The organism is Bradyrhizobium sp. GW821-FHT13H06 (assembly GCF_058803975.1).
The window spans coordinates 1-55,311 of sequence record NZ_JBXAPN010000015.1 but is presented as its reverse complement, the minus strand read 5'-3'; the positions used below and the strand labels follow the sequence as shown (position 1 = coordinate 55,311).

The 55,311-nt window shown below is 60.4% G+C and carries 54 protein-coding genes and 5 pseudogenes (1 of these 59 only partly in view); 42 read left to right on the top strand and 17 right to left on the bottom strand.

Annotated elements, in window-relative coordinates; genetic code table 11:
- Positions 1 to 1,631 carry the 3' portion of a xanthine dehydrogenase family protein molybdopterin-binding subunit gene (locus tag AC1RQP_RS37195; RefSeq protein WP_492942384.1) on the top strand. The gene continues 556 nt to the left of window position 1, outside the view, so the window shows 1,631 of its 2,187 coding nt (coding positions 557-2,187); the start codon falls outside the window, past its left edge; its stop codon occupies positions 1,629 to 1,631.
- A gap of 280 nt (positions 1,632 to 1,911) precedes the next feature.
- On the opposite strand, the gene AC1RQP_RS37190 is transcribed toward AC1RQP_RS37195, so the two are convergent.
- On the bottom strand, positions 1,912 to 2,868 hold the full coding sequence (locus tag AC1RQP_RS37190) for a LysR family transcriptional regulator (RefSeq protein ID WP_492942382.1): 957 nt from the start codon (positions 2,866 to 2,868) through the stop codon (positions 1,912 to 1,914).
- A 203-nt stretch (positions 2,869 to 3,071) separates the two neighbouring features.
- Between AC1RQP_RS37190 and AC1RQP_RS37185 the strand changes: the two genes are divergently transcribed.
- The 12 genes and pseudogenes from AC1RQP_RS37185 (at position 3,072) to AC1RQP_RS37130 (ending at position 14,533) form a co-directional block, all read left to right on the top strand.
- Complete coding sequence (locus AC1RQP_RS37185) at positions 3,072 to 4,016, top strand: MBL fold metallo-hydrolase (RefSeq protein WP_492942574.1); 945 nt, start codon at positions 3,072 to 3,074, stop codon at positions 4,014 to 4,016.
- 299 nt (positions 4,017 to 4,315) lie between these two features.
- Positions 4,316 to 6,247 carry an adenylate/guanylate cyclase domain-containing protein gene (locus tag AC1RQP_RS37180; RefSeq protein WP_492942380.1) on the top strand — a complete coding sequence of 644 codons (1,932 nt, stop codon included), beginning with the start codon at positions 4,316 to 4,318 and terminating at the stop codon, positions 6,245 to 6,247.
- 986 nt (positions 6,248 to 7,233) lie between these two features.
- Positions 7,234 to 7,395 (top strand): annotated as a pseudogene (locus AC1RQP_RS37175) (aminoacyl--tRNA ligase-related protein); the annotation flags it as partial.
- A 38-nt stretch (positions 7,396 to 7,433) separates the two neighbouring features.
- The gene (locus tag AC1RQP_RS37170; protein ID WP_492942582.1) at positions 7,434 to 7,655 is read left to right on the top strand and encodes a hypothetical protein; all 222 of its coding nucleotides are present in this window, start codon (positions 7,434 to 7,436) and stop codon (positions 7,653 to 7,655) included.
- A gap of 438 nt (positions 7,656 to 8,093) precedes the next feature.
- Positions 8,094 to 9,134 carry a 2-keto-3-deoxygluconate permease gene (locus AC1RQP_RS37165; protein WP_492942572.1) on the top strand — a complete coding sequence of 347 codons (1,041 nt, stop codon included), beginning with the start codon at positions 8,094 to 8,096 and terminating at the stop codon, positions 9,132 to 9,134.
- Positions 9,135 to 9,190: 56 nt separating this feature from the next.
- On the top strand, positions 9,191 to 10,471 hold the full coding sequence (locus tag AC1RQP_RS37160; RefSeq protein ID WP_492942378.1) for a four-carbon acid sugar kinase family protein: 1,281 nt from the start codon (positions 9,191 to 9,193) through the stop codon (positions 10,469 to 10,471).
- Positions 10,468 to 11,466 (top strand): 4-hydroxythreonine-4-phosphate dehydrogenase PdxA, encoded by a 999-nt coding sequence (gene pdxA, locus AC1RQP_RS37155; protein ID WP_492942377.1) that lies wholly within the window; start codon positions 10,468 to 10,470, stop codon positions 11,464 to 11,466. The genes AC1RQP_RS37160 and pdxA overlap by 4 nt, the downstream gene beginning before the upstream one ends.
- A 150-nt stretch (positions 11,467 to 11,616) precedes the next feature.
- Positions 11,617 to 12,384 (top strand): DeoR/GlpR family DNA-binding transcription regulator, encoded by a 768-nt coding sequence (locus tag AC1RQP_RS37150; protein WP_492942375.1) that lies wholly within the window; start codon positions 11,617 to 11,619, stop codon positions 12,382 to 12,384.
- 110 nt (positions 12,385 to 12,494) lie between these two features.
- On the top strand, positions 12,495 to 13,121 hold the full coding sequence (locus AC1RQP_RS37145) for a DUF1236 domain-containing protein (protein ID WP_492942374.1): 627 nt from the start codon (positions 12,495 to 12,497) through the stop codon (positions 13,119 to 13,121).
- A gap of 565 nt (positions 13,122 to 13,686) precedes the next feature.
- Positions 13,687 to 13,977 (top strand): hypothetical protein, encoded by a 291-nt coding sequence (locus tag AC1RQP_RS37140; RefSeq protein ID WP_492942372.1) that lies wholly within the window; start codon positions 13,687 to 13,689, stop codon positions 13,975 to 13,977.
- Positions 13,977 to 14,351: an AI-2E family transporter gene (locus AC1RQP_RS37135; RefSeq protein ID WP_492942370.1), complete on the top strand. Its 375-nt coding sequence runs from the start codon at positions 13,977 to 13,979 to the stop codon at positions 14,349 to 14,351. The genes AC1RQP_RS37140 and AC1RQP_RS37135 overlap by 1 nt, the downstream gene beginning before the upstream one ends.
- Complete coding sequence (locus AC1RQP_RS37130; protein ID WP_492942580.1) at positions 14,297 to 14,533, top strand: hypothetical protein; 237 nt, start codon at positions 14,297 to 14,299, stop codon at positions 14,531 to 14,533. The genes AC1RQP_RS37135 and AC1RQP_RS37130 overlap by 55 nt, the downstream gene beginning before the upstream one ends.
- A gap of 186 nt (positions 14,534 to 14,719) precedes the next feature.
- Here AC1RQP_RS37130 and AC1RQP_RS37125 read toward each other — a convergent pair whose 3' ends face one another.
- Positions 14,720 to 15,397, bottom strand: a complete 678-nt coding sequence (locus AC1RQP_RS37125) for a Crp/Fnr family transcriptional regulator (protein ID WP_492942368.1) — start codon at positions 15,395 to 15,397, stop codon at positions 14,720 to 14,722.
- Between the two features lie 916 nt (positions 15,398 to 16,313).
- On the opposite strand from AC1RQP_RS37125, the gene AC1RQP_RS37120 reads away from it, so the two are divergent.
- Positions 16,314 to 16,817, top strand: a complete 504-nt coding sequence (locus tag AC1RQP_RS37120; RefSeq protein WP_492942366.1) for a hypothetical protein — start codon at positions 16,314 to 16,316, stop codon at positions 16,815 to 16,817.
- Between the two features lie 26 nt (positions 16,818 to 16,843).
- Entirely contained in the window at positions 16,844 to 17,215 is a 372-nt protein-coding gene (locus tag AC1RQP_RS37115; protein WP_492942364.1) for a signal transduction histidine kinase, read from the top strand.
- 245 nt (positions 17,216 to 17,460) lie between these two features.
- Here AC1RQP_RS37115 and AC1RQP_RS37110 read toward each other — a convergent pair whose 3' ends face one another.
- On the bottom strand, positions 17,461 to 17,991 hold the full coding sequence (locus AC1RQP_RS37110) for a DUF1003 domain-containing protein (protein ID WP_492942362.1): 531 nt from the start codon (positions 17,989 to 17,991) through the stop codon (positions 17,461 to 17,463).
- A gap of 556 nt (positions 17,992 to 18,547) precedes the next feature.
- Between AC1RQP_RS37110 and AC1RQP_RS37105 the strand changes: the two genes are divergently transcribed.
- From AC1RQP_RS37105 to AC1RQP_RS37090, 4 genes are all read left to right on the top strand, one after another.
- Positions 18,548 to 20,059: a glucan biosynthesis protein G gene (locus tag AC1RQP_RS37105; protein WP_492942360.1), complete on the top strand. Its 1,512-nt coding sequence runs from the start codon at positions 18,548 to 18,550 to the stop codon at positions 20,057 to 20,059.
- Positions 20,047 to 22,173, top strand: coding sequence for a glucans biosynthesis glucosyltransferase MdoH (gene mdoH, locus AC1RQP_RS37100; protein ID WP_492942358.1), 2,127 nt, complete (start codon positions 20,047 to 20,049; stop codon positions 22,171 to 22,173). Before AC1RQP_RS37105 ends, mdoH begins: the two co-directional genes overlap by 13 nt.
- 169 nt (positions 22,174 to 22,342) lie before the next feature.
- A complete protein-coding gene (locus AC1RQP_RS37095) occupies positions 22,343 to 22,642 on the top strand; it encodes a DUF1236 domain-containing protein (protein ID WP_492942356.1) in 300 nt (99 codons plus the stop codon).
- A gap of 133 nt (positions 22,643 to 22,775) precedes the next feature.
- The gene (locus tag AC1RQP_RS37090; RefSeq protein ID WP_492942354.1) at positions 22,776 to 23,195 is read left to right on the top strand and encodes a hypothetical protein; all 420 of its coding nucleotides are present in this window, start codon (positions 22,776 to 22,778) and stop codon (positions 23,193 to 23,195) included.
- A gap of 82 nt (positions 23,196 to 23,277) precedes the next feature.
- Here the strand turns inward: AC1RQP_RS37090 and AC1RQP_RS37085 are convergent, their stop codons facing one another.
- Positions 23,278 to 23,691 carry a hypothetical protein gene (locus AC1RQP_RS37085; RefSeq protein ID WP_492942352.1) on the bottom strand — a complete coding sequence of 138 codons (414 nt, stop codon included), beginning with the start codon at positions 23,689 to 23,691 and terminating at the stop codon, positions 23,278 to 23,280.
- Positions 23,692 to 23,981: 290 nt separating this feature from the next.
- Here AC1RQP_RS37085 and AC1RQP_RS37080 point away from each other — a divergent pair, with 290 nt between their 5' ends.
- The 4 genes from AC1RQP_RS37080 (at position 23,982) to AC1RQP_RS37065 (ending at position 26,070) form a co-directional block, all read left to right on the top strand.
- Positions 23,982 to 24,182 (top strand): hypothetical protein, encoded by a 201-nt coding sequence (locus AC1RQP_RS37080; protein ID WP_492942350.1) that lies wholly within the window; start codon positions 23,982 to 23,984, stop codon positions 24,180 to 24,182.
- A gap of 12 nt (positions 24,183 to 24,194) precedes the next feature.
- Positions 24,195 to 24,599: a hypothetical protein gene (locus AC1RQP_RS37075; protein WP_492942348.1), complete on the top strand. Its 405-nt coding sequence runs from the start codon at positions 24,195 to 24,197 to the stop codon at positions 24,597 to 24,599.
- Between the two features lie 89 nt (positions 24,600 to 24,688).
- Positions 24,689 to 24,898: a hypothetical protein gene (locus AC1RQP_RS37070; RefSeq protein WP_492942346.1), complete on the top strand. Its 210-nt coding sequence runs from the start codon at positions 24,689 to 24,691 to the stop codon at positions 24,896 to 24,898.
- Between the two features lie 131 nt (positions 24,899 to 25,029).
- Positions 25,030 to 26,070, top strand: coding sequence for a glycosyltransferase family 4 protein (locus tag AC1RQP_RS37065; protein ID WP_492942344.1), 1,041 nt, complete (start codon positions 25,030 to 25,032; stop codon positions 26,068 to 26,070).
- A gap of 137 nt (positions 26,071 to 26,207) precedes the next feature.
- Here AC1RQP_RS37065 and AC1RQP_RS37060 read toward each other — a convergent pair whose 3' ends face one another.
- Positions 26,208 to 26,435, bottom strand: a complete 228-nt coding sequence (locus AC1RQP_RS37060) for a hypothetical protein (RefSeq protein ID WP_124162174.1) — start codon at positions 26,433 to 26,435, stop codon at positions 26,208 to 26,210.
- 213 nt (positions 26,436 to 26,648) lie between these two features.
- Here AC1RQP_RS37060 and AC1RQP_RS37055 point away from each other — a divergent pair, with 213 nt between their 5' ends.
- Together AC1RQP_RS37055 and AC1RQP_RS37050 are read left to right on the top strand one after the other, a co-directional pair.
- Positions 26,649 to 27,761, top strand: coding sequence for a DUF1236 domain-containing protein (locus tag AC1RQP_RS37055; protein WP_492942342.1), 1,113 nt, complete (start codon positions 26,649 to 26,651; stop codon positions 27,759 to 27,761).
- Positions 27,762 to 27,786: 25 nt separating this feature from the next.
- Positions 27,787 to 28,107: a hypothetical protein gene (locus AC1RQP_RS37050; protein ID WP_492942340.1), complete on the top strand. Its 321-nt coding sequence runs from the start codon at positions 27,787 to 27,789 to the stop codon at positions 28,105 to 28,107.
- 396 nt (positions 28,108 to 28,503) lie between these two features.
- Here the strand turns inward: AC1RQP_RS37050 and AC1RQP_RS37045 are convergent, their stop codons facing one another.
- On the bottom strand, positions 28,504 to 28,704 hold the full coding sequence (locus AC1RQP_RS37045; protein WP_492942338.1) for a hypothetical protein: 201 nt from the start codon (positions 28,702 to 28,704) through the stop codon (positions 28,504 to 28,506).
- Positions 28,705 to 29,216: 512 nt separating this feature from the next.
- On the opposite strand from AC1RQP_RS37045, the gene AC1RQP_RS37040 reads away from it, so the two are divergent.
- On the top strand, positions 29,217 to 29,411 hold the full coding sequence (locus AC1RQP_RS37040; protein WP_492942336.1) for a hypothetical protein: 195 nt from the start codon (positions 29,217 to 29,219) through the stop codon (positions 29,409 to 29,411).
- Between the two features lie 147 nt (positions 29,412 to 29,558).
- Here AC1RQP_RS37040 and AC1RQP_RS37035 read toward each other — a convergent pair whose 3' ends face one another.
- A complete protein-coding gene (locus AC1RQP_RS37035) occupies positions 29,559 to 29,897 on the bottom strand; it encodes a hypothetical protein (protein WP_492942335.1) in 339 nt (112 codons plus the stop codon).
- Between the two features lie 259 nt (positions 29,898 to 30,156).
- Between AC1RQP_RS37035 and AC1RQP_RS37030 the strand changes: the two genes are divergently transcribed.
- The 3 genes from AC1RQP_RS37030 (at position 30,157) to AC1RQP_RS37020 (ending at position 31,859) form a co-directional block, all read left to right on the top strand.
- Positions 30,157 to 31,008: a sensor histidine kinase gene (locus AC1RQP_RS37030; protein ID WP_492942333.1), complete on the top strand. Its 852-nt coding sequence runs from the start codon at positions 30,157 to 30,159 to the stop codon at positions 31,006 to 31,008.
- Positions 31,009 to 31,124: 116 nt separating this feature from the next.
- Positions 31,125 to 31,301 (top strand): hypothetical protein, encoded by a 177-nt coding sequence (locus AC1RQP_RS37025; RefSeq protein ID WP_492942332.1) that lies wholly within the window; start codon positions 31,125 to 31,127, stop codon positions 31,299 to 31,301.
- 198 nt (positions 31,302 to 31,499) lie between these two features.
- A complete protein-coding gene (locus AC1RQP_RS37020) occupies positions 31,500 to 31,859 on the top strand; it encodes a response regulator (protein WP_492942331.1) in 360 nt (119 codons plus the stop codon).
- A gap of 243 nt (positions 31,860 to 32,102) precedes the next feature.
- Here AC1RQP_RS37020 and AC1RQP_RS37015 read toward each other — a convergent pair whose 3' ends face one another.
- From AC1RQP_RS37015 to AC1RQP_RS37005, 3 genes are all read right to left on the bottom strand, one after another.
- Positions 32,103 to 33,341 (bottom strand): ABC transporter substrate-binding protein, encoded by a 1,239-nt coding sequence (locus AC1RQP_RS37015; RefSeq protein ID WP_492942329.1) that lies wholly within the window; start codon positions 33,339 to 33,341, stop codon positions 32,103 to 32,105.
- A gap of 20 nt (positions 33,342 to 33,361) precedes the next feature.
- Positions 33,362 to 35,767 carry a PAS domain S-box protein gene (locus tag AC1RQP_RS37010; protein WP_492942328.1) on the bottom strand — a complete coding sequence of 802 codons (2,406 nt, stop codon included), beginning with the start codon at positions 35,765 to 35,767 and terminating at the stop codon, positions 33,362 to 33,364.
- Positions 35,768 to 36,114: 347 nt separating this feature from the next.
- Positions 36,115 to 37,020: a helix-turn-helix domain-containing protein gene (locus tag AC1RQP_RS37005; RefSeq protein WP_492942326.1), complete on the bottom strand. Its 906-nt coding sequence runs from the start codon at positions 37,018 to 37,020 to the stop codon at positions 36,115 to 36,117.
- A 787-nt stretch (positions 37,021 to 37,807) separates the two neighbouring features.
- Here AC1RQP_RS37005 and AC1RQP_RS37000 point away from each other — a divergent pair.
- A complete protein-coding gene (locus AC1RQP_RS37000; protein ID WP_492942325.1) occupies positions 37,808 to 38,035 on the top strand; it encodes a hypothetical protein in 228 nt (75 codons plus the stop codon).
- A 73-nt stretch (positions 38,036 to 38,108) separates the two neighbouring features.
- On the opposite strand, the gene AC1RQP_RS36995 is transcribed toward AC1RQP_RS37000, so the two are convergent.
- The 3 genes and pseudogenes from AC1RQP_RS36995 to AC1RQP_RS36985 all read right to left on the bottom strand — a co-directional run.
- Positions 38,109 to 38,327 (bottom strand): hypothetical protein, encoded by a 219-nt coding sequence (locus AC1RQP_RS36995; RefSeq protein ID WP_492942324.1) that lies wholly within the window; start codon positions 38,325 to 38,327, stop codon positions 38,109 to 38,111.
- The gene (locus AC1RQP_RS36990) at positions 38,245 to 38,580 is read right to left on the bottom strand and encodes an ATP dependent DNA ligase (protein ID WP_492942570.1); all 336 of its coding nucleotides are present in this window, start codon (positions 38,578 to 38,580) and stop codon (positions 38,245 to 38,247) included. The genes AC1RQP_RS36995 and AC1RQP_RS36990 overlap by 83 nt, the downstream gene beginning before the upstream one ends.
- Positions 38,581 to 38,713: 133 nt before the next feature.
- Positions 38,714 to 38,887: pseudogene (locus AC1RQP_RS36985) on the bottom strand (non-homologous end-joining DNA ligase); the annotation flags it as partial.
- A 335-nt stretch (positions 38,888 to 39,222) separates the two neighbouring features.
- Between AC1RQP_RS36985 and AC1RQP_RS36980 the strand changes: the two are divergent.
- The 4 genes and pseudogenes from AC1RQP_RS36980 to AC1RQP_RS36965 all read left to right on the top strand — a co-directional run.
- On the top strand, positions 39,223 to 40,506 hold the full coding sequence (locus AC1RQP_RS36980; RefSeq protein WP_492942322.1) for a hypothetical protein: 1,284 nt from the start codon (positions 39,223 to 39,225) through the stop codon (positions 40,504 to 40,506).
- A 357-nt stretch (positions 40,507 to 40,863) separates the two neighbouring features.
- Positions 40,864 to 42,045 (top strand): hypothetical protein, encoded by a 1,182-nt coding sequence (locus AC1RQP_RS36975; RefSeq protein WP_492942320.1) that lies wholly within the window; start codon positions 40,864 to 40,866, stop codon positions 42,043 to 42,045.
- A gap of 52 nt (positions 42,046 to 42,097) precedes the next feature.
- Positions 42,098 to 42,301: pseudogene (locus AC1RQP_RS36970) on the top strand (tyrosine-type recombinase/integrase); the annotation flags it as partial.
- Between the two features lie 196 nt (positions 42,302 to 42,497).
- Positions 42,498 to 43,010: pseudogene (locus AC1RQP_RS36965) on the top strand (phosphotransferase); the annotation flags it as partial.
- A 378-nt stretch (positions 43,011 to 43,388) separates the two neighbouring features.
- Here the strand turns inward: AC1RQP_RS36965 and AC1RQP_RS36960 are convergent.
- Complete coding sequence (locus AC1RQP_RS36960) at positions 43,389 to 44,336, bottom strand: ABC transporter substrate-binding protein (RefSeq protein WP_492942568.1); 948 nt, start codon at positions 44,334 to 44,336, stop codon at positions 43,389 to 43,391.
- 305 nt (positions 44,337 to 44,641) lie between these two features.
- Between AC1RQP_RS36960 and AC1RQP_RS36955 the strand changes: the two genes are divergently transcribed.
- On the top strand, positions 44,642 to 44,971 hold the full coding sequence (locus AC1RQP_RS36955; protein WP_492942318.1) for a hypothetical protein: 330 nt from the start codon (positions 44,642 to 44,644) through the stop codon (positions 44,969 to 44,971).
- Positions 44,972 to 45,560: 589 nt separating this feature from the next.
- Here the strand turns inward: AC1RQP_RS36955 and AC1RQP_RS36950 are convergent.
- Entirely contained in the window at positions 45,561 to 45,812 is a 252-nt protein-coding gene (locus tag AC1RQP_RS36950) for a hypothetical protein (protein ID WP_492942316.1), read from the bottom strand.
- Positions 45,813 to 46,503: 691 nt separating this feature from the next.
- Positions 46,504 to 46,734 (bottom strand): hypothetical protein, encoded by a 231-nt coding sequence (locus tag AC1RQP_RS36945; RefSeq protein WP_492942314.1) that lies wholly within the window; start codon positions 46,732 to 46,734, stop codon positions 46,504 to 46,506.
- A 74-nt stretch (positions 46,735 to 46,808) separates the two neighbouring features.
- Here AC1RQP_RS36945 and AC1RQP_RS36940 point away from each other — a divergent pair, with 74 nt between their 5' ends.
- From AC1RQP_RS36940 to AC1RQP_RS36920, 5 genes and pseudogenes are all read left to right on the top strand, one after another.
- Positions 46,809 to 47,348: a hypothetical protein gene (locus AC1RQP_RS36940; RefSeq protein WP_492942312.1), complete on the top strand. Its 540-nt coding sequence runs from the start codon at positions 46,809 to 46,811 to the stop codon at positions 47,346 to 47,348.
- 686 nt (positions 47,349 to 48,034) lie between these two features.
- Positions 48,035 to 49,804, top strand: coding sequence for an adenylate/guanylate cyclase domain-containing protein (locus tag AC1RQP_RS36935; protein WP_492942310.1), 1,770 nt, complete (start codon positions 48,035 to 48,037; stop codon positions 49,802 to 49,804).
- 35 nt (positions 49,805 to 49,839) lie between these two features.
- Positions 49,840 to 50,121, top strand: a complete 282-nt coding sequence (locus AC1RQP_RS36930; RefSeq protein WP_492942308.1) for a LysR substrate-binding domain-containing protein — start codon at positions 49,840 to 49,842, stop codon at positions 50,119 to 50,121.
- Positions 50,122 to 50,478: 357 nt separating this feature from the next.
- On the top strand, positions 50,479 to 51,645 hold the full coding sequence (locus AC1RQP_RS36925; RefSeq protein WP_492942306.1) for a lactonase family protein: 1,167 nt from the start codon (positions 50,479 to 50,481) through the stop codon (positions 51,643 to 51,645).
- A 271-nt stretch (positions 51,646 to 51,916) separates the two neighbouring features.
- A pseudogene (locus AC1RQP_RS36920) lies at positions 51,917 to 52,542 on the top strand (tyrosine-type recombinase/integrase).
- Positions 52,543 to 52,669: 127 nt separating this feature from the next.
- On the opposite strand, the gene AC1RQP_RS36915 reads toward AC1RQP_RS36920, so the two are convergent.
- Complete coding sequence (locus AC1RQP_RS36915; protein WP_492942304.1) at positions 52,670 to 53,311, bottom strand: hypothetical protein; 642 nt, start codon at positions 53,309 to 53,311, stop codon at positions 52,670 to 52,672.
- Positions 53,312 to 53,615: 304 nt separating this feature from the next.
- Between AC1RQP_RS36915 and AC1RQP_RS36910 the strand changes: the two genes are divergently transcribed.
- Entirely contained in the window at positions 53,616 to 54,464 is an 849-nt protein-coding gene (locus tag AC1RQP_RS36910; RefSeq protein WP_492942302.1) for an SDR family NAD(P)-dependent oxidoreductase, read from the top strand.
- Between the two features lie 170 nt (positions 54,465 to 54,634).
- Positions 54,635 to 55,311, top strand: a 677-nt coding sequence (locus tag AC1RQP_RS36905) for a transposase (protein ID WP_492942300.1), incomplete at its 3' end; no start/stop codon positions are given.

The window sequence follows — 55,311 nt, the reverse complement described above, 5'->3', positions numbered from 1 at the left end:
ATCTGCTCGCTGACGCGGCGAAGATCACGCCCCCAGAGCATCCTACGCTAAAGGATCCAAAGGATTACAAGCTGATCGGCACGGAGATCGTGCGCCGCAAGGATAGCCAATCCAAGAGCAATGGCTCCGAGGTGTATACGCAGGATGTCCGGCTTCCCGGCATGCTCGTTGCGATGGTCGCCCATCCCCCTCATTTCGGCGGCAAGGTTGGCAGCCTCGACATAGGTGCGGCACGGAAAGTGCCCGGCGTTGTGGACGTTTTCGAGATCGCGAGCGGCGTTGCCGTAGTTGCCAAGGATACATGGTCCGCCCGTCTCGGGCGCGACCTACTCAAGATCAATTGGGACGATGCAAAGGCCGAGACACGATCTTCCGATGAGCTGCGATCGCTCTATCGTGAAATCGCGAAAGGAAAGACCGATGTAACCGGGTCGGCGTTCCAGACAAAAGGCAAGGTCGATGATGCCTTCGACGGGGAGCTGTTCGAAGCATCGTTCGATTTTCCCTACCTCGCAAATGCCCCCATGGAGCCGATGAACTGCGTTGCTTCGGTCGACGGACGCCGGGTGAAGCTTACTTTCGCCGCGCAGATCCAGACGGTGGACCAGATAAACTGCGCCTTGGCCGCGATCACGCTCCCAGGGTTTGTGGAAATCGAGACGTTGCCGGCGGGTGGTTCATTTGGACGTCGCGGCACGTTGACGTCCGACTACATTGTCGAGTGCGTCAACATCGCCCGTCACGTCGGCGGCGGTCGGCCTGTCAAGCTCGTCTGGACGCGCGAAGACGATATGAGCAGTGGGTACTACCGGCCGATGGCTCATCACAAGGTTTCCATCAAATGCGACGAAGGTGGGCTGCCGACCGCCTGGCGCCACAACATCGTGTCGCAAGCAATCGTTCCTTTCGGCGCCAACGAGCTCCCCACCCACGGCGTGAAGAATTCACCCTATCTGTCTGTGGCCAGCGTGGTGGACGCCAAGATTTTCACCCCGAAGCTCGCTGTGCCCCCTGGCTTATGGCGATCCGTCGGCAATTCGCAGTCAGCGATGGTCATGGAACACACGGTCGATCTACTGGCGCGACGCGCGAAGCGAGATCCGGCCGAGTATCGCCGCATTATCTTTGCGAAAGTGGGTGATGTCCGCAAGCTCGCGGTGCTGGATCTTGTCTGCAAGAAGGCAGGCTGGGGCAGTGCATTGGACGCTGGATGGGCGCGAGGGCTTGCCGTCCATGAGTGTTTTGGCACCGTCGTGGCCCAGATCGCCGAAGTCTCGGTGCTCGGAGGGAATCTCAAGGTGCGCCGGGTGGTGTGCGCGGTCGATTGCGGCATCGCAATCGCTCCGAGTCAGATAGCCGCGCAGATCGAGGGTGGAATTTGCTTCGGACTTGGCGCAGCCCTTTATGGAAGGATCACGCTTGATCACGGTATCCCGCAAGAGACGAACTTCGACGCTTACAGGGTCCTCCGTATGGACGAAGCGCCGGTTGTAGAAACCCACATCGTGCCATCGAAGAAAACTCCCACAGGCATAGGCGAGCCGGGTGTCCCGCCGATCGCTCCCGCCGTAGCAAATGCGCTTTTGAGTCTGACCGGGAGACCGACCAGCAGTCTTCCGTTCGTCGTATGATTTGGCACGGCAGCTTTGGAGGCCCCTCATGCGATGGATCGCCGCCTTCGACTTCAGCATCCGACTTGTCCTCGTGGCCGGTTTGCTCGCGGTCGGCGCGGTCTTCGTTTACTGAACCGTTCGTCGTTTTCTGAACGGGTAACCGTTGGATCAAACAATTTGGCCTTTGTTCAGAGTGATCACGGATGCGCGCGCCATGGGTCATTGGGCGACGCTGAAGGCCGCAAGAGGCAACCCGATTTGACTGCGAGCAGGTCCCCTCTCGACGGACCGATCAGCCTCAGCCGGTGGGGCAGTGCGACGCGTCCGATCGAGCCGCTTTCAGGATGAGTCGACGCAGCCAGGCGTGACCCGGATCAGAATGCGTTCGCTCGTGCCACACCATCCGATAATCAAAGTTCGGGAGCTCCAAAGGAGGTTCGATCAAGCGCAGCCGGCGGTCGCCCGAGAAATTTTCGGCGGCCCGGCGCGGGATGGTCAAAACGAGGTTCGACGTCGAGGCGACAAGAGCTGCTGTGGCGAAATAGGGTATCCGTACTGCGACGTGCCGGGTTTGGCCCAGTGTCGCGAGCGCGGTATCGACCGGTCCCGTTCTGCCCCCAACGACGGTGACGAGGATGTGCGAGAATGCAAGGTAATCCTTCAAGTACATCCGGCCGTCTGCGGAACGCCTGACGGCGGGATGGCCGGCGCGTACCAGGCATGCGAAGCGCTCTCGAAACAGATCGCGGGTACGAAGGCTTGGCGGGAGTGGGTTGTCGCTATACAGGGCAATGTCGATATTCACCTCGCCAAGACTTCTGAAGGTCTGCGCGTCGACAGGTATGATCTCTAGACTTGTCCGCGGTGCTTCGGAAGTAACCAGATGCGCGAGCCGAGGAAGAATAACGGTCGCACCATAATCCGTCGTGGCGATGCGGAAGACACGCTCGCTCGAGGACGGGTCGAAGTCGGAGCGGTTGGCTAGGACGTCGCTGATATTCGCCAAAGCCCTCTGTATCGGTTCGAGTAGTTCGCTTCCTTTGACGGTGGGCCGCATGACAGTACCTGCTTTTACAAGCAGCGCATCGTCGAAGATGCGACGCAGCTTTGCCAATGCCCTGCTCACGGCGGGCTGGCTCATTTGACTTCGGTCTGCGGTCTTGGTGACGCTCCGAGTTTCAAGCAGCGTCTTCAAGATCACCAAGAGGTTGAGGTCGATCCGGTACAGGTTGTCATCAGCTGATGGGCGATGCACGGGTCCCTCATCGAAGCGCTACGAACGGTAAGCGTTTTCCACCTAGTGAATAACGTGTATCGCGTTAGGCCACTTTCTGCAATTCGTCGCGCCGCCTAAGTTTGAGGGGCCATATGCGCTGATCGCGTGTTCGGTCGTCGACGGTTTCAAGATGACAAAAGGAGTTTCTCTTGAGCGCTTACTTGATCAACCGCCGCAAGGTCATGCTGACCGCTGCAGCAGGTCTATCGGCACTGGGAATCAACAGTGCAGCCAATGCGCAAGCACCAGTGCTAGCGGCGACCAATGCCGGGCACTATCGATTTCGCGTGGGTCAAATACAGGCCACCGTGCTGAGCGACGGGCTTCTGTCTGGCCCGCCGAAGATTTACGCCAACGATGCGCCGGAAGTGGAGCTCAGGGAGGCGCTGATCCGCGCATTCCTCCCTACGGACGTAATGACGCTCAATCTGAACACGCTGCTGATCGAGACCGAAGGCCGCCGCATTCTCATCGAGGCTGGCGCGGCGCAGACGATGGGGCCGAAGGGAGGACGGCTATTTGGCAATCTTGCGGCGATTGGCCTGAGGCCAGAGGATATCGATGTGGTCGTCGTTTCGCATACGCATCCGGACCATGTAGGCAATCTAAGGAACGCCCAAGGCGGAAAGTCATTCCCGCGCGCAACTGTACATCTGCCCGAAGCTGATTGGAATTTTTTCATCCGTGGCGAACCGGACCTCTCCTATATGCCGGTAGACGCGGATTTCCGTCGACGGTTTGGTGAGGCTATCAAACGTAGCGTAGAACCGATCGCGGCCGATGCCGTGCTGTATCGGCCCGGAACGGAAATCGTTCCCGGATTGGCTACGCTGTCTGCGGAAGGACATACGCCCGGCATGGCGTCGTTCCTCGTTCATTCGGGGTCCGATCAGCTCTTGCTGACGGCCGATCTCGCCTATCATCCGGTCGTCAACGTGGATCGCAATTGGCGACCAGGCCCCGATCGCGACAAGGAGGCAGCCTTTCAATCGCGCCGCCGCATTTTCGACCGCGCGGCAACGGACAAGCTCTTGGTCCTGGGGTTCCATTATCCATTCCCCGGTCTTGGCCGAATCCTGAAGACCGATGGCGGCTATGCCTGGATACCCGCGAACTGGCAGTTCTAAATAGATGGCGGATGTCGCTTGGTGTTTCGACATGCAGGCATCGTCGGGTTTCGTATGCTCCGCAGAAGTGTCCCGACGTCCAATGCGACGGACCAGCGGATCAAGCAGGCGCCGAGCTTGCCGGACGTCGACTTGCGCACACCTGCGTCGATATTACCGAGCGTGTGGCAGCGGTAATTTCGCTAAGATTGTCTGATCAGGTGATCTCGGTTTCGGTGTCTTCTGCGAACTAATCACCGAGACGTCGCCGCAGTCGGGTACTTCTCGATACCGAATTAAGCGCCGATGTTGGATCTGCCATGAGCGTCCCCTCGCCAGTCCAACGTGCAGCGTCCCCGCTTCGGGAAGACGGGCTGCCGATCACGTGGCTTCTGCCCATAGCCCTTGCGGGCCTTGTACTCGCCACCGTGCTTCCCGTCGTGGCGCTTGGCTATTACGCCGCGCGGGAGAACACGGCCCGTTTGCTTCGTGACCGCTCCGAACTCGTGCTGGACCTCGTAGTCGAGCGCGTGAACTCCCATCTCGATCCAGTCCGGGCGCAGATGACTTATCTAGCCGCCGCAATTCGGGAAGGCCGCGTCGATCCGAGCGACGACGCGGGTATGGAGCGCTTTGTCCTTGGAGGGCTGGCGGCGACGCCGCAAGTCGTGGGCATCTCGCTGACACGATCCGACCTTAGTGTGCGTCGCTATGACCGAGCGGAAGTGCGTAGGTTCGATACAGCGGATGCATCGGCTCTTCCCGCAGTCGTCCAGAGCGTCGCGGACGCGCGGGTCGATCCCGAGCCGCGCTGGTACGGTCCCCTGGTGAGCCCGCTCTTGGCCCAAGGTCAGGTCATTCTCGCCCTGAGAATGCCGCTCCGCGGACCACCTGAGACTTCATTCGGCGCTGGCGAGGATGCTGCAGGGCCGTTTCTTGGCGTCTTGGTAGCCGCGATCTCCGTCGCGCAATTGTCGCGGTACGTCGGCGAGATCGGAACCGCTATCGGTCAAACCCCATTCATCCTTTCAGGTCGTGATCGCGTGCTTGCTCATCCCGTGCTGTCGATCCCGAAAGCGCCGGCGAGCCGGAGAATTGAAGACCCACTGCCTCGTGTCGACGGCTTCAAAGATGTTGCGTTGGCCAGTATTTGGGCGCGTGAGCCGAACGCGCTGACGGCATTCGCCCCGTTCAAGCGTTCCGCCGGCCATTTCTCCTGGGTCGGCGACGACAGCTTCGAGAGCCGCGTGTACGTGTATCGGGAGCTTGTGGGTTACGGCGATGCACCCTGGATCGTCGGGACGCACTACCGGGGTTCGGAAACGCGACGGGAGCGTTGGCTGGTGCGCGGCGTCGGGCTCGGCGGTTTGGTGCTGCTCGCGATAGCGATGGGAATGGCTATCATCATCGCCAGACGGTTAGGCCGGCCGGTGCTTCGACTTGCCGATGCGGCGGCACGTATCGAGGCGCTCGAGTTTGATGGGGTGCGGCTTCCACGGGGGCGCGTGAGGGAGCTCAACCGGGCAGCCGGCGCCATCGAACGGATGGCGGCCGGCTTGGTCTGGTTCGAAACCTATCTACCCAAGACGCTCGTGCGCCGGCTCGTCGCCTATGGCAAGGCCGGGGCACCAGAAGCCGAGACGAGAGAGGTCACTGTTCTATTCACCGACCTCGAAAATTACACGGCCTACTCGGCCGACAGGCCTGCCGCCGAAGTTGTCAGCTATCTAAACCAACTGCTTTCGCGCGTCGGGCCGCTCATCGAGGAAAGAGGCGGCACGATCGACAAGTACATCGGCGACTGCATCATGGCCTTTTGGGGTGCGCCCGAGCCAAGTACGGACCATGCTTCCGAGGCCTGCGCTGCCGCGCTCGCCATAGCGGCGGAAGTGAGTGTCTTCAATGCCGAACGCCGCGCGAGCGGACTGCATGCCTGCCGCATGCGCCTCGGGCTCCACAGCGGAGCGGTCGCCGTCGGCAACGTCGGGTTCTCGGGGCGAGTCGACTACACGATCATTGGCCGCACGGTGAACATTGCGCAACGCCTTGAGCAGTCCGGAAAGAAAGTGGAGCAGGAGGGCGAGGTGATCGTTCTCGTCTCCGAGGCAACAAGGGTTCGGGCCGGTGCGAGCTTCGAATTCACGGAATGCCCTTCCATACGTTTAGACGGGACAGGCCCAGTCGCATGTCTTGTCAGGAAGGCCCCTGACGCCGGGCCGCACGGCTCGTGGGCTCCGAACCAATTGGAATGAGGTGGCGTGCGGCGCCGCAGTTCTGCGGATGAAGCGCCTCGGCCGTCCCGCAGCACGGATCGTATCCCCGGCGGTGTCGCCGGCGAAGTCTGCCCAGTCGCCCGTGCGATGGCGTCGCCGCGCAGCATCGCCGACATGGCAAAGCGGTTCGTTGAGTCCGACGCAGGGCAATTTGATCGCAACGGTTGGAGTTGTCGCTGTAAGCCTTTGATCTGTAATGATCAGATTTTGATTCAGTTGGAAAAATTCTCTTGATGGATCAATGCTAGGATCGTGTCTCTTAATCAGCGGGTCCCGGGTTCGAGCCCTGGTGCGCCCACCAAAACCCGCATTAGATCAAAAGCTTACGTGCTGGCCGCCCAGCACGAGGCTGCCTTTCTTGCCTTGGGTCTGCGTGGGTCACACGATGAGGGCACTTTGGCGCCGCGTCGCCTCAAGGACAATCCGATGTTCCTCAATCCAAGAATTAAATTGCTTGCGTACGGTTGCCGTCAGACCAAGCAGTCTGATCCTTGGATTGAGGTCGGATGAGCGCACTCCGCGCGGCCCTAAGATTCGGCTCTCGAAACTCCCGACAACGCCAGTAGCGGATTTCCTCGGTATAGGCCGAGAGCGACTTGTCCGCCACGAAATGGATGTCGCATTCGATGCGCAACCCGCCGGGTCCTGTGACGCTCTCGATTTTCGCGCAGGCTGACGTTACCCAGCTCCGGGAATCCCAGCGTTGGGGCAGAGCAGAGCTGCCGCGGTCCCTCTGAGCTTGCTTCCGGATCTCCGAAAGCTTTTTCGATATCTCTCGGAGATCCGACAGCGCTTCATAACACCCTGAAGATGGATGAACTTTTGTCCAGCCCATTGCGCTCCAGCCTTGCCTTCGGAGGGCAGCTGTTCGATGGCGAAGCTCTTGAGCACGTTGGCACATTCGCCACCGGACTTGACGGATTCCGTGTGGCAGGCGCTCCTTGTTTGAAAAGGGCTACTAACCGATGTCGTGTCCGTGCCACGTGCAGATCTTCAACAAGGGGCTGCGCTCGTGGCGGGAGCTTCCAATCCGCTATGCCGAGTTCGGCGCCTGCCACCGCAATGAATCTTCCGGTTCGCTCCACGGCAGCATGCGGACGCGCGCCTTCGAGCAAGACGACGCCCATGTGTTCTGCCGCGAGCCGGACGTGGAGAACGATGTCGCTTGCTTCATCGCCTTGCTGACGAGGTCTACCGAGACCTCGGTTTTCCCACCTACGAGGCGGCGCTGGTCACGCGGCCGGCGGCGCGCGCCGGCGACGACGCGACCTGGGAATGGTCAGAGGCGAAGCTCGGCGATGCCGGCGCGGCAATGCGGCCTCGTGCCTCAATCAATCCCGGCGAAGGCGCGTTCTACGGCCGAAGCTGGAATTCGCGTGGCGCGTGAATAGCGGTGCCGGAGATGGCCATCGTCGGCGGAGCGAAATGAGGGACGTCCGGGTAAGCCTGTGCGAGCCCGACGGCTTACAGGCCGACGTTCCGCTCACCGAGCGGTGTCCCGCCTGCAGGCGAGGGTCCCGGCCGGGCGCCTTGCGGCCGAAGCATGCGACGGTCTGGGCTTCGGTGGGTGTTGCCCCAAGTAAGCGTTTCGAGCATCTGCGCGATGAGTACCATGCACAACCTTTCATGACCCAATTCCCTGGCATTCTCCCGCGAGCAAAATCAATCGCGTCTGATGGCGCGAATGATCGGGTCAGTTTTGCGCAAAATGCGCAATAAGGCTTGAATACTGAGCGATATGAGCATATATGGCCAAAGAAATTGCTCGTTCTTAGCAAAAAACGCAAAGGATCGGCAGTGTGCGGTGCGCGGGAGGACAACAAAGATGCGGGTTCCAATTAAGCGGGCGATCGAGAGCGTGCCTGGCGGAATGATGGTAGTCCCTCTGTTGGTCGGGGCGCTTATTGCCACCTTCTTGCCCGATACCCCGAAGTTTTTTGGCTCCTTCACGGGCGCACTGTTCTCTGGAGCGCTGACGATTCTCGCCGTGTTCTACGTTTGCATGGGCGCGAGCATCGACTTCCGCGCGACCCCCTACATTGTGAAGAAGGGCGGCACCCTGCTGATCGTGAAGGTTGGCGTGGCCGTTGTCCTCGGCCTGATCTTCGGCCGCATTTTGGGAGAGACGCCGGTCGCAGCTGGCATGTTCGCCGGTGTCTCGACGCTCGCGATCGTCGCCGCCATGAACGACACCAATGGCGGTCTCTATATGGCGTTGATGGGCCAATATGGACGTCCGCGTGACGTCGGCGCCTATACCGTCATGTCGCTGGAGAGCGGTCCTTTCCTCACCATGATCACTTTGGGCGTCGCCGGCCTCTCGGCATTTCCATGGCAGACACTCGTGGGCGCTATCCTGCCTCTGGTGGTGGGTATGATCATCGGCAATCTCGACAGAGAGATGCGCGACTTCCTGAGCCGCGCGGTGCCTGTGATGATCCCGTTCTTCGCCTTCGCGCTCGGCGCCGGCCTCGATCTGTCGAAGGTTTGGCAGGCCGGCCTGCTCGGCCTCGGCATGGGAGTGGCCGTGGTGGTTGTGACCGGCATCCCGCTGTTCCTCGCCGATCGCATCACTGGCGGGAATGGTGTCGCGGGTGTTGCGGCGGCCTCGACGGCCGGTAATGCGGCGGCCGTCCCGGCGATTGTCGCCGCGGCAAATCCGGCCTATGCCGACGCGGCGCGACCTGCGACTATCCTCGTCGCGGCGTGCGTCGTGGTTACCGCAATCCTCGTGCCGATCGTCACCGCCTGGACAGCCCGCGTTGTTGGTCGCGACGTCGAGAAGCCTGCGGAAGAGAACAACGTGGCTTCTGCCGGCAAGATGACCCCCGCGGCGCGTTCGGTTGTCACTGAGTCAAGTCACTGACACAAAGTCACCGAAGCAGGTCGCTGAAGATGGCCCCTAGATTGTTTTCGAGCGAAGTGGATGCCGGTTCGCGTCAAGAAAATGCGTCAAGCCGAAGCTGGCTGATCGTCGCTGACGATCTCACCGGTGCCGCGGACTGTGCGATCGCCTTCGGCAGAAGGGGGCGTGCGGCTGCGGTGACGTGGGGTGAGATGACCGACGCATTGGGCTACCAGCTGCCCGTCTTGGCCTACGATGCCGCGAGTCGAGGCCTTTCGGCCGGGGCCGCTGCAGCCCGACATGCCGATGTGCTGGCGCGCCTGTGCGAAGGCGGACGTATTCTTTTCAAGAAGATCGACTCGACGCTGCGGGGGCAACCTGCAGCGGAGACTGTCGCCGCGCTTGCGCATCTCAAGTCACGGTCGGGTCCGGCCTTCGGCGTGTTCGCGCCGGCCTTTCCGGCCACCGGCCGCACCACCATCGACGGGCGTATCCTGGTCAAAGGCCGCCCGCTCGAGGAGGCCGAGGTCTGGCACCGCGACCACACCTACCCGAACGCCGATCTTGTCGACGTTCTCGCGACCGCGGGCGTTCGCGGTGAGAAGGTCAAGCTCGCTGCTGTCCGCGGTGGCGATCTCAAAGCCACGTTCGCGAGGCTCGCCCGGGAGGGCGACGTGGTCGCGGCCTGCGATGCCGAGACTGAACACGATTTGCGTTTGATCGCGGGGGCGAGCCTGCATGCATCGCCCGCACCCTTCTTCATCGGCAGCGCCGGCCTCGCGCACGCCCTGGCCGGCCTCGAAGTCAGCCATGCCGTCGAGCCGCTGCGCATTCCGACGAGCGCTTCCGGCACCCTGATCGTGGTGGGCTCGCTCGCCGGCGCATCTCGCGCCGCCGCGCGCGAGCTGGAGGCGACCGGCACCGTGGCGCATTTCCCGGTCGCGCCGGAGACGCTGCTCAACGATGTTGCCGGCCGCGCGGCGCTCGCCGCGGACGTGATGAAACGACTTGCCGGCGGCGGCGATACACTGGTTGAGATCATGATGGATGATCACCCCGACATGTCGCTCGGCCCGCAACTCGCCAAGGGGCTCGCCGACGCTCTTGAGGCCGTCGCACCCGCGATCGGCGCCTTCGCTGCGACCGGCGGCGAAACCGCCGCGGCGATGCTGTCGCGCTTCGGCGTCAACGGCATCCGTCTTGCCGACGAAATCGAGCCGGGCGTGTCGCTCGGCCTTACTCTTGGCCGATTGTCTGTTCCCATCGCCACCAAAGCGGGCGCGTTCGGTGACGAGAACAGCCTCATCCACATCAGCGAGCGGCTTCGCGCCGTCCGAACCAGAGGAAGTTTCATATGACTCGTCCGACCATTGCGATCACCATGGGAGATCCGGCCGGTATCGGGCCCGAGGTGATCATGAAGGCGCTGGCGCAGCCGCAGTTGCAGGCGATCTGCAATGCGCTGGTGATCGGCGACTCCAACCGTCTGCGCAAGGCCGGTCAGATCGTCGGCGTGCCGCTTGAGGTCGATGCGTTGAGCGACGCGAAGCAGGCGAATTTTGCGTCGAAGGCCGTGCAGTGCGTTGACCTGAAGCTGGTGCCGGACGATCTGCCGTTCGGCAAGGTGTCGGCGACGGCAGGTGAGGCGGCCTATCGCTATATCGAGAAAGCCGTGCAGGTGGTGCAGGCTGGGCTCGCGCAGGGCATCTGCACCGCGCCGCTTTCGAAGGAAGCGCTGCATGCGGCCGGCCACAAATATCCCGGCCATACCGAGCTCCTGGCGCATCTGACCGGCACGCCGGAAGTATCGATGATGCTGGTGTCGCCGAAACTCCGCGTCATTCACGTGACCACGCATATCGGCCTGCTCGATGCGATCGAGAAGATCGAGCCCGGCCTCGTCGGGCGTGTCATCGCACGCGGACATGACGTGCTGGTGCGCGCCGGCGTCGCCAATCCGAAGATCGGCGTCTGCGCCATCAATCCGCATGCCGGCGAGAATGGGTTGTTCGGTCGCGGCGAGGAAGCCGCGAAGATCGCGCCGGCCGTGGAAGCCTGTCAGCGCAAGGGCTGGGACGTGCGCGGCCCCCTGCCTGCCGACACGCTGTTCTTCCTGGCCGGCCGCGGCGACTACGACATGGTGGTCGCGATGTATCACGATCAGGGCCATGGACCCATCAAGGTGCTGGGGCTGGAAGCCGGTGTGAACATCACTGTTGGTCTGCCGGTGATCCGCACCTCGGTCGATCACGGGACCGCCTTCGACATCGCAGGCAAAGGCATCGCCGACGAGCGCAGCCTGATCGAGGCGCTGCGGCAGGCGGTCGATCTCGCGCCGAAGGAGGCGGTTTGAGGGGGCTGCGCGGGCTCCTCAGGATGGGGAGTGAGACGCGCGTTAAGCGCTGACATTGCGGGGCCGATGCATCGTGGTATCCATCGGCCGTGCCGCGAAGCCGATACGTCGAGTTCGGCTGACGGCAATGAATCCGGGGGCTGAGGTTCGATGTCGATGCGCAGCAAGGAGCGTCACGCTCGTCTGTTGGAAGCACTGAACGCGGGAGAGATCGATGTCGATGATCTCGCACGGCGCTTTGACGTCTCCGCTTCCACCGTACGGCGTGACCTGCAGCATCTTTCCAAGAACAATGCCGTGCGCCGCACCTATGGCGGCGCCATTCTCACCGCCCACGCGAACGAGACGACGCTCGAGCAGCGCCTCGCGGTTCAGGGCAAACAGAAGCAGGCAATCGCACGCGCGGCGATCGATCTGATCGAGGATGGTGACACGCTGATTCTCGATGCCGGTTCGACGGTCGCAGCCTTCGGCCGACTGCTGCAGCACCGGCGGCTGCGCATCATCACCAACAATCTTGCGCTGCTGCCCTTCCTCGCCAAGGCTCCAACCATAGAGCTTGTGGTGCTGGGTGGTGCGCTGCGCACCACCAGCATGAGCACCATGGGGCCGCTTGCCAATGAGGCGCTGCGGCGCATGACCGCGGACCGCGCCGTCATGAGCGCCGATGGCGTGGTGAATGGCCGTGGCCTGTGCGAAGCGGATCTCGAACAGGTCGCACTGAAGTCGCTGATGATGCAGCAGTCGAAGGAAGTCATCGTTCTCGCTGACGCCAGCAAGCTCGGCCGCGCCGAACAGATGGCCTGGGCGCCGCTGCCGCCCCGCTGGACTCTGGTGACTGATGTCGGCGCATCTGAGGAGCAGTGCAAGCGTCTCGCTGATGCGGGAGCGCGCGTGATCGTTGCCAGCGTTCGCTGAGCCGGCATCGCAATTTTTCGCGTGATAGGAGAAAAATATCGACCCGAGGCGGGGTTGCGGTAGCAGCGAAGGAATCTCCGGCTGCCACCTCGCCTAAAGGCGATACTGCGATGCCGATGAACGCACCAACGGCAAAGGGAGCCGAGACAGTCCCCCCCCCCGGCGCTACGTCAAAAGAGGGCAAGCCTCAACATGTGCAGGGCAAGCCGGACGCAAGAACGACCGGCGACAAGAAAGCTGAGGGCCAGTCGAAGGCTCCGGACTCGGCTGCTCCGACCGCCGCTTCGAAGGATATGAAGAATCCGACAGCTGAATCGAAGTCACTTCCTGACAGCAAGGCGGCAAGCGAGCTGAAAGCCGACAGCAAGGCAAAGGCAATTGATTCGACCGCCACCTCAAAGGACGTGAAAACGCCGACTGCCGAGACCAAGCCATCGACCTCCGACAGTAGGACGACGGGAAATGCGGCAACCTCGGCGACAGCAGCTCCTCCCGCCGAGAAGCGCACCCAGATAACCTCGGCGATGAAGCAAGAGAAGGTCGAGGAAGTGACGAACGTGAATTTCAATCTCTCAATCGGAACGGCTGTCCCCGCCGGTGTCCGCTATTACCCGATGCCGTCACGTATCGTGGAAATCTATCCGGAATGGCGTGGATACGATTTCATCCTAGTGCACGGCAAGTACATCATCCTCCGCCCGCGCACGCATGAGATTGTTTACATTATTGAGGGTTAGCGATCTCGCCAACTACATGACAAGCAGCTGCAGACGCGAGAGGGCGACTCAAGAGCCGCCCTCAACATCTGAATTTGGCGCTACGCGAGGTGCTGGTTTTTCCCCCGCCAGGCCTGTTGCGAAAGCGAGCAATATTGACCAGCGCAGAGGGAACCCAAGAAGTAGATTGTTTGGATCACCGCACTATCATAGGCAACAATCGGTGACTGAGAGTGTCGCGCTCCCGCCTGGTTCTCGAGGGAGTATCATGCCGTCGACCCAATCCAATCCAAGACTTAGTGCTGGAGACTTCGGAATTCATGGCTGCTCAAGATGCCGCACACCGATGACGTTGGTCTGCATCGAACCGGACAAGCCAGATTTTGATCTGCGCACCTTTAAATGCGCAAGGTGCGGACACGAAGAAGTCGTCCTCGTTGCAATTTAGGCGGGCTTCGTAAGCCGCTTGTTTGCCTGCCTGAAGAGCGGAGCAAGAACTTCACGTCTGTGCTCTTGCGAAGCCTGACGCTGAAAGGGGAGTGATTGGCACCGGGGAGATGACCCGCTCATCTCCAGAGGGAAAACCATGGTTGCCCTCATACCGCTGCAGTGTCCTTCCGTCCCGCTAGATGTCGATCCGGCAGAGCCACACGCTGCGGCAATCGAGGCTGCCAATGAGACGGAAATGCCGCTTGTCAATCGGCTTGCCAGCGGGCCAATCCAGGCGTTGCAAAAGGTCATTCGCCAGGCCGAGCAGGCTGCAGATGCTCCGCCTGGCAAGGGGTCAATTGTTTCGGTTCGCCGCGATCTGGGCATAACGGGCGTCCTTTTCGCCGGCACGCACTCCGTACTCGACGGCCTGTTTACGACGTCTTAGTGCTCTATTTTCTTCTGGTCGCGGGCAACATATTCCTCCGACGGGTCGTCGAAATCCTGCCGACGTTCAGCAACAAGCGACAAACCGTCGATATCTCTCAGCAGGAGGACATATCGGGATATCTGCCAACGCTTACGGCTATGAATGCCGGGGTGGGCGTCACGACGGCGGCCGCGATGTATCTTTGCGGCTTGGGAGATCCTCTGTTGTGGGGCACCACGGCCTTCCTTCCGAATTACATTCCAATTTTGGGGCCGCTTTTCGGCGTCTGCATTTTCGTGCTGGTTGGAATGCTGAGCTTCGAGAGCGGCGGTGGTCCTTGCTGCTGCCGTTGCTCTACTTTGGCATTCACCTCGTCGAGGGCGAAACATTGACGCACCCGCCGCCTGCGCACCGCTTCACGCTGAACCCGGCGCTGATTATCCTGTCGCTGGTGTTCTGGATGTGGGGCGTGCTTGGTGCGATCTTGGCTGTGCCGATGCTGGCTATTCTGAAGATCGTTTGCGACAGGTTGCGCCCCCTTAAGGCGTCGGGGCATTTCCTCGAAGGGGAATAGTCAACGTCGGCTGGCGATTTCACTCCGGTGTCCCGGATCTCGACCTCGCGGCCCCTGCCGGAACGAACGCTGGCGGTGCGACTTGGTGAGGCGCGACCGGATGCATATCCCCCCAAAGCATCCGATGAAATGACGGCCTCAGTGCGCCCCCCCCACGCCCTGGGGCCGTTTCTTGGGACCGTCCTGCTAGTTGCGCTCTCTGAGCAGGGGCTTCTCATGCAAAACAGCACTCAGGAGCGAATTGTGGACCTCAATGTGTCCATTATAGCTGATGAGGCCCAGCCTGCGAAACTTGTTCATGAAATAGCTCACGCGAGATCGCGTGGTCCCGATCATCTCCGCCAATGTCTCCTGACTAATGTTCGCGCTGATCGGCTGCGGATTGCCCTCCTTGCCGAAATTCGCGAGCAGCAACAGCAGTCGAGCAAGTCGCCGCTCGCTCGAATTGAAGAGCTGGTCGATCAGATCCTCCTCAATCCGACTGTTCCGGGTCAGAAGATACGACATGAAGAGCTGTGAAAATTTCGGCTCGTCACGAATAGTCACCATCATCGCGCTCTTGGTGATCGACGTGATAACGCAATCTTCCATCGTTGTTGTCGTGGCGATTCGTAACGGATGACCATTCATGCATCCTTCACCAAAGAATTGGCCGGGCTCCAGAATTGCAACAACCGCCTCCTTACCCTGCTCAGATACGACCGTTAGCTTGACTTTGCCTTTTTGAATGTAAAACACCGAGTCTGCGACATCGCCTTGCTGGAACACATGCCGGTTCTTGGGAAGCTCGAGAATGGTTTTCCCCGCGCCCACTTTGGCGAGGAATTCTTTGGGGTCAAAGATGTCCTTGGTTGGCTTTGCCACGGGAGCCTCCTTTGGCTCACAAACTTGCCTGATCTCGGTTAACTGACACGTCCAGGCTTTTTGAAAGAGTGGCGAGTGTTGTTCTAGCCAGGTAATCACTTGCGGGGCTTGCCCCATTCTCAAACATTACCTGCTGATTTTCATCAGTTCTACAAAAAAGCCCGACCTTTTGACCGCGTCAGTTGGCTGCCTGCCGGGCGACATCGCCTGCGCTTCGCCAAGCGCATCGAACACAGGCTGCCGCTACTAGCCACTCACCGGATCAGTTGCGACCGCCATGATGTGAGCGTGAGCGGAGTTGATATGTCAAAATGTACGGATATCGAAACCGGAAGGCCCTGCGTAACCTGCGGATGCTCGCCTCAACTCAACCCTGAGATCGGGAGAGCGAGGCAGCTCGCGACTCCGAGTTCGATAGACGTCTTATCGAGGTGGTTCACCGTCATGTCGCCTTCGCACTGTTGGCTGTTTAGGTATCAGCCATTCCTTCATGTCTGCGGCGACGCGAAGCTGTGCGGCGCTTCTGATGGCTTTGCATCGCATCGAGCCGGGCGGCAACTTCTCTGCCTGTGCCGAAGCCACAGAGGCCCGGGCAGCCCAATCGTGACGATCGAGATCATACGGCGGTGATTCTGTCATTTCATCCTTGTTACTTTGGTTCTCAAGCCGCTGCGATCGTGAATCGGAATAGGATGGACGCACGTTCGAATTCGGTGCTCACGGGTGCCAACGATGGTGCGGTGATGTGGCAGTATGCCGGCCTGGCGGCCCAGCGCGCTGGTCAATATTGCTCAATCTCGTGCCGTCTTATTTGTACATCGAGGCTCGTTATTCGAACCTTTGATCCCCATGTCTATCTAGTCTGACGGTCGGGATGACCGGAGATGGGCCGAGACTCCGAACGAAAGCGCCCAGCATGTTTAAATCTCAGCAATACCGCGCAAAGGCAGCCGAGTACGACGAAATCATTAAGGGTTCGACCGACCGGGATGAGATCCTTGGATTTCAAGAGCTGCAGGACCGATTTGTCTCGCTCGCCGATAACGAGCAGGGACTGGCGGATGAGTATGACAAGGCAGTGCACGCGGCGGAACAGGACCGATCGCACGGCAAAACCCTTGCGACCGAAGAAGAACTTATTCTGCGGTGTCTTGGCGCAGCCGTCATCATGCAATGGAAAGCCTTGCCGACAACGCTGCAACGGGAGATCTTCGACGCCGCCGGGTCGATCGGCAAGTTGCTGGAGACAGCGGCGCTCCGCGGCCAAATCGCGCGATTTCTTCACAACCACAAGGATGACGCCGGTCGCGGCAAATTGCCTCTCGCAGAAGAAATGCCTGCCGATGCGAGATCGTGCACTTTGGCTCTGTCACGATGGGACAACGAGGGAGGCGCAGTTCGCGACGGGCTGCCGATCTAACCGGACGCCCATAACAGGAGGTTTCCATGTCACTTACACAGTTTCGGGTCGATGACGGACCACATACCATGGACGGGTTGCGGCTTCTTGCTCAGGATGGACGTGAACAGATCGAGGCGTTCATGGGCCGGAAGGTGATGGACGTTTGGGCGGAGTCTGTCGAGCATCGCGGAGGACGACAAAGTCTGTTTCGCGATCAATACAACGCCCTTGGCAGGCTGAACCTTGCCGCACTTCAGCGGATTGTGAGCGCGAAATATCAGCGAGGCCCTGCATTCAACCGCCAACATCCCTTTATCGAGATACTATTCTCTGACATTACGGAAACCGACGAGGCTCTAAATTTAAGTCAACTCGTGCGAGAGGCGTTGCCGCCAGCATTTTATAGGCTGGCCTGAGATCTACACCACGAGAGTGCTGCCGACCGGAGTGAGATATGCGTTCGGCAGCAAGATCTTATAAGAATGACCTGCACTTGGCGTCAATTAGGCTCAGGAAGCCAATCCGCATGACATCGATGCGGACAAACAGAGTTCGGTCGTGGCGGCAAGATCCTGGAGGATCATACGGTGTTTACTCCCAGTACATTCCAGTCAGAGTGTGCCCAGAGCGATCCAGACGGCCTCGTCGGTAGCAAGGTCACTTAAGTCTTACCGGGCACCGCTTCAGCCTCGATAGCCGCAACAAGCTCGGGTGCAAGGTGTGCGGACAAACGCTGAATGATGTTCAGCAGTTGCAAGATTTCTTGCTCACGCAAGGCGTCAATCTTGTTGTGCAGCAGTTCGATCTCGAGTTCGGCCTTCACATTTATTCGATAGTCGTGTTCTGCGTGCCTGCGATCAATCTCGGATTGACGGTTCTGACTCATCATGATGATGGGCGCTGCGTAAGCGGCTTGGAAAGAAAGAACCAAGTTGAGCAAGATGAAGGGATAAGGGTCCCAATGGTTGATGAATGCTATCATGTTCAGCATGATCCAAATGCCAAGTAGCACGCTTTGGATGACGATGAAGCGCCAAGAACCAACTGTTTCAGCAACCCGGTCGGCAAGCATCGCGCCTGGCGTCAGTGCGAGCTTGGGTACGTTGCGGGCTGGCTTTTGCGCCCGAAGTTCTCGCAACCGCTCTTGGTCTTCGGGACTTAGATGCACTTTGTGGCTTTGCTCATTGCTCATTGTTGCATCCACTGTTCAGAGGGCCTGCGATACAAAGAGCTTGCTAATCGCACGGTTCGGACGAAGTTCGGCTTCGCCATGTAGCACTGCAATCCATCCGGTCGGGTAGGCGGGTTGATTCACCCCTCGCGGGTGTCGCCCGTCGGGCAGCGGAGGGATTGTGGCCTGTGCCGAATGGCAATGTAGTCCGGGCGACCAGAAGCGTACAGCTCAGCTTTAGGGGTCAAATTCCAAGCCGCTCCTTCGGCGGCCGCTGCGAGGCACCTGGGAAATGGCCCGACCCGCCCACAGCCCCTCCCACCGAGCAAGCTTGGAAGGCAACCTGGCGCGTCCAATCAGTCGACATCGCATCGACCGCTGCAATGGCGCCATCAGGGTAACATTCGCAGATGCGGCAATACGTAGGGCAATTTTGCATGCCGAATGACAGTCAATCTCGGCCAATTTCGAGGTAAATCCGTGCCAGGCTCCCGATCACGGCGCCTAGGCGCCACGGCGGTGGAACTCGCGGGCGCGGTGGCCGTTGCTTGGCCGCACAGCAGTAGCGAGGAGAGCCGTGAACCGACGCCAGCTTGTTCAAGGGACGGCGTTGCTGCCGACGTTGCTCCTCGCTTCGCGGAGCGGTTTGGCCGCCGCCGGCCCGCCGGACGGCGCGTTCAGCCCGTCCATCGTGAGGGACCTCGCCCGCACGTTGGCGGGCAAACCCTACGAGGCGCCGGACGAGAAGCTGCCGGGCGGGTTGAAGGACCTCGACTATGATCAGTACCGCTCGATCCGCTTCCTGCCCGAGCGTGCCCTTTGGCGGGGCAAGAATTTGCCTTTCGAAGCGCAGCTCTTCCACCGCGGCTTCTTCTACAAGAACCGGGTGAAAATCTTCGAGGTCGCGGACGAAAAAGCCACCGAAATCAAATACCGCAAGGAGAACTTTTCCTTCGGCGAGAAGGTGCCGGCGTTCGAGGAGACCGATCTCGGGTTTGCCGGCTTCCGCATCCACGCGCCGATGAACCGCGCCGACTATTTCGACGAGGTCTGCGTTTTCCTTGGCGCGAGCTATTTCCGCGCCGTCGCCAAGGGGCAGACATACGGGCTTTCCGCACGGGGCCTTTCGATCGATACGGGCGAACCCAAGGGCGAGGAATTCCCGCTTTTCAAGTCCTTCTGGCTCGAGCGGCCGGCGCCCGGAGCGACCTCGCTGGTGATCCACGCTCTGCTCGACAGCAAAAGCTGCGCGGCAAGCTACCGATTCACCGTACGGCCAGGGGACACGACGGTGTTCGACGTCGAGATGTCGGTCTACCCGCGGGTCGAGATGCAGCGGGCTGGGCTCGCGCCCATGACCAGCATGTTCTTCTACGGTCCGAACGACCGCAACGACATCGACGATTTCCGCCCATCCGTCCACGATTCCGACGGACTCGCGATCTTCAACGGCAAGGGCGAAAGCCTTTGGCGCCCTCTTAGCAATCCCCGTGACCTCCAGATCAGCACCTTCCGGGATCTCAATCCGCGCGGGTTCGGCTTGATGCAGCGGGAGAGAAATTTCTTCGCCTATCAGGACATCGAATCTAGTTTCGAGAAGCGCCCCAGTCTCTGGATGGAGCCGATCGGAGACTGGGGCGAGGGCGGGGTTGTGCTGTTCGAGATCCCGACCAAGGAGGAGGTTCACGACAACATCGCCGCTTTCTGGCGGCCCAAAAGTTCGCTGCAGGCCAAGGGCGAACACAACTACACCTATCGGCTGCATTGGGGTCCGGACAGTCCGAAGCCGCACTCGCTTGCTCGCTTCACGCGCAGCGGCATAGGGGCGATGGGCGAAGACTCCCGCCTCTTTGTGCTCGACCTGATTGGAGGCAATTTCAAGGGCATTGATCCGGCAGGCGTCAAAGGCGTGGTGACGGCGGAAAAGTCGGAGGTGAAGAACATCGTCACGCAGCCCAACCCCTACACCGGGGGCTGGCGGCTGAGCTTCCAGTGCCAGGTCAAGGGCGAGCCCATCGAGCTGCGCGCCTTTCTGACCGAAGGCGACAAGCAGTTGTCCGAAGTCTGGGTCTACCGATGGGCACCTTGAGCACGGCCCCGCGACCGCTCGCCGGCGATATCGCGACCCAACGCCTGCTACCGCGCGAGTCCCCCCTTCCCATGGCTCCCGGCGATCTCGGAAGGGCTCGGGCGCCTGACCGCATGCCTGCGCCGACCGCCGCTACGATGGCTCTGCGTCGCGGCCTCATCCTCCTCTCGACGGCCGCACTCACGGGGGCAGGCGGGTATGTGATGTATCGCGTCCTGGAGGTCGGGGGCGTCACCGTCCTCGAAGCCATGGTGCTGGCCCTATTCCTCGTCCTGCTCGCCTGGGTCGCCTTTTCGTTCGCGTCGGCGGTGGCCGGTTTTTTTGTGCTGCTGGCCCATCACCCAGAAGGGGAAGACCTCGGGCCTGGTGTGCAATTGCCTGCGATCGCAAGCCGCACGGCCATGCTGCTTCCCACCTACAACGAGGACCCGCACCGATTGACCGCCCGGCTTCGAGCGATCATCGAGTCCTTGGAGGCGACGACGCATGGAGAGCTGTTCGACTGGTTCGTTCTGAGCGACAGCACTGATCCGGATATCTGGGTCGCCGAAGAAAAAACGCTGCTGGCGTTGCGACAGGCCGTCGGAACAACGCGGCTGTATTATCGCCACCGGGCCGACAACAGGGAGCGCAAGGCCGGCAACATCTCCGAGTGGATCACCCGGTTCGGCGCCGTCTACGATTTCATGATCGTGCTCGACGCCGACAGTCTCATGAGCGGGGATACCATTGTCCGGTTGGTCCATGCCATGGAGACCAACCCCACCGCCGGGCTGGTCCAGACGCTTCCCATGATCGTCAACGCGCGAAGCCTGTTCAGCCGCGTCCAGCAATTCGCCGGCCGCCTGTACGGTCCGCTGATCGCCGCCGGCGTCGCCTGGTGGCACGGCTCGGAAGGCAACTACTGGGGACACAACGCGATCATCAGAGTGAAGGCGTTTGCCGAAGCGGCCGCGTTGCCCCAGCTCCGAGGACGGAAGCCATTCGGCGGGCACATCCTGAGCCACGACTTCGTCGAGGCCGCGCTGATGCGGCGGGCCGGGTGGGGCATCTACATGCTGCCGAGGCTCGGCGGAAGCTACGAAGAGGTGCCGCCTTCGCTGCTCGATTTCGCCGCGCGCGACCGCCGCTGGTGCCAAGGCAATCTTCAGCACCTGGCCGTGGTCCCCGCGCGCGGCCTCCATTGGGTCTCGCGCATGCATTTCATGGTAGGCATCGGGGCCTATCTGACGGCGCCGCTGTGGCTGCTTTTCCTCCTGCTGGGAATGCTGATCTCGCTGCAGGCACGCTTCGTGCGTCCGGAGTATTTCCCCAAAGGCTTCTCGTTGTTTCCGACCTGGCCGGCCCAGGATCCCGTGCTGGCCATCTGGGTGTTCGTCGCCACCATGGGCCTATTGTTGTTGCCGAAGCTGCTCAGCCTGGTCCTCGTCTGGACGCGGCGATCGGCGCACAGGCAATTCGGCGGCGGGCTTCGTACCGCGATCGGGGTTCTGGCCGAGGTTGTCGTGTCGGCGCTGATGGCGCCCGTGATGATGATCTTCCAGTCGATCGCGGTCGTAGAGATTCTGGCCGGCCGCGACGCGGGCTGGCAGACACAAAGGCGCGACGACGGCACGGTGCAGCGCCGGGAGCTTTATCGGAAGTACGGCGTCCCGACCTTGTGCGGCGTTGTGATGGCCGCAAGCGCCTACGCCGTTTCGCTGCCGCTTCTGCTCTGGATGTCGCCGGTCATCGTAGGGCTTCTGTTCGCCGTTCCCATAGGCGCCCTGAGTGCCAAACCCGCGCCCGGAAAATTGTTCTCCACGCCGGAAGATCGAGAACCGCCATCGGTCTTGCGTCGAGCGAACGAATTGAGCGCGTCCGCGGACGAAGGGATCAAACCGGCCTTGGCCGAGTTGCGCCAAGACGCCGCGCTCCTGGCCTTCCACCTCGCGCAGTTGCCACCTCCGCGCGCCGTCCGGCCCGACACGATCGACGCAAATCTGGCGGTCGGCCGCGCCAAGGTCGACGCGAGCGATAGTCTCGAGCAGGCGGCTGCCCATTTGTCGTCTCGAGAGATCTTTTCGATCCTGAATGATGGTCCCACGTTGTCGGCGGCGATGCAGAAGGGATGAACAGCTGGCATCGTGAAGAGCGTGCCTTTCTCTGCGGAGGCCCTTCTCGGCGGAAGCGGCCCGATGTTCACCAAGTCGGGAAAAATCGGCAATCATCCTGCCGCACTTCCGGAACCTTGCCACCACCGGCGGGTTCTCGCAGGCCGCTTCCTGCGGTCAGGAGATTTCCATGAAGAAGCTGATGCTGACCTGCGCGGCCGCCGCGCTGATTTCGACCGGCGCGATCGCGCAGTCTACGGTCGTCACAACGACCACCGGCACCGGTCATGGCTCCGCCGTGCAGATCGAGCCGGAATACCGCACGAAGATCCGCACCTACGTCACCGAACACAAGGTCCGCCCCGTGCAGACCCGCGAGAAGATCGTGGTCGGCCAGCCCGTGCCGCGCGAGGTCGAGCTCGAGGCGGTGCCCGCCGACTGGGTCCCGCACTCACGAAGTACCGCTATGTCTACTCGGGCGAGCGCGTGATGCTGGTCGACCCGTCGACCCGCACGGTCGTCCAGGAGATCGACTGAGTCCTTGGCGGGTCGCTGAAGTCAGCGGCCCGCCACGCCGATCCGGCCCGCCCAAAATCTCACCCCCTTTCACGAGCGGCCAGTTCATGCCGATCATTCGTTATTTCGTCTTCGTGGGCGGTCTGCTGCTGGCCCTGCTCTTCGCTGCAGATCGGTACCTGCCCGCTCCCATCGAAGCTGCCGCCGCGGCGGATCCCGACAGAACCACCATCCGGATCAGATCGGCGATAAGCCTTCCGGAGAAGATCGTGTTTAACACGCGTCCGCGTACGGACGTGCCCCAGGTCGCGCAGGCGGATCCCATCCCTGAAGAACCGCAGGAGCAGGTTCGCCAAGCCCTGGCCGCAATGCCTGCAGCACCTTCTGCCGAGATCAAGCACGAGCCGTCTGCTCGCGTCTCCGCGGGGGCCGGTCCGCGTCCGAAGCGCTCGGCCCAGCTTTCGAGAAGAGCATCCGAGCGACGGCTTGCCTTCGACCGGCACGACCCATTTGCCGGCGGATGGTGATGACCGGAAGTTCTACGTCGTTGCCCTACGCAAAAAGGCCGCGCTTCCGAATCGCGGCCTTCGTTGTGCGGTCGGACCGATCTCACCAGTGATGATGACGATGCCAGCGGTGCCGAACGACCGGATAGGATCCGCCGTAATAGGCGTAGGCAGGACGCACGACGCGGCGATAGCGATAACCGTAGGAGACCGGCGCCGTGTAGTAGGTCGTGGTGTATCCGCCGCCCCAGCGATACGGTTCGTCGTACCCGTAAGGGCCACCGTAATAGCCGGCCCGGTGGTAGCTGGGCCCGCCGTAATAGCCATACCCCGGCCCCCAGGCGTAGGCCGAGGAGGCAAGCCCGCCGATGACCGCGCCCGCGACCAGGCCACCTGCGAGGCCCGGTCCCCAGCCGCCCCAACCTCCTCGCCAATGGGCTTCGGCGGGAGATGTCGTGGCTACCGAGGCGAGACCAAGAGCGCCGACCATCAGCGCCGACATTGCACTTCTCTTCATCGAAAATCCTTTCACGTTGCTGGCGCCCCGGCATCAACGGGAAAAACAGGCAATGGTTTCCGCTGGCCCCGGCGGCGAGCGGGCAATGAATCGCGCAGCGCGGGGCAGCGTTGCCCGAAGAAATCGAGCTGGAAACAACGCACCTGCGTTCGACGGGTTCGCGATCAATGTTGCGCCGCGACATTCTTCCGGGAGCGCTCGGCGTCTTCACCAGTGAAGCTCAGTTAACAATGTTGAGTGGCAGTAGCGTGCGTTTGCGGTAAACTATCTCTCTTTCCTTGGGGCGTCCCATGTTCGATCCAGCAACTACGGCGCTTTTGCGCGCCGTGTTCGACGAGGTTTGCGAAGACGTTCCGCGCCTTCAAAACGGAGCTCGCACCCACGTCGCTTCAAAAATACTTGAAGCGGCGGCGAAGGGCGAGACAGCGCCGGAGAGCCTGAAGCAGGTGGGACGCGAAGCGCTCCACGACGCTCCCACCACGTGGCGATAGCGGAGGGCGAGGGTGAACTTCCAGGTCACAGTGCTGAAGATCCTGGTGAGTTATCCCGATGGATTCGCCGTCATGGCGGATCTCAAGCGTGACATGGCGATCCTTGCGACTAGCGGCCGCGACTGGTCCGAGCGGACTAAGCGCCTCGCCGCCCGCGTCCCCAATCTCGATATCTTCTCGCAGGCGCTGGTCGAACGCCTGAACGGAGGATGGCGGATCACGGAGAGGGGCAGGACGGTACTCGACTTCATGGAAGCCAGGTCTTCAGAACCGCAAACCTCACCGGACGCTCCGGTCGAGCAGCTCTCGTTCGCTGAGCCGGCGCCGAGGCTTCTCCTCTCCATAAGGGTCGGCCGAAACCAGCGCCTGCGGCGCCGCCGCGCAGCACGTGCGCGAGCGCGCGCCATGGCATCCTGAACCACCTCTCGTCCAGAACCGGGAAAAACCGGAAACTTTCAGCGGTGCCTCGAGTTGGCAGCGATTGGGTTCGTCTCCGGAGAGTGAGCATGGTTGACGATGTTGTCTTGAAGAGCGCCGCGGAGACGGCATGGACGGTGTACCGGGCGCGGCATCCCGAGGTCGGCGCTCGCGACAGCCGGCGCTGCTTGCTCGAGCGCCACCTGCACAGGAGATGGGAAGAGCGCGAGAGCGACACCGAAGAACTCGCGAGCTTCGGCATCGCCTACCTGCACCGTCTTCCTAGAGACGAATGTTGACGAGCATGAAAATGCTCGTCGTGCGCGCAGCCCGCGGAAGCACAAGGCCAAGTTGGACGCTGCTCGCGATATCGTTTCTGATCTCCGGGGCTGTCGTGATCGGCCTGCGGCTCGTCGTTGGCGCCTGACCGATGCGGATCGCCCAGCTTTCCCCGTTGGCCGAGAGCGTTCCTCCGAAGCTCTATGGTGGCACAGAGCGGGTGATCGCCTGGCTGGTGGACGAGCTCGTCCAACTCGGACACGACGTCACCCTCTTCGCAAGCGGAGATTCGAGAACGAAAGGAAAGCTTCATGCCGTTTGGCCGCGCGCGCTGCGCCTGGGGCGGCGGGGCGTCGATCCGAACGCCGCCTGCGCGCTCCTCATCGAGGCGATCGCCGAGCGCGCCCGCGACTTCGACGTCATCCACTCCCATGTCGACTGGTTGCCGCTGCCGGTCCTGAGACGCACGGGAGTGCCGTTTCTGACGACCATGCACGGACGCCTCGACCTTCCCGGCCTGGCGGACGTGATCGGCGCTTTTCCGGAGGCCCCCTTCGTCTCCATCTCCGACAACCAGCGCCGTCCGCTTCCGGATGCGAATTGGATCGCGACGATTCCCCATGGGCTTCCCAAGGACCAGTTTCGACCGTCGTTCGAAAGCGGTTCGTATCTGGCGTTTCTCGGACGACTCACGGCGGAAAAGGGGCCGGAAGATGCGATACGCATCGCACGTGCCGTCGGGATGCCGCTGCGGATAGCGGCCAAGATACCCCGGGCGGAGACGGCGTACTTCAAGAAGAAGCTGGAGCCTGAGATCGACGGCAAGGAGATCAAACTCGTCGGCGAGGTGGATGAAGCCCGCAAGGAGCCCTTCCTCGCGGGGGCCGCCGCGCTCCTGTTTCCTATCGATTGGCCGGAGCCGTTCGGCCTCGTCATGATCGAAGCGATGGCTTGCGGCACGCCCGTGATCGCGTACCGCTCCGGATCGGTGCCGGAAGTGGTCGAGGACGGCGTCACCGGCTTCATAGTCGATGGCGAGGAGCAGGCGATCGAGGCGGTGGGGAAAGCGGGCCGGCTGGATCGGAGCAGGATCCGCGCCCGCTTCGAGGAGCGCTTTGCAGCCAACCGTATGGCCCGGCGCTACGAAGACAGTTATCGCGAGCTGGTCGCTCGCGGAGGCTGTCGCGCCTGACGCATCCGAGCGGACGAAGCGTTTTTCGGGATCGAGGCCTCCATCCGGAGGCGCCTTTTTTCGATGCGAGCAGACGAAAGAAAAACAGCCCGTCCGGAGATGCCGGACGGGCCGTGGCTGGTTGAAGCGCCGAGCGGTTACTGCTCGGTGCAGACCTTGGTGGTCTTCACGGCGGACTCGGCCTCAGTTTTGGTCTTGTAGACGCCGTTGCCGACGACCGTCGTCGTGGTCGTCGTCGGCTTGGTGTCGACCACGGTGCACTTCTTGGTGGTCGCGTCGCGGACGATGTAGAATTCGGCAGCGCTGGCGGCCTGGGTGCCGAGGGCGAAAGCGGCGAGCGCGCCGCACACGATCAGTTTCTTCATGATGTCCTCCTCAGTGTTGGTAGTCACTGCAAACGAGGATGCGTCATGCATGTTCCGGTTGTTCCCAGCCACGAAGCCGTCGTGCCATTTCGGTACAGCAGCATTTCTTGCACCGTTCGGAATAAATCGAGAGCAGATTGCCAAATTGTCCCGAAACGGAACCGTGCCTGCCGCCGCGGGTTGACCGGCGTCCGCATTTAGGAGGTTTCAGAGATGAACAAGCGTTTATTCTTGGCCACGACCGCTGCCGTCGCGATCGCGACTTCGGCTTTCGCTCAGTCTTCGCCGAACTCGTCGAGCTCAAGTCCGACTTCCACTTCCACCCAGCGTCAGCAGGATTCCTCGACGCCGTCGTCTTCGACTTCGGCCCCGGCGAACAACCCTTCGTCGGGATCCGCGCAGACCAGTCCTTCGACGAATTCCGCCCAGACGCAATCTCCGTCATCGACGGGGCAGACCGCTGCAGGCCAGTCGTCCAATTCGGGCGCGGCTACCAACACCACTCAAGCGCCCTCGAACAACTCCACCAACCAAGCCCAGACCAATCAGCCGTCCAACCAGACAACGGCGCCTTCCAGCCAGCAGCAGACCAATCCTCCTTCGAACTCAAACAACCAGACGCAGAGCGCCAACCCACCAGCCTCAACCACCAACCAGGCCCAATCGCCGTCGGGTAGCGGATCGGCAAACACCGCCCAGCAGCCCAACAATCAGCAGAGCACGGCAGATCGTTCGTCGAACACCAATGTGAACGCGTCGGTGAACATCAACGACCAGCAGCGGACCCGCATCAGCGCGTCGATTTCGCACCTGAACGTGCAGCCGCTCACCAACGTGACCTTCTCCCTCTCGGTGGGCACGGTCGTGCCTCGCGACGTCCGTCTGCAGCCGCTGCCGGCCGAGGTCGTCGAGGTCATCCCGCAGTATCGCGGTTACAACTTCGTCCTGGTCAAGGATGAGATCGTCATCGTCGAACCGTCGACCTACAAGATCGTAACGGTGCTGCCGTACTCCGGCCGCTCGACGGCCGCTGCGCCGGCGAGGACCGAGCAGCGCAAGGCGGCGTTCAGCGATCGTGAACGCGAGATGATCCGGAAGCACGCCAAGGCTCGCCCTATCGAGCGCGAGCGGCAGACCACCGGCAGCACTGTGCGCACCGAGATCCGCAGGGGGGAGCGCCTGCCGGAAGGCGTGGAAGTCGAGACTTTCCCCGAGGAGGTTTACCGCGAGGCGCCGAGCCTGCGGGAGTACCGGTACATCAACCGGGATAGCCACACCTACATCGTCGATCCAGGGGAACGCCGCGTCATCGAAGAGATCGATTGATCTTGTCACACCGAGGAGAACGAACATGAGAACTATTGCTCTCGGAGCGTTTGTCGCCACCGCCATGCTGGCGTCCGCGGCCTCGGCGGCGCCGCTCAACCCAAGCCCGGTCGGATCCATGGAGCTGGCAAACATCGATCAGGTCCGCCTGGTCTGCAGCGAGTACGGCCGCTGCTACCGGACCCGTGGCCCACGATACGTGCAGCGCTACTACGGCGGCGACGACGGCTACGTGGTGCGCAGAAGCTACGGCTCCTACGGCGGTCCGGGCTACTACGACCGCAGCTACGGCTATTACGGCGGGGGGCCGAGCATCGGCTTCAGCTTCGGCACCGGCCGCTGGTAACTGGAAAAGGGCCGCTCTCCGAGCGGCCCTTTCGACGTCGGCTTCGGTTTCCGCGTTCATAGATGCCTGCTAATGCGAGGCTTCTAGTTCAAGGGCTAATTGTTGCGCGGCTAAAGCCGATCCCGGCTCGAACGAGAGCGCTGAATCTAGGCGCTTATCGTCAAGATTGAGACCCCGTGGAAACTGCTAAGCGCCCCTTACTGCTTTAGTCCTGACGGCCGAAGGCCCCAGCTCTGGGGGGCTAGGGGGCTTTGAGCTGGGGCCAGTTCGGCGTCGCCCCTTGGGGCAGGGGCATCGGGAAAACTTGGTACTCGCGCAGTCGTTCCTCTGAGCGCAACGAAGTTTTTGGACCGGCGGCCCGGCGGGCAGAGGTCGCGTCCGCGCGCTCGCTGCCTTTCAAGATTCGCCGCAGCCGGAGAACAGCACCGTCGGAGGCGTGGCGCGCTGCGGCGGAAGGGACCGCGCGCTTGCGGCGCCTGGCCTGCTCTTGACATCGTACCGCTGGGCAAGGTCGAGCAGCCTCCGCCTGGTGAATGGATCGGCCGCCTCCGCAAGATCGCGCGCCCGTTTCGCAAAGCCCCTGTAGAACTCCTCCATGACGCACCCAGCAACATCACCAGAAGCGCGATCTCAATAGCTTGCGCGACGCACGTCAAGCCTTGATTGATGCGCTTGCGCAGACGTTGAGAGCGGGACTAAGGTTGGGACGGCAGGGGAAGTCCGATGGCAGTCCTTTATCCGATCCGGAAGACGTGCCCGGCGTGCGGCAAGGAGATGGTGGCCGTGCCTGATGACGTTGTCGCCGGCCGGTTACGCTACGTGTGCACTGTTTGCGATCAAGACCCATTCCACAACACGACGGCTCGCAATTGGGCCGACAGCCCGCTGAGGCCTCCGGAAAAGTAATCGTAGTTCGCAGCGGCCGAGAGGCGGGACCCGGAGTGCCTAGGAGTCCGGGCTCCGCCTCGGCACGCTATGCCGAAGTGCCCGACGCAGGTCAATCCTAGATCCAGTCGTTGGGTTCGCTTTGACCCACCTCAACTTCCGGAGAGCGCCCTAGGTAGTCATCCGCAATTTCGCCGGCAGCGGGCAAGGTGCATGGTGGGATCATGCAGCGCCAGATCCTGTTCAACTGTCCGCGCACGCGAATGAACGTCCAGCTTTCCCTGGACGACGAAGCGCCTGAGTGCAGAAAACCTGAAGATACCTACGTTTCGGTGCCATGCCCGGCCTGCATGTCGTTGCACATCGTCAACAGCACGACGGGCAAGATGTTCGGCGATCTCGCCGCGATGCACCATTGATTGCCGCTCTCGGCGACTACCCTCTGCGAGATAGTAAAACAGAAATGCCGCCTCTCCCGATGGAGACTTGCGTCGGCTTGGCGCGTTCGCGCCAGAGAGACGGGGCGGCAATGCCAGTCTCCTCTGCGCAGTCAGGTTTCTGCGCAGTCAGGTTTTTGGGGGCGGCTGCGGTGTCGGCGAGGGTTGGGGAGCGGTGGGTTGAGGATTTGGCTGCTGCAGAGGCGTGCCGGGAAGCGGATCGCCACCGTGCGGAATGCAAGTCCCGATGTTGCTCAGTAGCCGTTTGGCTTGGATGTCGCGTGCCTTGGAATAATCCCGACGTCGCTCGAAATTGAGTGCCGCCGATCTATCCCAAGCCTCGAATGCGTCCGCGTAATGCCTCCGCATCTGCTCCTCGGCGGATAGGCAATCCGCGAATTTCTCGAACACCAGATCGGTGTTGACCGGCGTCACGCCGGCGACCAGAACGACAAGCATCCATTTCATGTAGGACCGCACTCGCTTTCCAGGCCAATCTGGCGGTCCCGGTATCAGCCGCCGCCGTCTCCAATTCGGCTTTACCTCTTAAGACTCCTATTCTCGATCTTGTTCCCGAGATCCCGAGCGGCGGCGGGAACGGCGATCCCCAACGGGTGGTTTAAGTTTCCATGAACAGGCTGTCCCCGCTGGGCTGGAGCACCGTCTCCCGGCTGTTGCCCGGTACTGCATCACCATCTGCATCCTGGTCGTTTGCGCAGTGCTGCAGATGGCGCTCCGGATGCAGACCGGGGCGCCCGGCGACTTCCTGCTGCTGCCTGGGATATTCCTCTCGGGCCTGATCTTCAACCGCGGGTCCGGCGTCCTAGCCGCCGTCATCGCCGTGGCCGTGAGCGCCTATGTCGCTTATCCCGGGAGCTCCGGCTTCAACTATCTGGTGACGAACGCGCTGTTCGCGATCACCGCGGCAGGCACGGCCGTCGTCGCCGAATTTCAACGCTCCGAACTCCGACGCGTCGTGCTGGCGGACAAGAACAAGGCCGTGCTGCTGCAGGAGATGGCGCACCGGACCAAGAACAACCTTGCGATCCTCGGCGGGATGATGAGGTTGGAGGCAAGGCACGGCAGCCCGGAAGTCGCGGCGGCCATGGAAGCGACCGCACGCCGGCTGCAGGTGATGGCCAAAGTCTACGACCATCTGTCGTTCAAGGAGGACTCGGGCTCCGTGAACATGCGCTACTTCCTGAACGATGTCGTCGAGAAGGTTTTTCAATCCTTGGCTCCGTCGGCGCCGATCGCCTTCCAGGTGGTCTGCGACGAAGTTTACCATCCGCACAACGAGGCGCTCGCGATCGGCATCATTGCCAAGGAGCTCGGCACGAACTCGCTGAAATACGCATTCCCGGACGACAGGCCCGGTCACGTGACGGTGGCCTTCGCAGGCGGCGCCGGCATGGAGTTGTCGGTCTTCGACAACGGAAGAGGTCTTCCTGACGCGACCGCCCCTGGCGGATTGGGCTCACGGATCGTGCAGCTTCTCACGCAGCAGCTCGAGGGTGAAATCGCATATGAACGCCTAGACCCAGGCCTGCTCGCTCGATTGTCAGCGTCCCGGTCCTAAGTGGCGGGCCCGGTTCCAATGTACACTTTTGACCATTTCGGGGAACGAATCGCTGGGGTTGCAATTAGCTGCTCGGGGACGGCGGGTCGGGGGCGATCATGCCTAGAGAGTGCGAAGTGGCGGGACGAGAGTATCAGAACCGGCAGGCGGCCACCCTGCTCAGGTTTGCGAAGGCGACGACCGATCCGAAGGTCGCCGCCCGCTTGGTTGAAAAGGCGGCAGACCTGAAGGAGCGGGCCGAGGCGGCCCGGGACGAAGCAGACGACGGTGCACCCGAGGCCTCCGGCGGCTGAATCCTTTCGTGTTGCTGGCGGCAAAGGAATCCTCCGAATGACCGATACTGTTCGCATTCTGGTCGCGGAGGACGAATTGGTCCTTCAGGAATTCGCGAAGAGGCACTTTCGGAAGGGGGATTCGAAGTCCAGATCGCGCGATCGGGCGACGAGGCGTTCTCCCTGTTCAGGGATAATCCGCAGAATTACCGTGCATTTTTGACGGACATCGGCATCGGCGCGGGGCTGAACGGCTGGGCGCTCGCTCGGAGGGTCCGTGAGGTCGATCCGGATTTTCCGATCGTCTACATGACGGGCAGTCACGCCGAGGACTGGAACGCGCACGGCGTACCGAACAGCGTTCTGATAGAGAAGAGCTCCGCGGGCCACATCGAGCAGCTCCAAGCGTTGGCCGCCGAGAAGGGCATGCGGCTGGACCTTGACGGCCTGCACAATACGCGTCGAAATGGGAAAGCGTCATTGCGTGGGATGGCCTGTTGCTCGACGGATGGTCACCGCTCCTCCAAACGAGGATGGCCAAGACATTGCGTACCTTGCATTTTATGGCAGGCAGCCTGAGGTTCGCGCGAATAGCCACGGTGACAAGCTACGGGTTTGCCTGCTGCTGCGAGTGGGCGCAATCTACCAAATCGCGAGAATTGGATGACCGCGGTCAACTTCGTACCTCGGAGTTGATCGGTGCGCGTGCACATTTGGCGAGCATTCAGGGGAACGGAGCCGCCTAGGTCCTCCAGCGACGCGCCTAAATGGATCGCGGCAGGTTCGACTCAAAATACGCCGACAACATCACAAACCCTGCACTTATTTCGATGCTGCTAACGGATTTTCCTCCCCGCCAACGAGGGGGCCGAACAAGTCCCACTGGGCGCCGTTGAACCGCATCATCTGTAGTTGCTCAATCGGAAAAAAGTCAGTCGGCGATGTCCTTATACGGACGCCAGGAATGTAACCGCCGATTTCGAGGTTGAGGTCGGAGGCGGTCTTCATGATGTTCAGGCGGCTCAGATCGTCGCCACAACGTTTGATGACTTCAACAAGCGCTGTGCCCATATTATACGCGATTAGCGGGCCGCTCTCAGTTCGGTCGACCTCGGGATAGTATTTATCCAGGAAACTTCGAAAACTCCGCATGCCAGGCTGTCGGGCCCACTGGGCGTCCGTCACATCCATCTGATAGCCAGCGCTCAGAATACCATTAGAGTTCTGTAAACCGGCGGGCCTTAGTACCGCGCCGATCGATACGGATACATTCGTGAGGATGTGTATTGGCCGCCAATTGAGTTCGCCCAATTTCCGGATGACCTGGGCAGCATATTTGGGCGTCGCAACGTTGATGAAAACGTCCGGCGCGCTTGACTTGATCGCGACGACTTGAGAATCCACGGTCGGCGTGCCGACCTCGTAATGTGCAGCTGCGATCACCATTTTGGAAAACCTATCCTTGAAGACGTCTTCAAGTCCGCGAAGGTACTCCCTTCCAAAATCGTCATTCTGGTAGATAATCCCGATACGGGCATTTGGATGATTGGATAAGATATAGTTCGCGTAGACGCCCGCCTCCGCACGGTAAGTTGGCTGCCAGCCCATGGTCCAAGGAAATTGCCCGGGGTCGCCCCAGCGTGAGGCGCCAGATATTACAAATAGCTGCGGGACACGCTTGTTATTCATGTAGCGCTGTATGGCGGCGTTGCTTGCGGTGCCGAACGGCGCGAAGATAGCAAGAACCTCATCGTCTTCCACCAAGCGTCGCGCCTGCTCCATGGTTTTTGACGGGCTGTAGGCGTCATCGTAGGAAATGAAATTGATGCGACGGCCATTAATGCCGCCGTTGTCATTCACCATTTGAAAGAAGGCCTTCATCGTCCTTCCAATGATCCCATAAGCGGACGCGGGCCCGCTGTAGGGCATGATATTGCCTATCCTTATCTCGAAGTCACTCGCGCCGGCGTCGTATTGCTTTTCAGCATTCGCGCATCTCGTGGCAGCCATCAGTACGACAAGAGCGATGAATGAGATCCAATATTGCTTCGGTGCCAGCATCCGCTCACTCCTAAACAGTTTCAATTTGAAGGAGAGGACCCGGCTGAAACGGGCAGGGTGAAGCGAAAGATCGCCCCACGTCCTTCTCCGCCACTCTCCGCGGTGATCCGACCGCCGTGAGATTCGACAATGGACCTGCAGATTGCCAACCCCATGCCCATTCCATTGTCTTTGGTCGTGAAGAAGCTATCGAACAGGCGATCGAGATGCGCGGACTTGATCCCGGGTCCATTATCTTCAAATACGCAGCAGAATTCGTCCGGGCTCGGGCATCCGGACGTGATGATTATCCGACGAGACCGGGTTCCGGCACCTTCCATGGCCTGCATCGCGTTCATCGCAAGATTGACGATGACCTGTTGCAGCTGTGTTCGGTCACAGAGCGCGCGTATTGACGACGCATTCTTATGGAACGTCATAGTAACACCCTGCATCTGGCTTTCATGCTGCAGAAATAGCAGCGCCTCTGCGATGGCTTCGTCCACAAGTACTAGCGATCTGGCTGTTGATTGGCCGGCGGCCATCGCGCGAACTCGTGCAACAATGTTAGCGGCCCTTTGGGAGCTGGCCAAAATTGTCCCGATCGATGACCGCACCTCGTCCAGGGCCGGTTGAGGCCGGTCGAGCCACCGCAGGCCGGCGCTCCCAGAGGTCGATATTACGGCGAGCGGCTGATTGATCTCATGAGCAATGGAAGCGGTTAACTCGCCAAGCATCGAGACGCGCGCCGCATGCGCAAAGTCCGCCTGCAGCTTCCGCAAAGAGTCCTGCGCGCGGATACGCTCCGAGATGTCGATTGTCCCGACCAAGCTCATTTCATAGTCGTGGACCCTGCCAACCCGGGCGGTGATAAAGAGGACGTCGATCACCCGACCGTCCCAGGTGACCATCTTGGTTTCCTCCTCGAAGCTGGGCTCGCCGCGAAAACGCGACTCCATTGCGCGTCGGAACGTATCGGGACGGGCCTCCCAGGTGCGGACCAGAGAGACGGGTGAGCTTTCGCCGGCATTACCGCCGAACATCTGGATTGCGTGCTCGTTTGCCTCGCGAAAGGTGAGGGCTTCCATGCACGTCTGGAGGAATCCGGGATTTGCCTCGAAATAGAGGCCGAGATCGGTGACGCCGTCCTGGCGCAATTGCCGGAAGATTTGAACGAGTTTGGTGGCATCGAGTTGCCGAAGGGCGATCGGCATGCGCGAGAAAAGCTGCCGATAACGTTGTTCGCTCTTGACGAGTTCTACATGAGCGCGCTTTTGCTCGCTAATGTCCATTACCACGCCGACAAACTCCGGGGGGCTGTCCGGGTTCGTCATTGGATGGGCTTTCAACCTTAGGAATTTAACCGTTCCGTCCGGCATCAGCAGCCGATGTTCCAGAGAGAAGCCGTTCCCGCTTTCCTGCGCGTCGGTGACGGCGGCGCGGACTGCGTTGAGGTCATCAGGGTGGATCCGTTGGAAGACGAAGTCCATCGTGGGCGTCGACAGCGACGGCAGTTCGAATATTCGGAATGTTTCTGCAGACCATACGAGATGATTGGTCGCGATGTTCCAGCCAAAGCTGCCAGTCTTACTAAGCTTTTGAGCTTCGGCAATGTAGGCGGCTTGGCTCTGGAGTGCGGCCTTCTCAGCTGCACGACGCTGCGTAACGTCGGTATTGCATGCAATTGTACCGGATGTATCTGGCTGCTCGTGTCGGCTCGACCAGCGGCTTAGTACGAGAATCCTCGCGCCGCTGCGAGTGGTATGGACCAGTTCGCCCTCCCACCGTCCTGTCAGGGCGAGCGTCTGCCTTAGATTGTGGAGGGGTTCTGGGAATTCAGTTTTCAAGAGGAGATGTTCGACTTTGCCGATGGCCTCCTCGCGCCGCCAGCCGTAGAGCGCTTCAGCGCCCCGATTCCAGTACGTAATGACCTCTTCCGTGTCGCGGACAATAACGGCGTCCGTAGTGAGGTCGAGCAACCGAGCTTGCTCGAGATGCTTTGAATCCAGGGTCTGGATACGCCAGATCAGGCTGGAGACGAACAGCGAGCTGATCAGAAATGTGGCAAGAAGCACCGCATGCTGGGGATTGCCCACACGAAAGCTGAAGGCAGGATCCACAATGAAGTAGCTGAGGCAAAGATACGCCACCACTAAGAATGCAAAGGACGTCAAGAAGCCGGCGCGATAGCTCAGAATGGCTATGACGACGAGAAGTGCAAAGGCCGCTGTCGCATGATCGAAACCTAACCGAACACAGAACAGCAAAATAAGCGCCAGTACGACTGCGGCGCAGACCAAAGAGAGAAACCGAGACCTTCGCTTCGTGCTCCAGCGATGAGCAAGAACGGGATGCGTGAAGCCATTTGAAAGCTTCTGGAAGAACTGCCTGAGCTCGAGTCCCAGACGAAAACCCGGTTTCGATGCCTCTCGGAGTTCAGTGCTCATGGCTCAGCCATACAGGCTGTGTCGATGACGGCCGCGGGGTTGTCCGTCCACTTCCACGATACAACACCGGTTGGCGACTTGCCTGGTGGAACAATCGTCAAGGTGAAGCCTTCCGAGTACGCGATAGGAGATCTTCCTCGTTACACATGAGGTTCCGCCGCACGCGCTATGGTGGCGCATAGTTCGATCAATCAGGAATACAATAAGGGTGTCGGAGAGGAGGGGCTGCACCCATCTTGCTCCAATCTTGACCGTTCCTGCGGTGTCAGAATCAGAAGCAGCCTAGTTAAGTCAGGCGAGACGTACCTGCGCTGAACCGGATTTGGACCACCCAGAGAGGTGAGGTGCTATCGCGATGCTCGGCGGTATTCGCCAGGCGTCATACCTGTTGCGCGCCGGAAAGCTCTGGTGAAGCTCGACTGCGAAGAGAACCGGCAGTCGATCGCAATCCTTTCAAGCGATTCGTGCCCGGCGGAAACTGCTGCTTTGGCGTGGTCAAGTCGGCGCTGACTGACATAGCGGTGAGGCGGTACTCCAATTGAAGTCGCGAATGCCCGGCTGAAGTGGAAAGCGCTGAGGCACGCCACGTTGGCCAAGTCGGCAACAGTGATGTCGTCTGCCAGATGCACTTCAACGTAGTTGAGTACCCGCTTCAATCGCTTGGCATCCAGACCAAATCTGGCCGAGGCTGGCCGCCGCGAGAGCACAGGATCCAGGTATGAGTGCGCGAGACGTGCCGCGAGAAACAGCGAAGACGTCTCGACCAGCATCCGGCCCGCGGCCGTGGGATTCATCATTTCGGAAAGCACAGCTTTTCCCAATTGGCAAATTATCTCGTCCTGTACACCGCAGATGTAGCGTATGGCGCGTCCTGGAGAGATCGGGAGATTGTAATCGTCCTCCAATCGGCCAAAGACATGCTCTGGCACATACAGATGCATAACGTGCACTGTCGGGGCGCTGATTAGCGACACATCCGACTTGGCGCCAACGGGCCTTAGCCAGATCGTACCAGTGGTTGGCTGAACGGTCCGCCAGCTCGCGCATATTTTACATGCGACCCGCCCTTCGCTGCCGCCGCGCATGGTGATTGCGACTTCTGCATGTGAAGCTGCAGATCCCGGCCCATCGCTGCACCCGTGCGCGCGAAGCTCGGCAAACAGAGTGGACCATCCCGAGTCTTTTGACGAATTGAGCAGTTTAGAAGTCGGGTATTTGAGGTTAGGATTTCGCTTTAGATTCGTTTTGCTCATGATCACACTCGCGATCGATAGTAAATCGCCCAAGGTCGTTTCTACGCCCGTGGCTCCCTAGAATGAAAATTCTAGCGACCTTCGCGATCGCTCTATTATGTGCCGAAAACATCTGCCTGCGACCAGTGCGCGCTAGTATGCTCCTACCGGCAGTGGAGACAAGTTATGCGATTTGAAGACGGGTCGTTGCTCATTCTTTCAGCAGATATGCCTCATGTCCGGTTCGTGAGACTAAATCGTCATGGCCAAGTCTGTTAGCAGTTCATGCCCCTTAGAACACGGGGGTGGGCTCTGGTAGCAGAAATTGAAATCGTGCTTTTTGGAAAGGGCATTCCAGACGTGTGCAATCACCGGCCGCATGGGCTCATCAGATGTCTAATTTCCTCCGGCTTTCGTCGCTAAAACTGCGTAAGGGATCCAGCGCGTGGCCATCGGTAAGCGTTCTTAACTCCGGCAGTGTTTTGTTAGGGGTAAAGTACGTGTTCACGATCGGCCTCACGATCGCCTCTGCCGGGACGCCACCCGGATCGCAGCGATCGTCACAGCAGCGGCAGGAAGCGCAGCGAACGAGGCCGCGAAATTCTTTGATCGTGCATGACGAGAGCGATGGAGAGCACACCAATTGAGGTAGCCGCGCCTCGTGCAATGCCGGTCGGGAAGACGAGTTGGGGGCTGCCGATCTGTTGGCTCGCAATCAGCTTCTACGCGGCGAAAGCTCACCACAACCAAAAAGTCGAGGGGGAAGAAAGCCTCCTGAAGTTGTTTAGGTCCGCGGAAGACATTCCTGATGGCCTACTACAGCAATGGTCTGAAAGAGCTGATTTACTTGGTACTAGCCGGATGTCTTGCCCAGGCTGATCAGCCCCATCCCGCCGCCAGCCAACGGCGGCTCGACCTGGCTAGCCTGTACGCCAATTCCGGCGGCCACCGCGCTCGGGTCCATGCGCGCTCGATCGCCGGATACGTGATCGTCAATCCCCGCGCGATGCGAACATCGTCGTGCGCCGTTAGGTGAGGGGCCTCGCCGGCCCCTTCAGATCGTGTAAAGCCTCAAGCCGGGCGCGGGATGCCCCTCGCGTCGGGCTTTATTATCTCCGCGCCGGCGTGTCCGCCTTCGGCGGTGGATGCACCCGGGCATCGACCTGCACCTCCGTGATGGAGTCGCGACGGCTGTCGCGATCGAGGATGCGCATCAGTGCATCGACTGTGGCCACAGCGTCGCGCTCATGCGTGAGGTAGTCGGCCAGCGCCATCATGGCGAGGTCGTAGCTCTGCTCGATGTGCTCGGCATCGGATATAAGCACCATCGCAGATCCTCCCGCAGGCCCTTGAAGAACGGATGCCGAAGATGCCGTTGGCCGAGTCGGCGCGGTACTCGACTTCGGCGGCGAGGCGCGGCTCGACCCAGATGCCGCTGTTGGGGATGCGCTTGGCGAAGGGCTGAGTCTTGCGCACCAGCTTCTTCAGTCTCTGCTGCAGCTCCGCAACGGCCGTATTCCTCGAAGCCGTGCTCGCCCTTGCCGGCAGAGAGCAGCTTGTCGCCCTTTTGGCGGCCGACATGGATGCCGTCGAAGCGGTTGTCCTTTATCTTGAAGCCGGCGATCGTCAGCGTCTCGCGGTGCGCGCAGGTGGTCTTGACCCAGTAGTTGCTGCGCAGGCCGCCATAGGGCGAAGCGGCGATCTTGGACACGACGCTCTCGAGCTCGCCGGCGCAGACCCGCCGATAGAGCTCGGCGCCGTCCAGATCGAAATGGTCGCTGTATTCGATCGGCGCGCCGGCGAGCAGCGCCTTGAAGGCTGCCTTGCGCTCGAGCAGGGGCAACTTCCGCAGGTCGCGGCCATCGAGATAGAGCAGATCGAATGCCACATGACGAGGTTGTCGGCCTTGCCGGATAGGCTCTTCTGCAGGGTCGCGAAGTCGGTCTTGCCGCCTTCGCCCGGCACCACGATCTCATCCGTCGATGATGGCAGATCCGGCATTGATCAGGTCGGCATCGTGCGCCACCTTGCGGAAGCGGCGGGTCCAGTCGAGGCCGCGGCGCGTGTAGATCCTGATCTCTTGGTTGGCGATGTGAAGCTGGCCTGCGGTAGCCGTCGAACTTGATCTCGTAAATCCAGCGCTCGCCCGCGAGCGCGCGCGCAACTGATCATGCGTATACCGATACTGTCACGGTTGTAGCCACAGACGGTACCCGGGCAGTCTTGACCATCAAAATCACTCCGCAGAAGACGACCACTGCTCCCGGCAAAACGGCCAAAGCTGGTGGCAAAGCCGACTGCATTGAGACTTTTGTGGCTGATGGTCCGACGAGGGCCAGCAAGCTCCTCGAGTCCCGTGCTGATATTGCCGCCAGCACGATCACATTGCCGACGCCCACAGCTCCAAGGCTCGGCTTGAGCAGCTTTAGCACGTTCGTATGGACAGCGATCGGAGTCTCGATTTTCGAGCTCCTTGCCAGCGCCGCGCAGGCGTTCACTTTTTCCGGTAGCCCAAGCGATTTCTTTGCATCGGATGGCGCCAACGCTACCAGCGAGTTTGACGCTCTCAATATGGCTGACGGCATAGATGCGAACCTTAATGGCTTCCGTGACCTGGCCTGGCTCAATTTCGAAACACGCAGTGACTTATTCGCCTTCGAGAATGTTCGAGGTGATACCATCGGCAGAGGCGACGAGCTTCAGCTCCCTGATGCAGCTGCGAACGAGGCTAGTGCTAGGGGCAACGGCAACCTTCACGTTGGGGCCGGTGCCGTCGACGCCCTGATCGAACATGGCGGCTTCGAACAGGAAGGTCGAACGGACACGCCAGGGAATGCGGAGCTCGGGCCAACACAGGCAGCTGAAGTAGACGGACCTAATCATGGGCAATCTCAGCGTGATTTCCATGTTGCGGAAGAAGGCACCGCGAAGGGCAAGCCGCATGCCGAGCACGAGCCGCCGGGACGAGATCTCGCCCAAGGGCAACCGCAGCGTGACATGCATATTTCCGAGGAAGGCAAGGTAAAGGGCAAGACGTATGCCGAGCATGACCCGCCTGGACCCCCATCCAATCGTGAGCAATTGCATCGCGATGGAGACGCTTTAAGGGATGGCCCACCGGGCAGGCATATCGATTCCCACAAATCGCAACCTGACTCGCAAAAGGCGCATTTAAACGCTTCCGAAAATCTACGCGGGGGGCCGAGTGAAAATGCCGGTGGCAACAGCCAAGCTGCCGATGACGCGGGACCGACACAAACGGCATCAGCGCCCGAGCTCGGAGACTCCTTTCATTTTAAGAATGACATGGCAGCGGCCAAGCATTCGGATCATATCGAGGACAACCAGAGACCTCATACCGATGTGAGTGGGCTGCACAATGCCGAGCATAATGGACTTGCGCTGATCCAGTATGCGGGCCTGATTAGCCCTTCCCACGCCGAGCAGAGCGTGGTCGATCACGCAGGGAGTGTTGATCACCATCTGATGCATGGTTGGTTGATTTAGGGGCTGGCCTACCCGGGACAACGGCGCCGGTACTCAGGCCCGAGCGTTTTGCCGACAGGGTTTTAGCAATGATGAACTCACTCGATTACAGACACTTCCACCTGCGCTCGTTGAGCTTTTGGTACCACTGAGGCCAATAGTCTTCCTTTGTAATCCCGACCGTCGCAAGCTGACAAAACCTCCACTCGTTGATCGACGTGGCCGGTTCCCCGACGGCATGTGGAATGATGAACGCTGCGCGGCGGTCGCAATCAAGTCCAGTTCTGAGCGAATCTCGGTCATCACCCCGAAGTAGCTTTGAGCGTTGATGCGATTCTCGCATCTTCACGTCCTCTCTGCCCTGAAATTGGAGTTGTCATGCGCCGTTTGCCCAACGACACGATCACACTGTCCTTCCCGGACATCAGTTTCGAAACCCTGTTCGGCGATCCTGATTTCCCCGCCAACGCGCGTGGCGGCAACGATACCATCACCGTCAACGTCGAGAGCATGACGTTTCTCACTCTCGTGGGTGATACGGCAACCCTGCTGGACCGGTCCCAAGGCGGCAACGACACACTCAGGGTGAACCTCGCGGGCTCGCTCAGCACCGTCATCGTCGACGGCGACGCGCAATCCATGTCCGGCCATGCCCAAGGCGGCAACGACACGGTCATCGGCGACAGCACGAACTCGATACGCAACGGCTTTTCGCTCTTTGGCGATGCCCAGGGTGCCATGTCCGACCACGCGCAGGGCGGCAATGACACCGTCATCGGAGTATTCGGCGGCAGGTCATTGAACACGCTGGTCGGCGATGGCGGCACCATGTCCGGGGACTCTCATGGCGGCAACGACACGCTGGCCACTCATCAGACCGGCCAGACCGGTTCGGCAGTTCTGTACGGCGATGCTCCCGGCCTAACGGATCACGCGCGGGGCGGCAATGACGACCTTACCTTCACGATCGGGAACGAAGCGCAGACCGGAGGCGGAAACTTGTACGGCGATGCGCATGAGCTTTCAGGAGATGCACGTGGTGGAAACGATGCCCTGACCGTCGTCGATCTCCACGCCAACCTTCACTACTATTCCTTCCTGATGGTCGGCGACGCCTTTTCCATGTCCAGCAACGCGCATGGCGGCAACGACGTCCTCACGGGCGGATCGTACGCCGACATTCTGGTGGGTGACGCCCGGCACTACTACCCAGCCGCGCCGGCTTCGATCACGGGCGGCAGGGACGCCCTGAACGGCAAGGGCGGCAATGACGAGATGTGGGGCGGACCAAACAGCGACGTCTTCGTGTTCGACAAGGGCTCGGGCCAGGATCTCATCCACGATTTCGGTCAAGGCAACAGCACCGTCGGCAGCACGGTGACGGAGCACGATCTGGTCGACGTCCAAGACTACGGCTTCGCGGATTGGACTGCGCTGAAGAGCCTGATCAGCGACGACGGCGCGACGGGCAACGCTGTGATCCACCTGACCGCCAGCAATACGATAACGCTGCAAGGGGTCCAAACGGTGGACCTGCGTGCGACAGACTTCATCGTGTAGACGATGTCGATAGCTGGCGCGTCTCAGCCCTCAAAACCGCTCGGCGTCTTCTTGGCTCGCCGACATCGGACTGGACCCCCACTTGTTCGGGACGCATTCTCTTCGCGGCACCAAGGCGACCTTGATCTATCGCCGAGCCGGTAATTTGCGAGCCGTACAGCTCCTTCTGGGGCATACGAAGATCGAAAGCACCGTTCGATATCTCGGCATCGAGGCCGACGATGCCCTCGCGATGACAGAACAGGTAGACGTCTGAGTTTGGGGGCAGAGCGGACGCGCTCTGCTCTGCTCCCACCGGCGGCTCCGGGCCACAACCGGACTTGGGACCATTGAGCGGAGTGGACGGAGGTCTCTGCAGGTTGAAAGGCAATCATAATGTCCGGCGGCCCCGCGACGGGAGGGGTTCCTTTTTGCTCGCCGCTGGTGTTTCCTCTGCACGGCGGAGAACGGGCATGCAGGGATCGCTGGGGGAGAAGATCGGTGAAGGCGCCTTCTCCGAAGCCTACGCCTGGGCGCCCGGTCAGGTGGTGAAGCTGTTCAAGGCCAGCGTCTCTCATCTGCTCGGCCGGCACGAGGTGCGCATGATCCGCGCCGTGCGAGCCGCCGGCCTCCCGGTGCCGGAGGTGTTCGGCGAGGTGACACTGGACGGGCGGTTCGGCATCGTGCTGGAGCGCCTCGACGGACCGACCCTGTGGCATCTCTCGCGGACCGGCGCGGTGACGTTCGAACAGGCGGGCGCGATCGTCGCGGCTCTTGCCATGTCCGTTCACAAGACGCCACCGTCGGCGGAGGTCTTCTCCATGCGCTACTATATGGAGAACGAGTTGCGACGCGACGATGGGAAGATTCCGAAGCACATCGCTACCGATGTCCTCGCGCTGATCGATCGCCTGCCGCACCGCGACGGGCTTTGCCATTGCGACCTCAGCCCCGGCAACGTGATCATGACGGCGGAAGGCCCAAAGCTGGTCGACTGGTCCTTCGCGATGCGCGGGCCGGCCGCCTTCGACCTCGGGTTCTTGCATGTCATCCTGTCCGAGGTCGCGCCGGAAATCGCCGACAATCCGGAGCGTCCGCGCGACCAATGCGGCGGCGCAATCCGAATATGCACGGCTGGGCGGCATGTCTCTCGCGGAGCTGACGGCGGCAATGGAGCCGTATCTGCCCATCGTCCGCACCTTCGTCGTCCTTGGCAACGTGGTGCCTTCCTTGCGGGAGCGGCTGATCCAGCGCATCGAAGCGGGGCTGCGCTCGGAAGACTGAACCGTCTTGGTCGCGCGCGCGAGCCGATGTGGCCTGTCGAAGCGAGGCGTCAGTGTCTCCTTTGGGGCCAGGAGCAGTCATTATTCAATCACCTTGTCGGCTCGGCCGATGACCTCGGCCGGAATTTTCAATCCCAGCGCCGCAGCCGTCTTGAGGTTCAGGGCAAGCTCGAAGGCTACAGGTTGCTGGACCGGAAGCTCTGCCGGTTTGGCTCCCTGAAATATCTTGGCTGTATATTGTGCTGTTTGCTTGCCCATCACTGCGAGGCTTGCCCCGTAGCTTGCGAGGCCACCCAAATCCACGAAGGCGCTGATCTGGTAAACCGCTGGAATCTTCGTACGAGCGGCCAGTAAAACAATTTGCGGCTCGATCGGAGCAGCAAGTACGAGAAGTGCATCGCACTTTTCCTGCACCATTCTTTCGAAAGCTTGGCCGAGATCATCCCGGGAGGAAGTAAAGATAGGGATGGTCACCAGACCCAATATCTTTGCAGCGGCCTCCGTCTCTTCAAGCTGTCGCTTGTGGGCGGGGATAGGCGAGCCCAGCACGGCCACTCGGGTTGCTGCGGGAAGGATACTGTGCAGAAGCTCGAGTGACTTGCCGGTCGTGTCGGAGAACATTGTGGCTACACCGGTAAGGTTTCCTCCGGGATGCGCCAAGCTATTGATAAGGCCCAAAGCAACCGCATCCCCGGCTCCCCACATCACAATAGGAATGGTTGCGGTTGCTCGTCGCGCGGCCGCTATCGCAGGTGTCGCAACTGCGACCACTACGTCTGGCTTTTCGGCGATCAACTCGTTCGCGAGCTGATCGAGCCGCTCTATACGGCCCTCTGCCGCTCTGCGCTCGATGACGAGGTTTTTGCCGTCCGTGTAGCCGAGCTTCTGCAGTTCGTTCCTGAAAACCTCGAACAGGGCGCGCTGGACTTCACTTTCCCACGAGTCGGTGTTCAGGAATGCCAAACGCCAGACCTTACGAGCGGACTGCTGCGCTCGTGCATTTGGCGGTCCCGCCAAAATCGCGCCCATCGCCAGCGTGATCACATCGCGCCGTCTCATTGCCAGACCTCCAGACGCGCATAAGAGGACAAGCATAGCACATTAAGATATGTCCACTTAGGGTCCCTGACAGCCGACATGACACGCGATCAATCGACCTCCGGCTAAGGGACAATACATTGGGTAAAGAATTCCATTTCAGGGCCCCAACGCTGTTCGACTCGTCGGCTAGGTGGCTTGAGCGTGACCAACTGATCGCAAGATGCGCCTTTCGACAATAGTGATCGGAGCTAGGAAACCTTGCGAGTCCGCGCGTTTAGGGGGCGGAGCAGGCCATGGAGGAGAAGCATGCGAACAGCAATTTTCGCGACGATTGTAGTTGCCGGAAGCGCAATGACCTTCCAAGCAATGGCCCAACAGCAAAAGGCCGCGCCCAGTGGGCAAACCAAGGAGGAGTGCACCGCGATATAGACAAAGGGCTCAAGGCTGACGATCCCAACGAGCAGATGCAGCGTGATGCGGACAAAGGGATCAAGACCCGCAACTCCGGAGAATCCGGATACGTGGCCGATCAAGACAAGCCCGGCGCCTCGGCGCATCCTCCGGGCCGACCTGGAAGTGAGCCGACCACAGGTTCGGCTGGTCAGACCGGCGCTCCGAAATAGAGCTCTTAGCGACGCGACCCACGCAAGTGGTCAGCCGACACTTCGCGTTCGGGGCCCGGATAATGCTGCAAGGCGGTACGCATACGCTTACTCCACACTATCGAGCGCGCCGAGAGACGGCCCCGGCTTCAGGGGCTTTTGGGGTAGGCCGGGGCCGCTCCGCCAGCTCGGGCCTGGCAAGACTCTTAATCTGATCCGAAAACCTTCGTTCCTGTTGCGTCGTCCTGCCGCCAGCGTGCGACGGTAACGTGAGGCCGTTCGCGGCGGTTGAGGGGAAATTGTGAGTCCGAACGATCACGTCAGTTTGGGCGGCCGAAGCCCGGGCGAGGTGACCCAATCGCTCAAATGGGCACCCGTCTCGGCCAAATGCGCTCTCCTCAGTAGCTTCTCGCGCTCGGCACCAGCCGGGAGACTAGCGGCTTGTTCTTTGAGCTTTGCCGCCTGTTCGGCCATCCTCTCCTCCAGAGAGCGAACTTGCTTCACCCTGCGGCGCTCAGCCATGGATACCTCCCTCACACCGTTCTGTTGGTCCGAAAGGCGCCAAGACCCGGTTCCGTTCCCGGTTGGAACGAAAAATCGCCGGAGACAATCAGCCGGTGCCCATCCGTGGCGGCTGAAAATCCGGGCGGAGGTCGGCGCCTCGTTGGCCGCGTCTGCGGCAGATGAATTTCGGCTCGAGATCGGAGAGCCTGACATCGTCGGGCCAATGGTCGACCTCGGCCGGCGTGAGCCTGATCATGTGGCCGCAGCGGTGGTCGGCGCAGAACACGAGCAGGCCCCGCGCGCCGGCGCGACCGTGTCGCATCTGGCCAAGGGTGATCTTGGGGATAGGTGGCGTCACGGCCAACTTTATCGGGGCTGGCCAAATCCAACTGAGGCGGCCTTTCTCTTACAGATTGAAATACAACATAGAGCCTAGAACCGTCGAAAAGATGCCCAGTCCTATGATGGCAATTTTCAAAACCAAGTCTGGCGCGGTCACGCTGCCCCCCTTTGGTTCGCAAATCACCTGAAGCTTATGCCTTAGTTCGGTGGCCGCAAGCCCGGCGATTTCAGCCATTCGTCAATATAGGCGGTGGTATTGGCTACGCGGGCCTTCCTCAAAAGGTCTTCACGTTTCGCGCCAGGGGCAACTGCTCTGTTTTTTCCCGTGCGCGCATAGCTTCCTCGATGAGTCGTCCGCCTAGGGCTATATCCTGTTTGAACCGTCAGCGGCGTAGAGTAGATACTCCCGGTGAGATAGATGACCCTCAGGCGAAACAGTCTGACGAGGCGGCTCCTGTAGCGCCGCTGATAGTGGAAATCGCCCTTTGGCGCGCCGGGCGGGTCAGATTCTCAAGCAACTCGCAGAAGGCGTCCTTAGCCGTTGTTGCGATGATTGTGCTTCTACTCCTGATCGTACTTCTATCACTTTTTGAATCGTTCCCCGGTCTCCATCCCAGCGCGGGCGCAGCATTGGAAAAGCTGAGCCGAGCACTGGTATTAGTGCTTGGCGTACTATTGGGCGTCGATTGGAACACCAACAAGTCCGATTAGCTGGACCGTCCACCCTGAATTACCGTGAACTTCCGCCGCCGATCTAGCGAGGTCTCAGTAGGTAGCGCGGAGGCTACAGAGAGCGCCGCGTCCACAATCAATTTGCGCCGCAGATCCTCGATAAGCTCGCGCTGTTCCTTGATGTCCTCCATGACGATCTCGCGCAGTTCTTCCGTGCGCTGCTCCTCAGGAGGTTTCTTGGGTGCTGGCGGTGCCTCCTTGCTCATGGGCTCGATCCATCACGCGGCCGCCGGTAAGGATCGCTTCACCGACGATGAGTATTACTTACGACTCCGATAGAATGCGACAGTCTGCTCTATCTGCGCAACGGAGTGTCTGTTTACTTGCCTGCTGTGCGCTTACCATCGCCTTCAACGCTGCTGAAGCCCAATGCTCGGCGCAGGATGCCCTGCGCAATCACTTGGCGCTCAAGGGGGCTCCGCCAGCCCGCGGCATCCGGACTTCGTTCAGCTCCGCCGCCGACGTTCCTCTGTGGAAGAGGATCACCGTCGGGACCTTTACGAATCTAGCTGCCGTTCGCCGCGCGATGAGTGGACTGGGCTGCGGTGTTGGGAGCTCGGCTGACGAAATTACCGGTCGGCCGGCCTTTACTCGCAGCGCGAGGAAAGCCGAGGTCGAGTTTGTTGCCGTATCGCCAGCCGAACTTGGCTTTGAAGGCGAAACGGCAACGCTGCGGAACATCTATGCGCGCGCGCAATTGCTGGGCCTTCGGCTTGCTCCCGCCGAAGTCGCGCCGCAGCTAAGGCTTCAGTATCTCGACCAGCCGATCGGCGAAATTCCTTATCATGGCCATGGAGCCGATCAGGAGATGGGCGGGTGAACCGGTCATCCTGATGGTGGCCAATGGTGGAGCGGGCCTCATTCTGATCGGGCAGGACGGCAGGTGACGTCATAGGAGAGGGTTTGGCAGCTCACCTCCTGCTACTCGCATTCTGGGCAATGATCCGCGTTGGTGCGCCTCTGTGCCTTGGGTCGGTAGCCGAGGACACTGGGTGCAATGCACGGTAAACCGCGACAATAGCGGTTGAGCGGGGGGCCTCCCGTAGTCCGCCGCGTGGCGCAGGTCCGCGTCGGGTCAGAAGCAGCGATCGAAACAGCCCCCGGCTGGGCCCGCTGCCTATGTGGCACCGGATCTCGGTACCCTTCTGCGCGATTTCGCCTCAGGCCAAATCCGGACTCATGCAGCGCAGCAAATTGGTCACGTTTAGCTCGGATCAGGGTTTGGCAAGTCTTCGGACCTCAACCTTCTCGCCGACCTCGATGACCATTAAATCTTCACCGAGCTTCAAGGGACGGGATTCTACCGAGTCGGCGGAATCAGATCCTACTAGGTGGCAGCCTGATCGAACATCAACGTTTTCGGGTTCGCTTGATCGGCACCGGCGAGTAACGGCTCCACGGCGCGATCCTAGGTCATCGTACTCACGCAGAAGATTTGGGCGGCAGGAGGATGCGATTTATGTCTACATGTGCTAAATTGGCAGCCAGATATTGGGCGTATTGACCATGAACGATCCCTCTATCACACGACGTTTGGCTGCCATTTTGGCGGCGGACGTGGCCGGCTATAGCCGCTTGATGTCGACGGATGAGGAAGCGACCCTGCGGACTTTAGACGCCTATCGTCGCACGATGTCGGATCTTATATCCGAGCATGCGGGCAGGGTTTTTGGGACGGCCGGAGATAGCGTAATTGCGGAGTTCAGTAGCGCAGTGCAGGCGGTACGCGCCGCCGTGGCAATCCAGCGCGCGCTTGATCGCCACAATGCCGATCTTCCTCAGGACCGCCGGATGGAGTTTCGGATTGGCATTAACGTCGGCGACGTCATGGCGGATGGCGACAACCTGCTCGGCGATGGAGTGAATGTAGCTGCGCGACTCGAGGGGGTGGCTGAACCGGGCGGAATTTGCATCTCAGGTGCAGTGCGCGATCAGATCGAGGGCAAGCTGAAGTTTGCACTCTCGCCGATTGGACAGCGCGCACTTAAGAATATTAGCCGTCCGGTCTCGGTCTACTCGGTGGACTGGCAACCTGAGCATCCGGTCGCCAGCGGCATTCTGGCCGGTGCACTCGCCATTCCGGACAAACCTTCAATTGCCGTCCTGCCATTCTCCAACATGAGCGGAGATCCAGAGCAGGAATATTTCGCGGACGGGATTACAGAGGACATCATTACCGCTCTCTCTCATCACCGATGGTTCTTCGTCATCGCCCGAAACTCGACGTTTGTCTACAAGCGGCGAGCCGTCGACGTGAAGCAGGTCGCTCGCGAACTAGGCGTACGATTCATCCTTGAAGGCAGTGTACGACGGGCCGGGCAGCGCGTGCGGATCACGGGACAGCTAATCGAAGCAGAAACGGGCAATCACCTCTGGGCCGAGCGATTCGACCGCGATTTGGCTGATATATTCGCCATTCAGGACGAGATCACACAGAGCGTAGTCGGTGCCATCGAGCCTGAGATGTTGCTGATCGAAGGAAAACGTGCCTTTCGTAAGAACGTTGGAAATCTCGATGCGTTCGATTGCTGCATGCGTGCGATGTGGCATTTTTCGCAGCTCGGATCTGAGGATCACAATCAGGCCGTAACCCTGATAAGACAGGCACTGACGCTTGATCCGAACCTTGCCCAGGCGCACATGACGCTTGCCCGCACCCTGAATGCTCGCATTTGGTATGGCTGGAGCGGCGATCCCGTGAGGGATGTGTCGGAGATCTATGCCGCGGCCGCGCGTTCAGTCTCACTCGACGACCGCGACCCCTACTGCCACTACGCTTTTTGTTGGGCCAGCTTGTTGAGGCAAATGCACACCCAAGCGCTTGCGGAGGCGCAACGTTCGATTGACCTTAACCCAAATTTTGCATTGGGCTTTTTCTCACTCGGTTTGGTTCGCGTCCATATCGGGCACTTCACCGAAGCTCTCGACTCGTTACTGCGCAGCCTTCGTCTAAATCCCAACGATCCGCAGGCGGGAAGTTTCCTGAGTTTCGTCGCGTTGGCTCACTATCATCAGGAGAACTACGAGGAGGCCGTGCATTACGGCGAATTAGCGGTCCGTGCACGACGCCCCTATCTCGCCCTGAGAGTTCTCCTCGCCAGCCTGGGCCAACTTGGACGTCTCGAGGGAGCACGGCCATTATTGCAGGAATTCATCTCCCGGCAACCGAAAGACCCGCAGCGGCAATATGAAGTTACAACGCCCTATCTCGACTTGAAGTACCGCGATCACCTCACCGAAGGTTTGCGTCGAGCGGGTGTCTCGTACTTGCGATGATGGACGGCAAGATCTCCAGTTTGAGCATTTGAATTGTGGAAACGGAAGCTTGTTGGATCTCGTTCTTGACCCCTCGCATTGCTTCGACGTTGAGCCTGGTTGGAGCGGGTCTCGTCATTACATTCGTTCCCTCGTCGCTCCAGCGGATGAACATGGAAGGCGTGACATATCGCTCGCTCAGGGGTCCCGTTCGGCCAAGCGCTGCGCTCAAGCTTGCTTCCCGCCGAGGCGATCGGTCTGCAGTCGTCAAGCAGTTCATCACTATTGTCCGGAAAGAAGCGCAAGTCCTCGCTCTCAAGCAGGCTCCGTCGCCTTAGCTAACGTCGGCTTCGGGTCTGGGATGTGTGAAAACGAAGACGCTCAATTGCGATAGAGAAGTTTATTCGTTCAAGACCGTTTTAGTCGCTCCACGCGCAAGCGGATTCAACTTAGAGATTATCATTCTTCGTCGCGTTTCGATCTTTGAGTTTTCACACAGCCAGGGTCAAAGACTGCCCACTGCGGCGTAGATACACTGTTCGGCTCACGTCCAAAGCGGATGTCCCGGGCCTGTGATCGATGGGCAGCCAGGGGCCACGAGTAGACAAGGCACTACTAGCGAACGAGTGCTTCACAGCGTAAGCTGTCAAGATCGGCCCTTGAGAGGCAGTCGTAATTTTTGGGAGGACGCCAAGATGTTGCGTAACCGCGCTATAGAATTGTCGTTTGCCGTCATGCTGCTCAGTACAAGCTTTAGCACTGGGCACGCGAAGCCATTTATGGTCGTGGGGCTGGACGAGAAGCTTCTGTGGGACGACAGCGGCAAGCCCGTTCTTTCAGCAGCCGGAAAGGATCAGGTTCTCATCGTCGATCTCGCCTCTCCTGAAACCCCCCAGATCGTCGCTGCCCTGCCGCTCAAGAACTCGGTGGTCGGACCGCCCGTGAACGTTGCGATCGATCCCAGCGGAACGATCGCGCTGGTCGCCGACTCCGTCGATGTCGTCAAGGACGGAGACGCGCTGAAACAGATGCTCGACAATAAGATCTACGTCGTAGACTTGCAGGCCGATCCGCCCAAGCTGGCCGCGACGCTCACTGGCGGGAAGCAGCCGTCCGGGCTCAGCTTCAGTCCAGATGGCAAGATGGCGCTCGTCGCCAATCGCGGAGACAATTCGATCAGCGTCCTCTCCGTGAATGGCACGGATGTGAAAATTACGGACACCGTTGCGATGCCGGACAGTCCGTCGCACGTGACGTTCACACCGGATGGTAAGCGAGCCCTGGTAGCCCGCTTTCCTGCTCACAAGATCTCAATGCTGGACATCGCAGGCGACAAGGTGACGTACAACAAGATTGACCTGCCGGCCGGCCAGTGGCCCTACAATGTCGCGACCACACCCGGCGGGAAAATCGCGCTGACCTCGGACAACGGCAACGCAGGTGCCTCCGATGGAAGCGTGGACACCACGAGCGTCATCGATCTGGAGAGCAATCCGCCGCGCATCATTGATCGCGTGGTGGTGGGCGACGGTCCCGAGGGTCTTGCAATCAGTCCCAAGGGCGACGTCGCGGTTGCCGTGATTCTGCGCGGCTCCAACATGAAGAACGCATACTTCTACGAAAAGAACGGCAGCATCACGGTGCTGAAGATTGATGGGAAGAAAGTGAGCAAGATACAAGATATTGAGGTCGGTGGGCTGCCGGAGGCCGCGGTATTCAGTCCTGACGGCAAATACCTTCTCGTCGGCAACTATCTGACACAGGACTTCTCGATACTGAAGGTAGATGGCACGAACGTAACGGATACCGGCAAGCGCTTCCAGGTGCCGGGACATCCCGCCTCGGCCGGGATGGGGCCGTAGCTTGTCTTGCACCCATTATCTGGCGCTCAGAAGTCGAAGGCCCGCTCCAAATCGGGCCTTCATTCTGTAATCAGAAGATTGGCAATCGCCTTTCAGTGCCCGGGCCAAGACCGCGAACGGCGTCCCATGCTTGCCCCTGACCGCTACGGGTCAAATCGGCCCTCTCATCGCTTGAATTGGACGCAAGTACGTCTCTAATCATCTGAAAGCGGACGCAGGATGAGGGGCTCAGGGCTCAAAATGGCCAACCTCACGAGTTGAGGAGGTCAACATGACAGATATCCTGAGCGCTCCCCCTGCCGTTTCGAAACACAGTCCGTGGAACAAGGCAAGATCGTCGGCGCAAAGCCGCCCCCCCGTCCGAAGCACGTCTGGTCAATCCGAACCAAGCTCCAAGTCGAAGGCCGAATGCGCGATCTGGCGCTGTTCAACGTCGACAGCAAGCTGCGCGGGCTGCGACGTCGTAGCCTTGAAAGTCGATGACCTTGCGCCAGGCGGACATGCGGCCGACCGCGCGACCGTCCGACAAAAGAAGACCGGCGCCCCGTCAAATTCGAACTGACTGAATCGACCCGGCAGGCAATTGATGATTACCTGCGGATTACCGGTAAAAAGTCAGGAGAATACCTGTTCACTGGCCGGCGGCGGAGTGGTCATATGACGACCCGCCCGTATGCCCGACTGCTATCCCAGTGGATCGCTCACATCGGACTGGACCCGCACCTGTTCGGGACGCATTCCCTTCGCCGGACCAAGGTGACCTTGATCTATCGCCGAACTGGCAACCTGCGAGCCGTACAGCTCCTTCTGGGGCACACGAAAATCGAGAGTACCGTTCGATATCTCGGCATCGAAGTCGACGACGCCCTCGCGATAGCAGAACAAGTTGACGTCTGACTTCGGCGACAGAGCAGACGTGCTCTGCGCTGCCCTCACAGACGGCGCCGGGCCAACAACGGACCTGCCTCTCCAACGCGTGTGGATCATTCGAGGCGGTTCGTTTCGTGTTGCGTTCAAGAGCTCCTTACCGCTCAATCGCCATCCAACGTCCGAGGCTTTTAATTTCAAGCGGCACCCAGCGCGATTTCGTCTCACTGGCGCGAGCGATTTCGAACCAGATGCGCGGCGTCTTCCGGGCGATAGAGATCGCGTTGGGAAGCTTCTGATGTGGCTTGACAGGCCGCGGACGCGGAATGGCTACGTCGCCGGCCATGAAACCGCACGCCAAGAGCACACGATCCGCCTCTGGTTTGTCGATTACAGCGGCTTGTAACCGTTCCCTGAGATGATCGAATGTGATTGCGGTGAGGCGGATATCGGCGAAGACGGGGGTGTGGCTCGAATAGTGCTGCATTCCAAGCTCTCGGGCCTCGTTGAGCTCGCAGAGATCGAAGGTGCTACCTTCCAACTCGGCATTTTCCCCACCTCGCTGGATTACGATTTTGTCCAGGTCCCTCAATCTATACTCGTCTTCGTCGGCACAGAAATCAGCGGCCTGCGTGACGAAATCGAGCCGATTCTGCCAATGGGGCAGCCAGAACTCTTCGGCGAGCGGTCCGCACCGAGCATCCTCCTTGATCGACGGTTCAAACAGCAGCGTCAACCGACGTTCCTGCCGCCAATCAGCGTGCCATTGGTCTTCCGAAAGGATTTCGACGTCTTTCATGCGGCGACCCTGGAGTTCTGTTTGTCGCATCGCCCAAGACGTTACGGATGGTATCAGGCAACTCTCTGCCTACGAAAGAGATCGCAACAAGTCGGCAGTCGATTTGCCGGTAAAAAGCGGGCGAGCCCGCTTCGTGTCAAAGGCTGCCCTCGGGAGCCTGCATGGCCGTGGTCGGTTGGGCCGAGGTCAGCCACGTTCCAAAACGGACATCCCCGATACTTCCGAATCGTTTGAAAGTGCGGTGAGCGTCAGGTAAAACTTGGCGTTGTGAGGCTGTCGTGTCCGCTCGCAGGGGAGAATGCGCGTGAAGGAACTGGCAGGAAAGACGGCATTCGTGACCGGTGCGGCGTCCGGTATCGGATTGGGGATCGCGACTGCTTTCGCCCAGGCTGGGGCGAAAGTGATGCTTTGCGATATTGAAGAGGCGGCGCTGTCCGCAGCGATCGAGCAACTGCGACTCACCAACGTCGATGTCGACGGCGTGAAGGCAGACGTCTCGCTCAAAGCCGAACTCGCGGCGGCCGCAGAAGCCACGACCGCCCGCTACGGCAAGGTCCATATTCTCATAAACAACGCGGGCGTCGGCGGAGGTGGGCCCTACGGCAGCTGGACCGATGCGGCGTGGAATTGGACCTTGGGCGTCAACCTGATGGCGACCATTTGGGGGATCGAGATCTTCGGGCCGTTGATCGAGCAGCATGGCGAGGGTGGACATATCGTCTCCACAGCCTCGATCGCAGGCGTCATTTCAGGAGCGAGCACTGCATACAACGTTTCAAAGTATGGCGTTGTCGCGCTGTCCGAGGGATTGCGGCAAGAGCTCGCTCCCCGCGGAATTGGCGTATCGGTACTGTGTCCCGGCTACATCCGCACTCAAATCATGAACTCGAGCCGCAACCTCCCCAAGCGCTTCGAGGGGGCAGTCCGAGCCCCGCCGACTTCGGGCCCGATTGCCGAACGGATCAATCAGATCCGGGAACGAGTCACTCAAGGTATCGACCCCCTCTATGTCGGCGAACTCGTCCGCGAAGGCGTCGAAAACGACTGGCCCTATATCTTCACCGACCTCGAATTTGAGCCGATAGTCGAAGCGCGCTTCGCCGGAATCAAGCAAGGCTTTGACCATATCCGCGGGCGCACCCCGAAGCGTTGAGTGCGCAGACTTTCTCCTACCCGATCGGTGTTTTTAATGGTCATGGCGCTGAGACGATTCTGTCGGTCATCCGGCCATGTCCGCAATGGGTCGATTGTGTTGAAAAAGGCCGCTGGTGCGACGCAGGGGGATCAGTGATTCAGTCTGTCTAATTGGCAGGACTGAAGATCATGATGGGGCATCGGCAAGCCGAACAGGCTGCGTTGTTCTATGAGTTCTCGCTCGAAAGGCATATTCCCGCCGACCACTTGCTCCGGTCGATCGATAGATTTGTCGACTTTGAACAGGTCAGGCAAGAGCTGGCACCTTTCTACAGCAGTATCGGTCGACCTTCGATCGATCCCGAGTTGATGATCCGGATGCTGCTGATCGGTTATTGCTTCGGCATTCGATCGGAGCGGCGCTTATGCGATGAGGTTCACCTCAATTTGGCCTATCGGTGGTTCTGCCGGCTCGGTCTGGATGGCGCGGTGCCGGATCACTCGACATTCTCTAAGAACAGGCATGGCCGCTTCCGGCAGAGCGACCTCTTCCGTCGCGTACTCGAGAGCGTGTTGGGCCGCTGCATCGAGGAGCGACTGGTCGGCGGAGAAGGATTTGCCGTTGACGCGAGCCTGATCAAGGCCGATGCCAATCGGCAGAAGGGGATCGAAGGCGACAAGGGACTTCCACCGGAGGCTGCCGGCCGAGCGATCGACGAGTATCTGGCTGTCCTCGATGATGCTGCTTTCGGAGCGGCGACTGAGGTCACGCCGAAGTTCGTGTCACCCTCTGCGTATTCCAGGGATGGTGATCAGGTGTTCCAGGCGATGGTGATCACGGATTCCACTGATCGTGATCAGGTTCG

What these genes read in the sequence shown, in the direction of transcription:
- AC1RQP_RS37185 (WP_492942574.1), top strand. Translation starts at nt 3,072, where the DNA reads ATGCTGACCGCTGCAGCAGGTCTATCGGCACTGGGAATCAACAGTGCA.
- AC1RQP_RS37180 (WP_492942380.1), top strand. Translation starts at nt 4,316, where the DNA reads ATGAGCGTCCCCTCGCCAGTCCAACGTGCAGCGTCCCCGCTTCGGGAA.
- AC1RQP_RS37165 (WP_492942572.1), top strand. Translation starts at nt 8,094, where the DNA reads ATGCGGGTTCCAATTAAGCGGGCGATCGAGAGCGTGCCTGGCGGAATG.
- pdxA (WP_492942377.1), top strand. Translation starts at nt 10,468, where the DNA reads ATGACTCGTCCGACCATTGCGATCACCATGGGAGATCCGGCCGGTATC.
- AC1RQP_RS37150 (WP_492942375.1), top strand. Translation starts at nt 11,617, where the DNA reads ATGTCGATGCGCAGCAAGGAGCGTCACGCTCGTCTGTTGGAAGCACTG.
- AC1RQP_RS37145 (WP_492942374.1), top strand. Translation starts at nt 12,495, where the DNA reads ATGCCGATGAACGCACCAACGGCAAAGGGAGCCGAGACAGTCCCCCCC.
- AC1RQP_RS37140 (WP_492942372.1), top strand. Translation starts at nt 13,687, where the DNA reads ATGGTTGCCCTCATACCGCTGCAGTGTCCTTCCGTCCCGCTAGATGTC.
- AC1RQP_RS37120 (WP_492942366.1), top strand. Translation starts at nt 16,314, where the DNA reads ATGTTTAAATCTCAGCAATACCGCGCAAAGGCAGCCGAGTACGACGAA.
- AC1RQP_RS37115 (WP_492942364.1), top strand. Translation starts at nt 16,844, where the DNA reads ATGTCACTTACACAGTTTCGGGTCGATGACGGACCACATACCATGGAC.
- AC1RQP_RS37110 (WP_492942362.1), bottom strand. Translation starts at nt 17,991, where the DNA reads ATGAGCAATGAGCAAAGCCACAAAGTGCATCTAAGTCCCGAAGACCAA.
- mdoH (WP_492942358.1), top strand. Translation starts at nt 20,047, where the DNA reads ATGGGCACCTTGAGCACGGCCCCGCGACCGCTCGCCGGCGATATCGCG.
- AC1RQP_RS37095 (WP_492942356.1), top strand. Translation starts at nt 22,343, where the DNA reads ATGAAGAAGCTGATGCTGACCTGCGCGGCCGCCGCGCTGATTTCGACC.
- AC1RQP_RS37090 (WP_492942354.1), top strand. Translation starts at nt 22,776, where the DNA reads ATGCCGATCATTCGTTATTTCGTCTTCGTGGGCGGTCTGCTGCTGGCC.
- AC1RQP_RS37085 (WP_492942352.1), bottom strand. Translation starts at nt 23,691, where the DNA reads ATGAAGAGAAGTGCAATGTCGGCGCTGATGGTCGGCGCTCTTGGTCTC.
- AC1RQP_RS37080 (WP_492942350.1), top strand. Translation starts at nt 23,982, where the DNA reads ATGTTCGATCCAGCAACTACGGCGCTTTTGCGCGCCGTGTTCGACGAG.
- AC1RQP_RS37070 (WP_492942346.1), top strand. Translation starts at nt 24,689, where the DNA reads ATGGTTGACGATGTTGTCTTGAAGAGCGCCGCGGAGACGGCATGGACG.
- AC1RQP_RS37065 (WP_492942344.1), top strand. Translation starts at nt 25,030, where the DNA reads ATGCGGATCGCCCAGCTTTCCCCGTTGGCCGAGAGCGTTCCTCCGAAG.
- AC1RQP_RS37060 (WP_124162174.1), bottom strand. Translation starts at nt 26,435, where the DNA reads ATGAAGAAACTGATCGTGTGCGGCGCGCTCGCCGCTTTCGCCCTCGGC.
- AC1RQP_RS37055 (WP_492942342.1), top strand. Translation starts at nt 26,649, where the DNA reads ATGAACAAGCGTTTATTCTTGGCCACGACCGCTGCCGTCGCGATCGCG.
- AC1RQP_RS37050 (WP_492942340.1), top strand. Translation starts at nt 27,787, where the DNA reads ATGAGAACTATTGCTCTCGGAGCGTTTGTCGCCACCGCCATGCTGGCG.
- AC1RQP_RS37045 (WP_492942338.1), bottom strand. Translation starts at nt 28,704, where the DNA reads ATGGAGGAGTTCTACAGGGGCTTTGCGAAACGGGCGCGCGATCTTGCG.
- AC1RQP_RS37040 (WP_492942336.1), top strand. Translation starts at nt 29,217, where the DNA reads ATGCAGCGCCAGATCCTGTTCAACTGTCCGCGCACGCGAATGAACGTC.
- AC1RQP_RS37035 (WP_492942335.1), bottom strand. Translation starts at nt 29,897, where the DNA reads ATGAAATGGATGCTTGTCGTTCTGGTCGCCGGCGTGACGCCGGTCAAC.
- AC1RQP_RS37030 (WP_492942333.1), top strand. Translation starts at nt 30,157, where the DNA reads ATGGCGCTCCGGATGCAGACCGGGGCGCCCGGCGACTTCCTGCTGCTG.
- AC1RQP_RS37015 (WP_492942329.1), bottom strand. Translation starts at nt 33,341, where the DNA reads ATGCTGGCACCGAAGCAATATTGGATCTCATTCATCGCTCTTGTCGTA.
- AC1RQP_RS37010 (WP_492942328.1), bottom strand. Translation starts at nt 35,767, where the DNA reads ATGAGCACTGAACTCCGAGAGGCATCGAAACCGGGTTTTCGTCTGGGA.
- AC1RQP_RS37005 (WP_492942326.1), bottom strand. Translation starts at nt 37,020, where the DNA reads ATGAGCAAAACGAATCTAAAGCGAAATCCTAACCTCAAATACCCGACT.
- AC1RQP_RS37000 (WP_492942325.1), top strand. Translation starts at nt 37,808, where the DNA reads ATGGCCTACTACAGCAATGGTCTGAAAGAGCTGATTTACTTGGTACTA.
- AC1RQP_RS36995 (WP_492942324.1), bottom strand. Translation starts at nt 38,327, where the DNA reads ATGGTGCTTATATCCGATGCCGAGCACATCGAGCAGAGCTACGACCTC.
- AC1RQP_RS36990 (WP_492942570.1), bottom strand. Translation starts at nt 38,580, where the DNA reads ATGTCGGCCGCCAAAAGGGCGACAAGCTGCTCTCTGCCGGCAAGGGCG.
- AC1RQP_RS36975 (WP_492942320.1), top strand. Translation starts at nt 40,864, where the DNA reads ATGCGCCGTTTGCCCAACGACACGATCACACTGTCCTTCCCGGACATC.
- AC1RQP_RS36960 (WP_492942568.1), bottom strand. Translation starts at nt 44,336, where the DNA reads ATGGGCGCGATTTTGGCGGGACCGCCAAATGCACGAGCGCAGCAGTCC.
- AC1RQP_RS36955 (WP_492942318.1), top strand. Translation starts at nt 44,642, where the DNA reads ATGGAGGAGAAGCATGCGAACAGCAATTTTCGCGACGATTGTAGTTGC.
- AC1RQP_RS36945 (WP_492942314.1), bottom strand. Translation starts at nt 46,734, where the DNA reads ATGAGCAAGGAGGCACCGCCAGCACCCAAGAAACCTCCTGAGGAGCAG.
- AC1RQP_RS36940 (WP_492942312.1), top strand. Translation starts at nt 46,809, where the DNA reads ATGCGACAGTCTGCTCTATCTGCGCAACGGAGTGTCTGTTTACTTGCC.
- AC1RQP_RS36935 (WP_492942310.1), top strand. Translation starts at nt 48,035, where the DNA reads ATGAACGATCCCTCTATCACACGACGTTTGGCTGCCATTTTGGCGGCG.
- AC1RQP_RS36925 (WP_492942306.1), top strand. Translation starts at nt 50,479, where the DNA reads ATGTTGCGTAACCGCGCTATAGAATTGTCGTTTGCCGTCATGCTGCTC.
- AC1RQP_RS36915 (WP_492942304.1), bottom strand. Translation starts at nt 53,311, where the DNA reads ATGAAAGACGTCGAAATCCTTTCGGAAGACCAATGGCACGCTGATTGG.